This is a genomic window from Mycolicibacterium bacteremicum, from assembly GCF_002086115.1.
Lineage (GTDB): Bacteria > Actinomycetota > Actinomycetes > Mycobacteriales > Mycobacteriaceae > Mycobacterium > Mycobacterium bacteremicum.
Genome location: NZ_MVHJ01000002.1, coordinates 1 through 55139, shown reverse-complemented (window position 1 = coordinate 55139; position 55139 = coordinate 1). Strand labels below are relative to the sequence as shown.

At 68.4% G+C, this 55139-nt stretch carries 58 protein-coding genes (1 of these 58 running past the window's edge); 19 read left to right on the top strand and 39 right to left on the bottom strand.

The genetic code is table 11. The features are described 5' to 3' along the window. Both BST17_RS02595 and BST17_RS02590 read left to right on the top strand, forming a co-directional pair. Window positions 1–876 carry the 3' portion of a WXG100 family type VII secretion target gene (locus tag BST17_RS02595; RefSeq protein ID WP_133053500.1) on the top strand. Its footprint begins 192 nt before the window's first position, so only the last 876 of its 1068 coding nucleotides appear in the window; its start codon lies beyond the left edge, outside the window; its stop codon occupies window positions 874–876. Beyond that, the gene (locus BST17_RS02590; protein WP_133053499.1) at window positions 863–1693 is read left to right on the top strand and encodes a hypothetical protein; all 831 of its coding nucleotides are present in this window, start codon (window positions 863–865) and stop codon (window positions 1691–1693) included. Before BST17_RS02595 ends, BST17_RS02590 begins: the two co-directional genes overlap by 14 nt. A 139-nt stretch (window positions 1694–1832) precedes the next feature. Here BST17_RS02590 and BST17_RS02585 read toward each other — a convergent pair whose 3' ends face one another. From BST17_RS02585 to BST17_RS02565, 5 genes are read right to left on the bottom strand one after another with little or no spacing between them, the layout of a single operon-like run. Further along, the gene (locus tag BST17_RS02585; RefSeq protein WP_083055384.1) at window positions 1833–2672 is read right to left on the bottom strand and encodes a polysaccharide deacetylase family protein; all 840 of its coding nucleotides are present in this window, start codon (window positions 2670–2672) and stop codon (window positions 1833–1835) included. Continuing rightward, complete coding sequence (speB, locus tag BST17_RS02580; protein ID WP_083055383.1) at window positions 2665–3654, bottom strand: agmatinase; 990 nt, start codon at window positions 3652–3654, stop codon at window positions 2665–2667. The genes BST17_RS02585 and speB overlap by 8 nt, the downstream gene beginning before the upstream one ends. Beyond that, entirely contained in the window at window positions 3651–4400 is a 750-nt protein-coding gene (locus BST17_RS02575) for an SDR family NAD(P)-dependent oxidoreductase (RefSeq protein WP_083055382.1), read from the bottom strand. The genes speB and BST17_RS02575 overlap by 4 nt, the downstream gene beginning before the upstream one ends. After that, window positions 4397–5092 carry an SDR family NAD(P)-dependent oxidoreductase gene (locus BST17_RS02570; protein ID WP_083055381.1) on the bottom strand — a complete coding sequence of 232 codons (696 nt, stop codon included), beginning with the start codon at window positions 5090–5092 and terminating at the stop codon, window positions 4397–4399. The genes BST17_RS02575 and BST17_RS02570 overlap by 4 nt, the downstream gene beginning before the upstream one ends. Then, window positions 5089–6534: an APC family permease gene (locus BST17_RS02565; RefSeq protein ID WP_083055380.1), complete on the bottom strand. Its 1446-nt coding sequence runs from the start codon at window positions 6532–6534 to the stop codon at window positions 5089–5091. The genes BST17_RS02570 and BST17_RS02565 overlap by 4 nt, the downstream gene beginning before the upstream one ends. A gap of 142 nt (window positions 6535–6676) precedes the next feature. Between BST17_RS02565 and BST17_RS02560 the strand changes: the two genes are divergently transcribed. The 3 genes from BST17_RS02560 to BST17_RS02550 all read left to right on the top strand — a co-directional run bounded on the left by BST17_RS02560 (window position 6677) and on the right by BST17_RS02550 (window position 9127). Next, a complete protein-coding gene (locus BST17_RS02560) occupies window positions 6677–8056 on the top strand; it encodes a PucR family transcriptional regulator (protein WP_083055379.1) in 1380 nt (459 codons plus the stop codon). Between the two features lie 124 nt (window positions 8057–8180). Beyond that, a complete protein-coding gene (locus tag BST17_RS02555) occupies window positions 8181–8552 on the top strand; it encodes a VOC family protein (RefSeq protein ID WP_083055378.1) in 372 nt (123 codons plus the stop codon). Window positions 8553–8554: 2 nt separating this feature from the next. Next, window positions 8555–9127, top strand: a complete 573-nt coding sequence (locus BST17_RS02550) for a TetR/AcrR family transcriptional regulator (protein WP_083055377.1) — start codon at window positions 8555–8557, stop codon at window positions 9125–9127. A 68-nt stretch (window positions 9128–9195) separates the two neighbouring features. On the opposite strand, the gene BST17_RS02545 is transcribed toward BST17_RS02550, so the two are convergent. The 4 genes from BST17_RS02545 to BST17_RS02530 all read right to left on the bottom strand — a co-directional run bounded on the left by BST17_RS02545 (window position 9196) and on the right by BST17_RS02530 (window position 13387). Further along, the gene (locus BST17_RS02545; protein ID WP_083055376.1) at window positions 9196–9639 is read right to left on the bottom strand and encodes a DUF5078 domain-containing protein; all 444 of its coding nucleotides are present in this window, start codon (window positions 9637–9639) and stop codon (window positions 9196–9198) included. Between the two features lie 4 nt (window positions 9640–9643). Then, complete coding sequence (locus BST17_RS02540) at window positions 9644–9991, bottom strand: DUF732 domain-containing protein (protein ID WP_083055375.1); 348 nt, start codon at window positions 9989–9991, stop codon at window positions 9644–9646. Beyond that, complete coding sequence (locus tag BST17_RS02535; RefSeq protein ID WP_083055374.1) at window positions 9991–12897, bottom strand: MMPL/RND family transporter; 2907 nt, start codon at window positions 12895–12897, stop codon at window positions 9991–9993. Before BST17_RS02535 ends, BST17_RS02540 begins: the two co-directional genes overlap by 1 nt. Window positions 12898–12958: 61 nt before the next feature. Further along, window positions 12959–13387 carry an MmpS family transport accessory protein gene (locus BST17_RS02530; RefSeq protein ID WP_083055373.1) on the bottom strand — a complete coding sequence of 143 codons (429 nt, stop codon included), beginning with the start codon at window positions 13385–13387 and terminating at the stop codon, window positions 12959–12961. A gap of 178 nt (window positions 13388–13565) precedes the next feature. Between BST17_RS02530 and BST17_RS02525 the strand changes: the two genes are divergently transcribed. Next, window positions 13566–14222, top strand: coding sequence for a TetR/AcrR family transcriptional regulator (locus BST17_RS02525; RefSeq protein WP_083055372.1), 657 nt, complete (start codon window positions 13566–13568; stop codon window positions 14220–14222). On the opposite strand, the gene BST17_RS02520 is transcribed toward BST17_RS02525, so the two are convergent. Genes BST17_RS02520 through BST17_RS02510 form a run of 3 tightly spaced genes read right to left on the bottom strand, consistent with a single transcriptional unit; the run spans window position 14128 to window position 16004 of the window. Next, entirely contained in the window at window positions 14128–14439 is a 312-nt protein-coding gene (locus tag BST17_RS02520; protein WP_083055371.1) for a DUF3349 domain-containing protein, read from the bottom strand. The genes BST17_RS02525 and BST17_RS02520 overlap by 95 nt on opposite strands. 7 nt (window positions 14440–14446) lie before the next feature. Further along, window positions 14447–14722: a hypothetical protein gene (locus tag BST17_RS02515; protein ID WP_083055370.1), complete on the bottom strand. Its 276-nt coding sequence runs from the start codon at window positions 14720–14722 to the stop codon at window positions 14447–14449. Window positions 14723–14759: 37 nt separating this feature from the next. Next, complete coding sequence (locus tag BST17_RS02510) at window positions 14760–16004, bottom strand: inorganic phosphate transporter (protein ID WP_083055369.1); 1245 nt, start codon at window positions 16002–16004, stop codon at window positions 14760–14762. Between the two features lie 185 nt (window positions 16005–16189). Between BST17_RS02510 and BST17_RS02505 the strand changes: the two genes are divergently transcribed. From BST17_RS02505 to BST17_RS02495, 3 genes are read left to right on the top strand one after another with little or no spacing between them, the layout of a single operon-like run. Then, window positions 16190–16519: a DUF3349 domain-containing protein gene (locus tag BST17_RS02505; protein WP_083055368.1), complete on the top strand. Its 330-nt coding sequence runs from the start codon at window positions 16190–16192 to the stop codon at window positions 16517–16519. Beyond that, on the top strand, window positions 16507–17673 hold the full coding sequence (menE, locus tag BST17_RS02500; protein ID WP_083055367.1) for an o-succinylbenzoate--CoA ligase: 1167 nt from the start codon (window positions 16507–16509) through the stop codon (window positions 17671–17673). The genes BST17_RS02505 and menE overlap by 13 nt, the downstream gene beginning before the upstream one ends. Further along, window positions 17651–18277 (top strand): pyridoxamine 5'-phosphate oxidase family protein, encoded by a 627-nt coding sequence (locus BST17_RS02495; RefSeq protein WP_083055366.1) that lies wholly within the window; start codon window positions 17651–17653, stop codon window positions 18275–18277. Before menE ends, BST17_RS02495 begins: the two co-directional genes overlap by 23 nt. Here BST17_RS02495 and BST17_RS02490 read toward each other — a convergent pair. From BST17_RS02490 to BST17_RS02480, 3 genes are read right to left on the bottom strand one after another with little or no spacing between them, the layout of a single operon-like run. Further along, on the bottom strand, window positions 18271–19104 hold the full coding sequence (locus tag BST17_RS02490) for a GNAT family N-acetyltransferase (protein ID WP_234807506.1): 834 nt from the start codon (window positions 19102–19104) through the stop codon (window positions 18271–18273). The two genes, BST17_RS02495 and BST17_RS02490, sit on opposite strands and share 7 nt — an antisense overlap. Window positions 19105–19118: 14 nt before the next feature. Continuing rightward, the gene (locus BST17_RS02485; RefSeq protein ID WP_083055365.1) at window positions 19119–19442 is read right to left on the bottom strand and encodes a branched-chain amino acid transport AzlD family protein; all 324 of its coding nucleotides are present in this window, start codon (window positions 19440–19442) and stop codon (window positions 19119–19121) included. Further along, window positions 19435–20091, bottom strand: a complete 657-nt coding sequence (locus BST17_RS02480) for an AzlC family ABC transporter permease (protein WP_083055364.1) — start codon at window positions 20089–20091, stop codon at window positions 19435–19437. Before BST17_RS02480 ends, BST17_RS02485 begins: the two co-directional genes overlap by 8 nt. 44 nt (window positions 20092–20135) lie before the next feature. Between BST17_RS02480 and BST17_RS02475 the strand changes: the two genes are divergently transcribed. Next, window positions 20136–20777 (top strand): phosphate signaling complex PhoU family protein, encoded by a 642-nt coding sequence (locus BST17_RS02475; RefSeq protein ID WP_083055648.1) that lies wholly within the window; start codon window positions 20136–20138, stop codon window positions 20775–20777. A gap of 144 nt (window positions 20778–20921) precedes the next feature. After that, window positions 20922–21641 (top strand): cutinase family protein, encoded by a 720-nt coding sequence (locus BST17_RS02470; protein WP_083055363.1) that lies wholly within the window; start codon window positions 20922–20924, stop codon window positions 21639–21641. Here BST17_RS02470 and BST17_RS02465 read toward each other — a convergent pair. Both BST17_RS02465 and BST17_RS02460 read right to left on the bottom strand, forming a co-directional pair. Then, window positions 21565–22404 carry an adenylate/guanylate cyclase domain-containing protein gene (locus BST17_RS02465; RefSeq protein ID WP_083055362.1) on the bottom strand — a complete coding sequence of 280 codons (840 nt, stop codon included), beginning with the start codon at window positions 22402–22404 and terminating at the stop codon, window positions 21565–21567. The two genes, BST17_RS02470 and BST17_RS02465, sit on opposite strands and share 77 nt — an antisense overlap. Window positions 22405–22431: 27 nt before the next feature. Further along, entirely contained in the window at window positions 22432–23562 is a 1131-nt protein-coding gene (locus BST17_RS02460) for a nitronate monooxygenase (RefSeq protein ID WP_083055361.1), read from the bottom strand. 72 nt (window positions 23563–23634) lie between these two features. Here BST17_RS02460 and BST17_RS02455 point away from each other — a divergent pair, with 72 nt between their 5' ends. Next, a complete protein-coding gene (locus BST17_RS02455) occupies window positions 23635–24990 on the top strand; it encodes a hypothetical protein (protein ID WP_083055647.1) in 1356 nt (451 codons plus the stop codon). Here the strand turns inward: BST17_RS02455 and BST17_RS02450 are convergent. From BST17_RS02450 to BST17_RS02415, 8 genes are read right to left on the bottom strand one after another with little or no spacing between them, the layout of a single operon-like run. Beyond that, window positions 24916–25380, bottom strand: a complete 465-nt coding sequence (locus BST17_RS02450; RefSeq protein ID WP_083055360.1) for a hypothetical protein — start codon at window positions 25378–25380, stop codon at window positions 24916–24918. The two genes, BST17_RS02455 and BST17_RS02450, sit on opposite strands and share 75 nt — an antisense overlap. Then, complete coding sequence (locus tag BST17_RS02445) at window positions 25377–26465, bottom strand: molybdopterin-dependent oxidoreductase (protein WP_083055359.1); 1089 nt, start codon at window positions 26463–26465, stop codon at window positions 25377–25379. The genes BST17_RS02450 and BST17_RS02445 overlap by 4 nt, the downstream gene beginning before the upstream one ends. Beyond that, window positions 26465–27091 (bottom strand): class I SAM-dependent methyltransferase, encoded by a 627-nt coding sequence (locus BST17_RS02440; RefSeq protein WP_083055358.1) that lies wholly within the window; start codon window positions 27089–27091, stop codon window positions 26465–26467. The genes BST17_RS02445 and BST17_RS02440 overlap by 1 nt, the downstream gene beginning before the upstream one ends. A gap of 1 nt (window position 27092) precedes the next feature. Next, window positions 27093–27752, bottom strand: coding sequence for a TIGR04282 family arsenosugar biosynthesis glycosyltransferase (locus BST17_RS02435; RefSeq protein WP_083055357.1), 660 nt, complete (start codon window positions 27750–27752; stop codon window positions 27093–27095). Then, the gene (locus tag BST17_RS02430; protein ID WP_083055356.1) at window positions 27752–28414 is read right to left on the bottom strand and encodes a glycosyltransferase family 2 protein; all 663 of its coding nucleotides are present in this window, start codon (window positions 28412–28414) and stop codon (window positions 27752–27754) included. The genes BST17_RS02435 and BST17_RS02430 overlap by 1 nt, the downstream gene beginning before the upstream one ends. Window positions 28415–28454: 40 nt before the next feature. Beyond that, window positions 28455–29486 (bottom strand): NAD-dependent epimerase/dehydratase family protein, encoded by a 1032-nt coding sequence (locus BST17_RS02425; RefSeq protein ID WP_083055355.1) that lies wholly within the window; start codon window positions 29484–29486, stop codon window positions 28455–28457. Then, window positions 29483–30259 carry an S-methyl-5'-thioadenosine phosphorylase gene (locus BST17_RS02420; RefSeq protein WP_083055354.1) on the bottom strand — a complete coding sequence of 259 codons (777 nt, stop codon included), beginning with the start codon at window positions 30257–30259 and terminating at the stop codon, window positions 29483–29485. Before BST17_RS02420 ends, BST17_RS02425 begins: the two co-directional genes overlap by 4 nt. Beyond that, on the bottom strand, window positions 30256–30477 hold the full coding sequence (locus BST17_RS02415; protein ID WP_083055353.1) for a hypothetical protein: 222 nt from the start codon (window positions 30475–30477) through the stop codon (window positions 30256–30258). Before BST17_RS02415 ends, BST17_RS02420 begins: the two co-directional genes overlap by 4 nt. A gap of 80 nt (window positions 30478–30557) precedes the next feature. On the opposite strand from BST17_RS02415, the gene BST17_RS02410 reads away from it, so the two are divergent. Then, window positions 30558–31427, top strand: coding sequence for a 1,4-dihydroxy-2-naphthoate polyprenyltransferase (locus BST17_RS02410; protein WP_083055646.1), 870 nt, complete (start codon window positions 30558–30560; stop codon window positions 31425–31427). 60 nt (window positions 31428–31487) lie between these two features. On the opposite strand, the gene BST17_RS02405 is transcribed toward BST17_RS02410, so the two are convergent. After that, the gene (locus tag BST17_RS02405; RefSeq protein ID WP_083055645.1) at window positions 31488–32141 is read right to left on the bottom strand and encodes a DUF3159 domain-containing protein; all 654 of its coding nucleotides are present in this window, start codon (window positions 32139–32141) and stop codon (window positions 31488–31490) included. Between the two features lie 63 nt (window positions 32142–32204). Here BST17_RS02405 and BST17_RS02400 point away from each other — a divergent pair, with 63 nt between their 5' ends. Then, complete coding sequence (locus BST17_RS02400) at window positions 32205–32951, top strand: helix-turn-helix domain-containing protein (protein ID WP_083055352.1); 747 nt, start codon at window positions 32205–32207, stop codon at window positions 32949–32951. On the opposite strand, the gene BST17_RS02395 is transcribed toward BST17_RS02400, so the two are convergent. Next, window positions 32925–35153 carry a S9 family peptidase gene (locus BST17_RS02395; protein ID WP_083055644.1) on the bottom strand — a complete coding sequence of 743 codons (2229 nt, stop codon included), beginning with the start codon at window positions 35151–35153 and terminating at the stop codon, window positions 32925–32927. The two genes, BST17_RS02400 and BST17_RS02395, sit on opposite strands and share 27 nt — an antisense overlap. Window positions 35154–35212: 59 nt before the next feature. Then, a complete protein-coding gene (locus tag BST17_RS02390) occupies window positions 35213–35491 on the bottom strand; it encodes a DUF4229 domain-containing protein (RefSeq protein ID WP_207573562.1) in 279 nt (92 codons plus the stop codon). 77 nt (window positions 35492–35568) lie between these two features. Between BST17_RS02390 and BST17_RS29165 the strand changes: the two genes are divergently transcribed. Then, window positions 35569–35730, top strand: a complete 162-nt coding sequence (locus BST17_RS29165) for a hypothetical protein (RefSeq protein ID WP_165762196.1) — start codon at window positions 35569–35571, stop codon at window positions 35728–35730. Here the strand turns inward: BST17_RS29165 and BST17_RS02385 are convergent. The 7 genes from BST17_RS02385 to hemL are packed head-to-tail and all read right to left on the bottom strand — an operon-like array spanning window position 35727 to window position 42639. Continuing rightward, window positions 35727–36824 (bottom strand): MinD/ParA family ATP-binding protein, encoded by a 1098-nt coding sequence (locus tag BST17_RS02385; RefSeq protein WP_083055350.1) that lies wholly within the window; start codon window positions 36822–36824, stop codon window positions 35727–35729. The two genes, BST17_RS29165 and BST17_RS02385, sit on opposite strands and share 4 nt — an antisense overlap. A 5-nt stretch (window positions 36825–36829) precedes the next feature. Beyond that, window positions 36830–37798: a c-type cytochrome biogenesis protein CcsB gene (ccsB, locus tag BST17_RS02380; RefSeq protein ID WP_083055349.1), complete on the bottom strand. Its 969-nt coding sequence runs from the start codon at window positions 37796–37798 to the stop codon at window positions 36830–36832. 4 nt (window positions 37799–37802) lie between these two features. Beyond that, window positions 37803–39389, bottom strand: coding sequence for a cytochrome c biogenesis protein ResB (gene resB / locus BST17_RS02375; protein ID WP_083055348.1), 1587 nt, complete (start codon window positions 39387–39389; stop codon window positions 37803–37805). Further along, window positions 39386–40117 (bottom strand): cytochrome c biogenesis CcdA family protein, encoded by a 732-nt coding sequence (locus BST17_RS02370; protein WP_207573559.1) that lies wholly within the window; start codon window positions 40115–40117, stop codon window positions 39386–39388. Before BST17_RS02370 ends, resB begins: the two co-directional genes overlap by 4 nt. A gap of 7 nt (window positions 40118–40124) precedes the next feature. Beyond that, window positions 40125–40706, bottom strand: coding sequence for a TlpA disulfide reductase family protein (locus BST17_RS02365; RefSeq protein WP_407937724.1), 582 nt, complete (start codon window positions 40704–40706; stop codon window positions 40125–40127). Continuing rightward, window positions 40706–41293 carry a histidine phosphatase family protein gene (locus BST17_RS02360; RefSeq protein ID WP_083055643.1) on the bottom strand — a complete coding sequence of 196 codons (588 nt, stop codon included), beginning with the start codon at window positions 41291–41293 and terminating at the stop codon, window positions 40706–40708. Before BST17_RS02360 ends, BST17_RS02365 begins: the two co-directional genes overlap by 1 nt. Window positions 41294–41319: 26 nt before the next feature. Further along, on the bottom strand, window positions 41320–42639 hold the full coding sequence (gene hemL / locus BST17_RS02355) for a glutamate-1-semialdehyde 2,1-aminomutase (RefSeq protein ID WP_083055346.1): 1320 nt from the start codon (window positions 42637–42639) through the stop codon (window positions 41320–41322). A gap of 160 nt (window positions 42640–42799) precedes the next feature. On the opposite strand from hemL, the gene BST17_RS02350 reads away from it, so the two are divergent. From BST17_RS02350 to BST17_RS02340, 3 genes are read left to right on the top strand one after another with little or no spacing between them, the layout of a single operon-like run. Then, window positions 42800–43681 (top strand): class I SAM-dependent methyltransferase, encoded by an 882-nt coding sequence (locus tag BST17_RS02350; protein WP_083055345.1) that lies wholly within the window; start codon window positions 42800–42802, stop codon window positions 43679–43681. Next, complete coding sequence (locus BST17_RS02345) at window positions 43678–51117, top strand: hybrid non-ribosomal peptide synthetase/type I polyketide synthase (protein ID WP_083055344.1); 7440 nt, start codon at window positions 43678–43680, stop codon at window positions 51115–51117. The genes BST17_RS02350 and BST17_RS02345 overlap by 4 nt, the downstream gene beginning before the upstream one ends. A 9-nt stretch (window positions 51118–51126) precedes the next feature. Further along, window positions 51127–51510 (top strand): nitroreductase family deazaflavin-dependent oxidoreductase, encoded by a 384-nt coding sequence (locus BST17_RS02340; RefSeq protein WP_083055343.1) that lies wholly within the window; start codon window positions 51127–51129, stop codon window positions 51508–51510. Here the strand turns inward: BST17_RS02340 and BST17_RS02335 are convergent. Genes BST17_RS02335 through BST17_RS02320 form a run of 4 tightly spaced genes read right to left on the bottom strand, consistent with a single transcriptional unit; the run spans window position 51494 to window position 53719 of the window. Continuing rightward, window positions 51494–51934 (bottom strand): pyridoxamine 5'-phosphate oxidase family protein, encoded by a 441-nt coding sequence (locus tag BST17_RS02335; RefSeq protein WP_083055641.1) that lies wholly within the window; start codon window positions 51932–51934, stop codon window positions 51494–51496. The genes BST17_RS02340 and BST17_RS02335 overlap by 17 nt on opposite strands. A 45-nt stretch (window positions 51935–51979) precedes the next feature. Next, on the bottom strand, window positions 51980–52228 hold the full coding sequence (locus tag BST17_RS02330) for a hypothetical protein (RefSeq protein ID WP_083055342.1): 249 nt from the start codon (window positions 52226–52228) through the stop codon (window positions 51980–51982). 26 nt (window positions 52229–52254) lie between these two features. Next, a complete protein-coding gene (locus tag BST17_RS02325; RefSeq protein ID WP_083055341.1) occupies window positions 52255–52857 on the bottom strand; it encodes a TetR/AcrR family transcriptional regulator in 603 nt (200 codons plus the stop codon). Further along, window positions 52844–53719 (bottom strand): oxygenase MpaB family protein, encoded by an 876-nt coding sequence (locus tag BST17_RS02320; protein WP_083055340.1) that lies wholly within the window; start codon window positions 53717–53719, stop codon window positions 52844–52846. The genes BST17_RS02325 and BST17_RS02320 overlap by 14 nt, the downstream gene beginning before the upstream one ends. A gap of 226 nt (window positions 53720–53945) precedes the next feature. Between BST17_RS02320 and BST17_RS02315 the strand changes: the two genes are divergently transcribed. Further along, the coding region (locus tag BST17_RS02315) for a DUF222 domain-containing protein (RefSeq protein WP_083055339.1) at window positions 53946–55139 on the top strand (1194 nt) is incomplete at its 3' end.

Below are 55139 nucleotides of genomic sequence, written 5' to 3'. Positions count from 1 at the left end.
AAGGCCGAAGGTTTGGAAACAGCTATCCGCGACAGTGCCCAAGCGATCGACAACTTCGCGGGGGAACTTCAGCGCGCCCAATCTCAGATGCAATCGGTCAGAGACAACGCCGCCGGAGCCGGTTTAACCGTATCAGGATTCGTGATCCAGGACCCCACGACCGAGGAACAGATCACCGATTACATAACCGCACTGAACGCTGCAGATGCGGCCCGCGACATCGAGAAGCTTGCAGCCGATACGGTCAAGAACGTCTGGGCCGACATTTCCAACAAGTGGTTCTTCGTGGTGGGCGACCTGATCAACGGAGCCGCGGGCAGTCTGCTTGCGGCACACTCGTCGACATTGATGCGCCATTCACAATTCTTGGCGGACGAGTCCGCCAAGTTTCTCGACCTCGCGAAGTCTGCACCTCCCGGCACGCCAGCGGCGTCCGTCTATCGAGATTTCGATGCCTCGCGCGCTCTGGCCGGCAGCGCGGACGATGCGGCGAAAGCCGCAGCTGCGGCTGAGTCGCGGGCCGGGAGTCTAGGCCTAAAGCTGGGTGGAGCTCTTGCAGTGGGTGGCATCGTGTACGACATCACCCAAGGAAAGGATGTTGATCAAGCCATCGTTTCAGGCGGAGTCGGCTTCGGTGCGTCAGTCCTGGCGGGCGCCGCCATTGGTTCACTGATCCCCGTGCCGGTCGTAGGGACGGCCGTCGGCGCTGTGGGCGGTGCCGTAGTCGGGGTGTTCACCTCGGGAGCGGTTGATTCGCTCTACCAGAACGGCATTGGCAGCATCGGCGAAGCAATCAGTGATGGGGCGTCAGCGGTGGGAAACACCGGGCAGGCAATCGGTGGACTGGTAGAGGATGCTTGGGATGCGATTTTCTAGTCGACCTGAGCTACCCGACGAATGGGCCAGTCCACGTAGGCGCCGGCGCGACATCGCCGCGAATACCATCGTCATTGCGATCGCCGCCGTATCGATGGGCTTCGGCGTGCTGTCCGGCGCAGCCGGGAACTTGATGGCGCTGCGCTATAGCCTTCTTTTTGGCGTGGTGATGATTCTTGTCGTCGCGCTCGGGGCAACGATGCGTAAACAGAGCGTCGACCTGTCGAAGGCTATCCGTACAGTCGACGGCGTCCAGCCCGGTACCGAGATCCGTCATTCGGCGACCCAGTTCATCCTGCTAGTCGCTTTGATCAGTTGCAGCGCAGCACTTTTTGCTCTGGCAGCGGTGGAGACATCGGCTGGTAACGACGAAGCCGTCGTCTCGGCTCCTGCGCTACTGTTCGGAACGATCGGTCTAATACTCTTGTCCTTTCCCGTGATAGTCGGCCTCGGACGCGTCAGGCGCGGCGGGCTAGAGTTGAGCCAGCACGGTGTCGGCCAACGCGGTTGGAGCTTCGAATCCCGCCTGAGCTGGTCGGACGTAGCAGGAATGAAGCCGGCGTACAACGGCTACCCCATCATCTTGCTTATCGCGTACGAGAACGCCCATTGGGATCACCGCTACACCACTCGCATATGGAGGATCGATCGTTTACCTCCAGTTCCGATGATCGAGATCGACTGTCGCAAGTTCGATGTCGACCCTGCTGTTCTGCTCTCTTTCCTGGCCGCCTACGTCGACACACCAGAAAATCGAACCGAACTCGGAACCCCGGCGGCCCACTCGCGCGCACAGCTACCGGATCCCTACCGGTGATCACACGGTCTGCAGACCATGAGCTGGAACTGCTGTACCCGCGGGGGTAAAGGGGACACGAGCGTGCGTGAACTTCCCCGCGCGTGGGCGTGTCGGGGTGCAGACACGCACGCTCGCCGGGAACGGGACGGGCGGCCGGCTAGGGGCGGGTGATGGTGCGCGGGGTCAGTCGCAGTGTGCGCACGTGGGTGGCGATCTCACCCAGGCTGGTGGTCCAGACATCGGTGTGCTCGCGGACATAGCGCATCAGATCGCCGAGTTCGGCTGCGCGCGAGGCTCGTCCGCTCAGGAAGGGATGGTTGGTCAGCACCCAGCACGCTCCCGCGTCACGCAGCGCGTCGAACTCCAACTGCCACAGTTCGCGTGCCTTGCGCGGACTCTCGATTGTCCCGCTGTAGATGTCCGGCAGGTAGCAGTACTGCTCCCAGTCATCGAGTGCCCACTGGATCGGGATCTCGACCAGTGATCGCGACCCGACCGCCAGCTCGTAGGGATGGTCGGCATCCATCAACGACGAGTCGTACAGAAAGCCGCGGTCGGCGAGCAGTTCCGGTGTGCGCCAAGACAGATCCCACATCGGTGCGCGGTAGCCGGCCGGGGTGACCCCGGCGACCTCGGCCAGCGCCGCCAGCCCCCGGTCGATCGCCTCGATCTCCTCCTCGAGGGTCAGCGCGGTGGGCTGCTCGTGCAGATACCCGTGATGCGCGATCTCGTGCCCGGCCGCCACGATCGACCGCACCGCCTCGGGATAGCGGTGTGCGGTGTGCCCCGGCACGAAGAAGGTCGATCGGATCTGATGGCGGTCCAGCAGATCCAGGATGCGCGGGATGCCGACCAGCGGTCCGTAGGCCTGGTGGCTCATCACACTCATCCGGGCCGCAACCGCCTCGTCGCCCCAGAGCAATGCGGACTCGGCGTCCACATCGAAGGTGAACGCCGCGGCCGCCACTTTCCCTGCGGGCCATGTAAATTCAGACATGCTCGGCCATCAGCGTGATCAGCTCGTATCCGATGTTGGCCGCAGCCACCGCCGTGACATCGGCGCTGTCGTAGGCGGGCGCCACCTCGACGACGTCGGCGCCGACGATGTGCAGATCGCGCATGGCGCGCAGGATGGCCACCAGTTCCCGGCTGGTCATTCCACCGATCTCCGGGGTCCCGGTGCCCGGCGCGAAGGCCGGGTCCAGCACGTCGATATCGATCGAGACGTACACCGGATGTTCGCCGACCCGGTCGCGGATCCGCTCGATGACGCCGTCGACGCCGATGCGGTCGATATCGCGGCAGTGCACGATGGTGAATCCCAATGACTCGTCATCGAGCAGATCGGCTCTGTCGTAGAGCGATCCGCGGATACCGACGTGCGCCGAGCGATCCTTGACCAGCAGACCCTGCTCGGCGGCGCGGCGGAACGGGGTGCCGTGGGTGCAGGGCGCCCCGAAGTAGGTGTCCCAGGTGTCCAGGTGGGCGTCGAAATGCACCAGCGCCACCGGCCCGTGCACCCGGTTGACCGCCTGCAGCGCAGGCAAGGCGATGGTGTGGTCACCGCCGAAGGTGAGCACCCGCTGCTGCGGCGTGGTCAGCAGCGCGCCGATACCGTCGCGCACCTGACCGACGGCGGCCTCGATGTCGAACGGGTTGGCCGCGATATCCCCGGCGTCGACCACCTGCGCGCGGGCGAACGGGCTGACATCGAGCGCCGGGTGGTAGGGCTTGAGCAGTCGGGAGGCCTCCCGGATCGCGGCCGGCCCGAACCGGGCACCCGGGCGGTAGGTCACCCCGCTGTCGAACGGCACCCCGACCACGGCGATGTCATAGCGCGGCACCTCGTGGCGCTGCGGCAGCCGGGCGAAAGTCGCCAGCCCGGCATAGCGCGGCACCTCCTGCGCGTTGACCTGCCCGATGTTGCCCGATGCCGAGCGCACATAGCGCTGGTTGTCCACCTGCTCCCCTTCTGTCATGCCCTGCTCCTGGTCGATCCGCCGTTGCAGGAGATCACCTGGCCGACGATCGCAGCCACCTCGAAATCACTCAGAAGTTGCACCGCCGCGGCGATCTCGGCGGGCTCGCCGATGCGGCCCAGCGGAATTCCCGCCGCGTAGCGCGCATGCATGGCCGCCAGGTCGACCCCGGCGGCATCGGCGTCGACCTGCAACTGCGGGGTGTCGGTGACGCCCGGCGCGACCGCGTTGACGATGATGCCCTCCGGTGCCAACTCCCGACCCAGCCCCTTGACCAGAGCGATCAGCCCCGACTTGGCGGCCGCGTACGCGGTGGCCTCCGGCCAGCCGGTGACACCCCATTCGCTGGCGATCACCACGATTCGGCCTTCCTTGCGCCGGCGCATGTGCGGTAACACGGCCTGCACCAGGTGGTAGGTGCCACCGAGATTGGTGTCCACGACGCGCCACCAGTCCTGCTCGTCGTGCTCGAGCAGCGGGGCCATCGTCATGTAGGCGTGGTTGGCGACCAGCACGTCGAGGCGCCCGGTCCGCTCGGCCACCGCGTCGGCGATGCGGGCGCACTCCTGTGGGTCGGACACGTCACCCGGTACGGCGAATCCGCCGAGTTCGTCGGCCAGCGCGTCCAGGTCGGCACCGGCCCGAATATCGTTGACCGCGACCGTCATTCCCGCGGCTGCCAGCCGGCGTGCGTGCACGGCACCCATCCCCTGCGCCGCACCCGTGATCAGTGCGACCCTGCTCATATCACCGCTCCCGAGTTGACGTTGACGACATCGCCGACGCTGAAGGTGCCGTCGCAGACCAGGTACTCGATGCAGCGCGCCACCTCGGCCGGGGTCGCCAACCGACGCAACGGCAGGGTGTTCAGGTAATCGGCTGCCCGCCATGGCGAATCGGCGGCCAGCAGCGGGGTGTCGGTGGGCCCGGGCGCCACCGCGTTGACCCGCACACCGGACCCGGCCACCTCCGCGGCCAGGCTGCGCACCAGACCGATGATCGCCCCCTTGGCGGCGACGTAGTGACTCTCCTGGTCCCCGCCGCCGACGGCCAGTTCGCTGGCCACCGCCACCACCGCACCCGATCCGGCCGCCAGCATGTCGGGCAGACAGGCCCGCGTCGCGTTGAACAGCCCACCGAGGTGCACCCGCAGCATCCGCCGCCAGGACGCGGCGTCGATCTGGTCGACCAGGGCCATCTCGTAGTAGCCCGCCGATGTCACCAGCGCGGCGATCGGACCGAGCCGATCCCGGATCTCGGCGACCGCGGCGGTCACCGCGGCGTGATCGGAAACATCGACCGCCACAGCGAGATCCGCGTCGGCGTCAGCGCAGAGATCCAGTGCCCCGATACAGTATCCGCGCCGGCGCAGCGCGTCGGCGGCAGCGGCGCCGATACCGCTGGCGGCGCCGGTGACAACGGCTACCGGCTCAGTCACGGGTGTCCTGCGAGTTCGTCACGCGATTCAACTTCCTCGATCACCGAGGCCTCGACGATACGGGAGCGCACCGTGGCCAGGATCGCCGTGCCCAACACCAGCAGCACCGCTATACCGATCCACACCGACCAGTCCAGGTAGCGCTGCTCGAACACGACCCGCGGCCAGGCGATGTTGAGGAACTGCAACGCCGCCCACACCACGGCGACCGCCGCGACCGGCAGGGTGGCCCGGCCCAGGGAGAAGTTGGCCGGCGTCCAGGATCGGCGCAGCAGTACCACCAGGAATCCGATCAGCGGGAACAGGAAGGCCAGATAGAAGCCGCCCGCGGTGAAGTTGACCATCAGCGAATAGATGTCGCCGGCGACGATGCTCAGCCCGAACAGCGCGGCGCCGACCACCGTGGTCACTCCGATCGCCACCACCGGGATGCGGGCCGGGCCGCGCAGCTGGGACAGCACACCGGCCGCCGGCAGCGCGCCGTCGCGCGCATAGGCCCAGATGACCCGCGAGGCCGAGGTCTGCAACGCCAGGAAGCTGGCCAGGAACCCGATGACGAACATCACCTCGACCGGTCGCGCCACCCCGTGACCCAGTGCGGTGGTCAAGGTCTCGTACACCGGGTCGGCGACCGCCCCCTCGGCGACGGCATCCAGATCCGGGATGGCCAGGATGATGGCCAGGCTGGAGTAGCCGACGACCAGCGCGATGAAGGTCAGCGAGAACAACACCGCCTTGGGCAGATAGCGGCGCGGCTCGTGCACCTCCTCGGCGATCGATCCGGCGCTCTCGAAGCCGACGAACGACCAGCCGATGAAGGCCACCGCGAGCAGGAACGGGCCACTGAGCCAGGTCCAGAGATCCACCTCCGGGCCACCGCCGGAGAACAGCACCGACAACGAGTTCTGCCGGTGGAACAGCAACAGCCAGGTGCCCAACACCACCGAGCCGATCACCTCGGCGATGATGCTGCCGACCATGAAGATCTTCAACGCCTGCCGGCCGGCCAGGTTCACCGCGGTGCCGGCCAGCAGGATTCCCAACGCGATGAGTGCCAGCGTCGTCCCCGAGGGGTCCTCGACGCCGAAGATGTTGGCGGTGAAGCCGGCCGCCCCGAGCGCGACGGTGGCCATCGCGATCACCAGCGTCCACATGTAGGCCCAGCCGGCGAACCAGCCGTAGGTGGTGCCCAGCAGCCGTCGTGACCACTGGTAGATGGACCCCTCAAGCGGCCACCGCGACACCAGCATCGCGAACACCAGCGCGACCAGGAACTGGCCGCCGAACACCAGCGCGAAACCCCACCAGAAGCTGGGGCCGGCCGCCGACAGCGCGAGGCCGAAGATGCCGTACAGCGCGACGATCGGCGAGATGAATGCGAAGGCGAACGCGAACGCCGACCAGAGGGAGAACTCGCGGCGAAGAACCTGTGGCTCGGTCATGGACGAACTATCACGCGCCCGGGCGCACGACCGCCATCGTTACCGCCGAAGACGCTGCAAACCCACCGCCACCCCGGTCGGCCATTGGATGATCGCACAACGAGAACGGGTGTTCGCATGACGGTGACGTTACGATCGACCGATGACCGAGTCGGTCCCCGATCGGGAAGTGAGCGCCCCGACGTTCGCCGACCTGCTGGAACGCTCCGGTCTCGGGCTCGGGCACCTCGACACCGGCGTGGCCGGGTTACACCGGCAGATCACCTGGTCGCACACCACCGAACTGCGCGACCCGTCGCGGTACCTGCGTGGTGGTGAATTGGTCTGCACGGTCGGCATCAGCCTGCAGACCCCCGCCGACTGCGCTGCCTTCGTCATGGCGGTGCATGCGGCCGGGGTGGCCGGCATCTGCTTCGGGATCGGCGATGTGCACGACACCGCACCGCAGGCGCTGATCGACGCGTGCCGCGACCATGGTCTGCCACTGCTGATCGCGCCGCCGGCGGTGCCGTTCGCGACCGTCAGCCGCTATATCGCCGATTTCCAGTTCGGCGGTGCGGTCGCCACCGCGCGTGCCACCAATGCCCTTGTCCCCGAGTTGCTCTCCTCACAGCGGCGGCGTGAGTCGTCGCGGGCGTTGCTCGACCGGGCCGGGCAGGTGCTGGGCTGCTATTTCCTGCTGGAACCGCCCGGTCGCCCGGTCGAGGCAGGCGCGGTGTCGGCGACCGTCGACGGGATGGGGACGGTGGTGTGGGTCGGCCGCGGCGAACCGCCCGAACCGGCCGTGCTGGAGGTGATCGCCCGGTTTCTGGCCGCTTCTCAGGGCGAACGCGATATCGAGTCCGCGCTCGCCCGCGAACGGGTCGGCCAATTGCTGTCCCTGGTGGAGCGGCGGATGCTGCTTCCCGACGCCCTGAGCCAACTGCTGGACTGGCCGGGCCTGATGGGCGGGGACATCGACTGCTCGGCATGGCCGGCCGGCGCCGGGGCGCTGTTGTCGATGGCGTTCCCCGACGCCCTGGTCGCCGACGCCCCCGAGGTGTGTCTGGTGCTCAGCACCGGCGCCGACCGCCCGGCCGAGATGGCGGCCGACCTGTCGATGCCCTCCGGGCACGCCGCGTCGGCACCCCTGACCGAACTGGGCGCCAGCATCAGCCAGGCGCGCATCGCACTGGACCTGGCACGTCAGCGTGGTGGCAGCATCGGTCCGGACCAACTGAGCACCTTCGGCAGCCTGCTGGAGGGCTTGCCGCCGAGCCGGCTGGCACCGTTCAAGAAGCAGCTGATCGATCCGCTGGAGGCACTCGATCGCGACCGCGGAACCCAGCACATCCGTACCCTGCGGGTCTTCCTGGCCGCCAACGGCTCGCTGATCGACACCGCCCGTGAGCTGTTCCTGCACACCAACACCGTGCGGCACCGGCTGACCCGGATCACCCAGATCACCGGGCGCAACCCGCTGAACTTCGAGGATCAGGCGGCCTTCACCATCGGATTGCGGGCGGCCGACCGCGGAACCTGAGGCGGCCGTGGGCGGCCGTGGGCGGCCGTGCGGCGCGAGCGTGCGCAGACTTCGCCTTCGGCGCGGCGTGTCTACCAGCAGACACGCACTCTCGCCGGGATGCGGACGTGATAGACACGTCTGTATGGAGATCCTGGCCAGCCGGGTGCTGATACGGCCGGCCGACTACCCGCGGTCGGTGGAGTTCTACCGTGACCGCATCGGCCTGGCCATCGCCCGCGAATACGGTGGTGGCACCGTCTTTTACGCCGGTCAGTCGCTGATCGAACTCGCCGGGCACGGCGGTCCGTCGGCCGGCGGGAGTCTGTGGTTGCAGGTGCGCGACGTCTATGCGACCGAGACGGAACTGACCGGACGCGGGGTGACGATCGCCCGGACCGCCGCAGAGGAACCCTGGGGGCTGCACGAGATGCACGTCGCCGACCCCGACGGCGTGACGCTGATATTCGTGCAGGTCCCCGACGACCACCCGCTGCGCCGGGACACCCGGGGCTGACGATGGCCAAATCGGTGTTGGGACGGGGCACGGCGCGGGCCCGGGTGCTCGAAGCCGCGCTGACGCTGTTCGGTGAGCACGGCGTCAGCGGCACCACCCTGCAGATGATCGCCGACAGCATCGGCGTGGGTAAGGCCTCGGTGTACTACCAGTTCCACTCCAAGGACGAGATCGTCGCCGCCGCCGCGCAGCCGATGTTCGACGATATGGCGCGGGTGGTGACGATCGCCGAGGCCGTGCCCGATCCGCGTACCCGCCAGGAGATCTGCATCAGCGGGTTCATCGAGTTCAGCGTGCGCAACCGCAGGCTCGCGGCGGTGCTGGCGGGCGATCCGGTGCTGGAGAGCATGATCGAATCCCGCGAAGACCTCACCGATATCGTCGAGCGGTTCAAGAACCTGCTGCTGGGCGGTGGGCACGGCCCGGCGGGGCGGGTCATCATCTCGATGATCACCAACGGCGTGTACTCGGCGGTCACCGACAAGGAGCTCGAGGACGTCAGCGACGAGCAGTTGCACAAGACCCTGCTGGCGGCCGCCCAGCAATTGCTGCGCACACCCGCGTATTTCGAATAGTCGAGCGTGCACCCAGATCGCATTCGTCGCCGGGTTCCCGATCTGCGTGCACCGTCGATACGGCAGGGCTACCAGACCCACACGCCCGGGTCGGCCGGTGGATAGGACAAGCAGTCCTTGGTGCCGTGCGCGACCACGCCCTTGTTGTTGAAGAACAGTTTGGCCCAGTTCGGCCAGTTCCAGGCCAACTGCTCGTAGAAGGCGTTGGTGGCGGTGTCCTCGGAGTACTGCCTGCGCCCGGCGTAGTCCATCGAGAAGAACCAGGTGATCCGATCCCGTGCTGCCCGTTGCACTTCCGGGGACTTGTTGTTGTAGTCGATCATGTAGCGCTCGTAGTACACCGGATTGGTGTCGCGCACCGCGGCCATGTACTGGTCCACCGTGCAGGTGGTCTTGAGCATGTTGCTCGGGATCGGGTATTCGTCGGTGGCATCGGCGGCCGCGGCACCCGGCGTCAGTGTGACCACGGCCGCGGCGGCCAGCCCGGCCAGCGCAAACCTGTTACGGCTCATGGCGTTACTCCTTGTCATCGGCGGCCCGGGTCAGGACATGGGTGAGCTCCGGGCAGTAGGCCGGGATGGCGGCGCCGACGAACTGCCAGGCCTGCTCGGTGCTCGACCCGTTCTGGAGTTGGCTGTGCACGAACTTCGCCGAGGCGTACACGTCGGCGTCCACCCCGCGGTGCAGGCGTTTGCACATGATCTTGGCGATCCAGGCATTGAAATCCTTCTGCCCGTACACGCCGAAGGTGTGCAGTCGGTCGGCGAACGCCTCGTCACGGTCGGCCTGGGCGACCGGTGCGGCCGCGAGTGCCATCGCCACCGCACCGGCGGCCAGTGTTGCCGTGAACCGTTGTTTCCTCATCACACCAACGCATCCTGCGGTCGTCGCTGAATGGGCGGCCAGGGCTGCGGCTTGGGACGCTGACGCACGTGCTGCGGCCACCAGAACCACTTACCCATCAGCGCGGCGATCGAGGGCGTCATGAACGATCGGATCACCAGGGTGTCGAACAACAGACCCAGACCGATCGTCGTACCGACCTGGCCCATGATGGTCAGATCGCTGACGGCCATCACCATCATGGTGAACGCGAACACCATGCCGGCCGCGGTGACGGTCGAGCCGGAACCGCCCATGGCCCGGATCATCCCGGTGCTCAACCCGGCGTGGATCTCCTCCTTGAGCCTCGACACCACCAGCAGGTTGTAGTCCGCACCCACGGCCAGCAGGATGATCACCGCCATCGGCAACACCATCCAGTGCAACTCGATACCGAGCAGGTGCTGCCACAGCAGCACCGACACCCCGAAGGACGCGCCGAGGGAGAGCACCACCGTGCCCACGATGACCGCCGCGGCCACGATGGCCCGGGTGAGCAGCAGCATGATCAAAAAGATCAGGCAGATGGCCGCGATACCGGCGATCAGCAGGTCGTAGCGGGTGCCGTCGGCCATGTCCTTGAACGTGGACGCGGTACCGCCCAGATAGATCGTCGAGCCCTCCAGCGGGGTGCCCTTGATCGCATTCTTGGCCGCGGTCTTGATCGGCTCGATCTTCTCGATACCCTCGGCCGACATCGGATCGCCCTCGTGGTTGATCATGAACCGCACCGCGTGCCCGTCCGGGGACAGGAATTGCTCCAAACCCTTTGCGAAATCCGGGTTGTCGAACGCCTCGGCCGGCAGATAGAACGAGTCGTCGTTCATCGCATCGTTGAAGGCCTTGCCCATCTCGGTCGAGGTCTCGCTCATGATGCGCTGCTGCTCCTGCATACCCGCCTGGGTCTGCTGCATGGTCAGCATCATTTCCTTCATGTTGACCATGGTCTGTTTCATCTCCGGCATGATCGCGATCATCTGCGGCATCAGTTCGTTGAGCCGATGCATCTGCGGCATCATGTCGTTCATGTTGGTGGTCATCACGTCGATACCGTCGAGCACGTCGAAGACCGACCGGATGGACCAGCACATCGGGATGTTGAAACAGTGCGGTTCCCAGTAGAAGTAGTTGCGCATCGGCCGGAAGAAGTCGTCGAAATTGGCGATGCTGTCCCGCATGTCCTCGATGTCGCCGACCATGAGGTCCATCGAGGACACCATCTTGGACGTGGTGTCCGCCATCTCCTCGGTGATCGCCTGCATCTTGTCCATGCTCGCGATCGTGCGGTCCATGTCCGCAACCTGATTGGACATATCGGCGGTGCGGTCCTGGTTGTACTTCTCGTTCAACCGCTGCAGCGTGCTGTTCTGACTGATCATGTACGGGATCGAGGTGTTCTCGATCGGCGTGCCGTCGGGCCGGGTGATGGTCTGCACGCGGCCGATACCGTCGACCTGGAAGATGGCCTTCGCGATCTTCTCGATCACCAGGAAGTCGGCGGGATTGCGTAGATCCCGATCACTTTCGATCATCAGGATCTCCGGATTCAACCGCGCCGGCGAGAAGTGCCGTTCGGCGGCGGCATACCCCTCGTTGGAGCTGATGTCGTCCGGCAGATAGAGACGGTCGTTGTAACTGGTCTTATAGCCGGGCAGAGCCAGCAGACCGATCAATGAGACCGCGATGGTGGTGATCAGGATCGGTCCGGGCCAGCGGACCACCGCGGCACCGACCTTGCGCCAGCCACGAACGCGGGTGGCGCGCTTGGGATCCAGGAACCGTCCGCCGACGGTGATCATCGCGGGACCGAAGGTCATGGCCGTCACGATCAGCACCAGCATGCCCACGGCCAGCGGCACACCGAGGGTCTGGAAGTACGGCAGCCGGGTGAAGCTCAGGCAGAACGTGGCTCCGGCGATGGTCAACCCGGAGCCGACGATCACGTGGGCGGTGCCGCCGAACATCGTGTAGTACGCCTGCTCACGATCCTCACCGGCGCTTCTGGCCTCCTGATACCGGCCGATGAGGAAGATCGCGTAGTCGACGGAGATCGCGATGGCCAACGTGACCAGCAGGCCGGTGGCGAACGTCGAGAGCCCGATGATCTCGTAATACCCGAGTGCGGCGACGGCGCCTCGCACGGTCAGCAGGCTGACGGCCACCATCACGATCATCAGCACCATCGTCATGACGGAGCGGAAGATGATGAGCAGCATGACGATGATGACCAGGAAGGTCAGCCCCTCGATCAGCCGCATACTGCCGTGGCTGGCCTCGGTCTGCTCGGCCGTCATGGCCGCCGAGCCGGTCACATAGACGTCGACGCCGTCGGGCGCCGGTGTGCTCTCGACGATGTTCTTGACGGCCTCGATGGACTCCAGCGACAGCGCCTCGCCCTGGTTTCCGGCCAGGTTCGCCGACACGTAAACGGCCTTGCCATCACCGCTCTGCACACCGGTGGCGGTCAGCGGATCACTCCACAGATCCTGGACGTGCTCGACGTGCTTGGTGTCGGCCTCAAGCTTGGCGATCAGCTCGGAGTAGTAGCGCCGCGCGTCCGCGCCGAGCGGTTCGGCACCCTCCAGCACGATCATCACCGAGCTGTTGGATTCGTATTCGTCGAACACCTGACCGATGTGCTCGGTCGCGATGACCGCCGGCGCCTCCTTCGGGCTCATCGACACCGAGCGCATCTCGCCGACCGCTTCCAGCTGCGGCACAACGACATTCAGCACCACCGCGATGGCGATCCAGGCGAAGATGAAAGGCACCGCCAGCTTGCGGAACACCCGGGCGATGCGGCCGAAATGCGCCGTCTGGTGCGGGGGCGGGTAGGCGGTGGCGATGGGCCCGGTGGGCGCGTCCGCACCATGCCGGGGCGCGCTCATGCGATTCCCTCGCAAGCTCGGTTCTCGCATGTCACCTGTCGATTCGCTCCGCAAGCGCCGCTCATGCGGACTTCACGATGCAGAAGGTCTGGACATTGGTCCCGGACTGGGTCCGCTCATCCTTGAGCACCCCGTCGACGAGAACCCGGCAGCCCAGGAAGCTGGTCTTGCCCTGCGCCACCAGATTCGCCGCGGCCGACGGCTCGGTGGTCTGCAACGTGATGGACCACGGCAGGATCGCGCCGTCCACCCGCTGCGGCTCACCGGCGAGGTCCACGTAATTCACGTCCACCGCTGCCCCTTCCGGGCCGAAGACCTCGTAGGTCACCACTTTTGGGTCGAAGGGTTCGGGATCGTTGGCGAAGTTCACCGGCGTCACCAGCGGTGGATCCGAGGCGAAGACACCGCGTATCCGGTCCACCGCGAAGCCGCCGATACCGATGACCACAACGATGACCAGCGGTAACCAGACCCGCTTGAGCAGCTGCATTTTCCCGACGCCCTTCCGCAGTGCTGTTTCGACGAAACGGCCGATGACACCCCTTGGCCACCGGACGTGCTTAAGTTATACACTCGGACTACCTGAAACAAGCCGAGCGGCTAAGTGTGGCCCATCACATGTTTATACAGGAATGAGTCACACAGCACACCGGGAGAGGTTCGATCAGATGACTGCCGGACGGTGCGCCACCGGCGGGCGCCATGCGCGCACCGCACGCGAGCGCGTCATCGACGCCGCGGCCGACCTGTTCGCACAACACGGCGTGCGCGGCACCTCACTGCAGATGATCGCCGATCGGCTCGGCGTCGCCAAAGGTGCGGTGTACTACCAGTTCCGGTCCAAGGACGCCATCGTGCTGGCACTGTTGGAACCGCTGTTCGACGGGCTCGCCGGGGTCGTCGACGCCGCCGAGGCGCAGCCGGTACCCGCGCGTGCGCGCGACACCGCGATCCGCGGATTGGTCGACCTGGCCGTCGATCAGCGCCGCGCGACATGCCTGTTCCGGCGCGACCCGGCCGTCGAGGAACTCGTCATCCAGCACGGCGAATTGTGGGCGATCGGGAACCGCCTGCGCGCGCTGCTGTTGGGCTCGGCACCCACCGACAACGCGCGGGTGGCACTGTCGGTGGCGAGCACCGGGCTGTACTTCTGCACCACGGATCCGGCGTTGCGGGACATCCCCGAGCCGGACCTGCGCGCGATACTGCTGAACCGCTTCCGGTTGTGCGTCAGCGAGCCGGGGCCGACGCCAGCGGCCAGCCCACCGAGGCCAGCCGCGACGCGACCTGGTTCAGCTCTTCGGGATTCGGTTCCTTGTCGATGAGAACCTGAATGGCGCCGCTGATCTCGGCCTCGGTGACCGGGCTGACCCCGTCGCTGGAACGCAGCACCGATTTGGCGGCCGCGACCACCTCGTCCTCGGTGAGCGAGCGCTTCAGCAGGGCGAGCAGCGCAAAGTAGTCGGTCGGGGGCACGCCCTCCGGGTAGCCCTGGTGCAGCCAACCCAGCACGTTGTCCAGGACGCCTTTTCTCTCCGTCATCGCAGACTCACTTCTTGGGAAGGAACGGGAACAGGTCGACGCCGGTGTGGTGGATGATCGTCGCCCGGGTGATCCACAGGACGGCGGTCAGGATGACCCACCCGACGAACACGAACAGTCCGATGCCGAGGAACTTCAGCGCCGGATTGGGAGCGGTGGCCGTGTCGTCATCGCCGGCGCCGCGTGCGTAGGCCACCAGGCCGAGCGCGAAGACAGCGGGCAGACCGGCGCCGAGCAGGAGGCCGACACCGAGCACCTTGAGGATGCTCTCCAGATAAACCATGTGAATTCCTTTGATTCGGCGGCTGATCGATGCCGGGTCAGACCGAGGCCGTGGGCTTGACGACGGCCTCGTCGCGCAGGTCGGCCGGGATGACGGAGTTGGTCGAGTCGTCCCAGTCGGCGTTGACGTTGCTGTGGTCGACCTTCTGCTGCTGGGCGCGCCACCACATGTAGCCCGACAGTGCGACCAGGATCAGGAAGATCAGGCCGTCGCCGAGCAGTGCGGAGCCGGTCAGCGATTTCACCCCGTGGGACAACCAGTAGGACAGCGCGCCGACCAAGCCGGCGGCGGGCAGGGTGATCAACCAAGCCACCGCCATCCGGCCGGCGACCGCCCAGCGCACCTCGGCGCCCGGCTTGCCGACCCCGCTGCCCAGGATCGAACCGGTGGCCACGTGCGTGGTGGACAGCGCCATGCCCGCGGCGCTGGAGCTCAGAATGATTGCGGCCGAAGACGCTTCGGCCGCGAAGCCCTGCGGGGACTCGATCTCCACCAGGCCCTTGCCCAGGGTACGGATGACGCGCCAGCCACCGAGGTAGGTACCCAGACCGATGGCGACGGCACAGCTGAAGATGATCCAGAACGGCAGGCCCTGTTCCTTGACGTCGCCGGTCAGATGCCCGGTGGTGATGAGCGCCAGGGCGATGACGCCCATGGTCTTCTGCGCATCGTTGGTCCCGTGCGACAGCGCGACCAGAGAGGCCGTTGCGATCTGCCCCCACCGGAAGCCTTCGCGGCGCCGCTTCTCGGCGACGTTGCGGGTGAGCCGGTAGACCAGCCAGGTGCCGCAGCCGGCGACCAGGCAGGCGATGGCGGGTGCGGCGACGGCCGGGATCAGCACCTTCTGCGTGACGCCCGACCAGTTGACGCCGGCCAGGCCGAGCGCGGCGAGCCCGGCGCCGATCAGTCCGCCGAAGAGCGCGTGCGACGAACTGGACGGGATGCCGAACAGCCAGGTCAGCAGATTCCACAGGATGCCGCCGATGAGCCCGGCGAAGATGATGGTCAGTCCGGTGGATGCATCGATACCCGGAAGCAGCGCACCGGATTTCGAGTCCTGGACCTTGAGTACCGAGGTGGTGACGGTGACCGCGACCTCCACCGAGAGGAAGGCGCCGATCAGGTTGAGCACACCGGCGAGCAGCACCGCCGTCTTGGGCTTGAGCGCGCCGGTGGCGATCGAGGTGGCCATGGCATTACCGGTGTCGTGAAACCCGTTCGTGAAATCGAATGCCAGTGCCGTGACGATCAGCAGCACCAGGATGATCAGCTCTGCGCTCATGCCCCCAATCCTGAGACATCTCTCAGTGTTTCGGGTAATTACCGGAATCTTGCCCGCACGGGTTGACCTGCGCCTTCACCTGTTCGCGGGGCTTGTTCACCAAACGTTCATCTGTCCGCCGTGCCCCGTTTCAAGTGGTGGGCCACTGCAGCGCAACCGTGCGGTATCTGGCAGGCTTCTCATGCGTGAACGGTTTCCTGGCGCGCATCGCCGCCTGGCTGACCGCCGGCTACCCGGAGGGGGTGCCGGGGCCGGATCGGGTGCCGCTGCTGGCGTTGTTGACCCGGCGGCTGGCCGACGACGAGGTGGAGGCCGTCGCCCGGGATGTGCTGGACCGCGCCGAATTCGGGGGCGAGGTCGACCACGTCGACATCAAGGTGATGATCACCGGCATCACCGATGACCTGCCGCGCGCCGAGGACATCGAACGGGTGCGGCTGCGGCTGGCCCAGCAGGGCTGGCCGCTGGATGACCCGCGCGAACCCGAACCGGAGGATCCGGCATCACCGTCCTGACCCCGCTGCCCGTCGGCCCCGGTGCCGCGGCGACCGAGATCGTGGCCGATCTCGACGCCGCGCTGCGCGGCGCGACGGCACTGCTGCCCGTCCCCGCCGACGACGCCCGCCACCGCGACCTGTTGACCACGGCGCTGCGCGCGGGCCAGCCCATCGCCGACGATATCGCGGTGGTGGTGTCGACCTCGGGCACCACCGGGACACCGAAGGGCGCCCAACTCTCGGCGACCGCGCTGATCGCCGGGGCCACCGCCACCCACCGGCGTCTCGGCGGGTCCGGCAGCTGGTTGCTGGCGCTGCCGGCCCATCACGTGGCCGGCCTGCAGGTCGTGGTCCGCAGCATCGTCGCCGGCACCACCGTGGTCGCGCTGCCGGCCGGGTTCTCCCCTGCCGAGTTGCCCGCAGCGGTGGCCCGGATGGGCGCGGGCCGGCGCTACACCTCACTGGTGGCCAATCAGTTGGACAAGGCGCTGACCGACCCGGCGGCCGCCGCCGCGCTGGCCGAGCTCGACGCCGTGCTGATCGGCGGCGGTCCGATGCCCGCCGGCGTGCGACGGCGGGCCGCCGCCGCCGGGGTCCGGGTGGTGCGCACCTACGGGATGAGTGAGACCGCCGGCGGCTGCGTATACGACGGGGTGCCGCTGGAGGGTGTGCGGGTCCGGCTCGACGACGGCCGGGTCATCCTGGGCGGGCCGGTCGTCGCCTCGGGGTACCGAAATCCGGTCATACCCGATCCGTTCGCCGAGCCGGGGTGGTTCCGCACCGACGACATCGGCGAGCTCGACGACACCGGCACGCTGAGCATCCTGGGCCGGATCGACGACGCCGTCAGCACCGGCGGTCTGACGGTACTGCCGCAGTTGGTGGAGAACGCCTTGGCGACCCACCCGGCGATCGCCGAGTGCGCGGTCTTCGGGGTGCCCGATGCCCGGCTCGGTCAGCGGGTGGTCGCGGCGATCGTGCTGGCAGCCGGGCACCCGGCGCCGGACGTGGCGGCGCTGCGCGCGCACGTCGGTGCGACGCTGGCCGTCACCGCCGCACCCCGGCAACTGCACATCGTGGACACGCTGCCCCGACGCGGTATCGGCAAGCTCGATCGGCGCGCCCTGATCGAGCGGTTCGGCGGGCATGATGGATCGGGTGAGCGCAACTGAAGTGACCACCGTCGAGCAACTCCGCGAGATCGTCGGGCACCCACACCCGGCGGTGGCCAACAAGGTGGCCACCAAACTCGCCGATGCGCACCGCACCTGGCTGCAGAACTCACCGCTGTGTTTCGTGGCCACCACCGATGCCGACGGCCGCGTCGACGTCTCACCCAAGGGTGATCCGCCCGGGTTCGTGCACATCATCGACGACTCGACGATCGCCATCCCGGAGCGCCCGGGCAACAAGCGGGTCGACGGCTACCTCAACGTACTGGCCAACCCGCACGTCGGCACGCTGTTCGTGATCCCCGGTCGCGGCGACACCGTCCGGGTCAACGGGACGGCCCGGATCGTCTCGGACGCAGCCTATTTCGACGCGCTCGCGGTGCGGGGTAAACGACCGATCCTGGCTCTCGAAGTCGATGTCGAGGAGGTGTTCTTCCACTGTTCCAAGGCGTTCCTGCGGTCGGATGCCTGGAAACCCGACACCTGGACCCCTGAATCGGTGCCCAGCACCGCGCAGCTGGCCAAGTCCTTCAAGGCCGAGGAGACACTTGAGGAACTGGAGGCCTATTACAGCGAGGAGAATTACCGCAAGCAGCTCTACTGATCGGGCTCGCGCACCATGATGGCCCGGGTGTAGAGCAGGTGGAAACCACTGCGCTGCACGTTCTGCTGTGATTTCGACCCCGGCGAGGTCGTCACCACCGCGATATCGGCGCCGGCGGCCGCGGCGTCGCGCAGTCGCACCTGCAGCAGCGCGGTCTGCACGCCGCGGCGCCGGTGCGCCGGTGCCGTCGCCGCCCCGGCCAGCTGCGCCACCCGGTCGGTGATCCGCAGGCTCCCACCGCCGGCGATCTGATCGTCGCGCAACGCCAGGTAGGGCGCGACACCCGCGGCGGCGAAATCGCGTTCGGCGCGTTCGATCACGTCACGGGGAAACTCCTCCGGGCTGGGCACTCCCTCGGCATCGGGGTGGGCGAACCCCTCGACCACCACATCCACCCAGCCATCGATCTCGTCATCGCGCGCGAGCCGGACATCGATCCCGTCCGGGACCGGCTGCGCCACACCGTCGAGTGCGCGGCCCAGCACATCCTCGAAGGCCAGCACCCGATAGCCGCGGCCGGCGAGCAATTCCAGGATCTGCGGGTCGGCGAGAGAGCTCAGCTCGATCACCGTGGGCGCACCGCGGCCGGCATAGGCCTGCTCCACCCGGTCGAGATCGGCGGCGGCGGGCACACCGGCGAACCCCAGTCCGGCCACCTTGTTGAACGGCGCGCCGGGCTCGGCGTAGGCAGCGACCGCGCCGGCCAGGGGCAGCGCGAAGGCCTCCGCGCCGCGGCGCTCGGCGGCCCGCACCGCGGCGTCCATCAGCGCCGCCTCGGCATGTTCGATACGCCGGGCCAACTCGATTCCACAGAACAGCACGCTCACGGCGGGACACTCTGTCAGGACAGCGACATCAACGCCACATAAATAACGGTGCCCGCGAAGATGGACAGCAGCGCGTGCCGCCGCCACAGCTGCAGACCCACCGTCACCAACACCGCGATGCCCAACCAGAGCTGTTGTCGGCCAGTGGCTTCGGGCGCGTCACGGACGGTGTAGAGGGCCAGCATCACCATCACGCCGAGCGGCATGTGCAGGCTCAGGTACCGCACCACCGCGCTGTGCCGCATCGGGGCCAGCGCGGCGAACGGCAGCGCCCGCAGGGCCCAGGTGACCGCGGCCGCCACGCCGACCAGCAGCGCGATGTGTCCGGTGTCAGGCACGGCTGCACCTCATCCGCACCAGCAGCAGCACGGTGAACGCCGCGAACGCCCACAGCAACATCTGCTGCGGCGCCAGCAGCCAGGCGCCCACCGCGCAGGCGGCCGCGGCCGACGCGGTACGGCGGTCCGGATGCTGGCGATAGGCCTCGATGGCCAACACGATGAACAGCGCGGTCAGCGCGAATTCCAGGCCGGCGAGCTTCTCGATCGGCAGGGCCTCTCCCAGCAGGCCGCCCAGGCCCGCCGACGCCGTCCAGGCCAGGTGCAGACCGCCCTGCATGCCGAGGAGCTGCCGCGAAGTCCAGGTGGCGGCCTCCGGGCTGACCCCGACGGCGAACGCCTCGTCGGAGAGCACGTAGGTGCTATAGGCCTTGGCAACCGGTCCACGCACCCGGTGCAGCGGAAAGGACAAGGCGTAGAACACGTGTCGGGAGTTGACGATCAGCGTGGTCAGCGCGACCGCGGCCACCGGCGCTGCGGCGGCGGCCAGCCCCACCATCAGGAACTCCAGCGACCCGGCGTAGATGACGGCGGCGAACACCGGCGCCCACCACCACGCCAGGCCGGCGTGCACCACCAGAAAGCCCAGCGCCATGCCCAACGGCAGGAAGGCCAACCCGATCGGGGCGGTGGCACGTAAAACCGACATCAGGTCAGTTTGGCAGCATCGGTTTGTGGGTAGTGGGGCCGATCATGCGTACCGAGTTCTACGCCCAGATAGATCGGCTGACCGCCGAGCTCGGTGAGATGTGCGAACTCGCGGCCGACGCTGCCGACGACGCGACGGCCGCCGTGGTCGAATCCGACCCCGCAGCGGGTGCCCGCGTCCGGTCGACCCTGCGGCGGCTGGACGAACTCAACGACCGCGTCGACCGGCGCGCCTTCACATTACTGGCCCTGCACGCGCCCGTCGCGCATGACCTGCGGGTGATCATGTCGGCGTTCTCAATAGCTGCCAATGCCGACCGGATGGGCGCCCTGGCGGCCAATGTGGTCAAGATCGGTCCGGTGCCCCAGGAGGCCAGGGCCGTGTTCGCGAAGATGGGTCGGCTGGCGGTGGCGCTTGCCGAGCGCGCCCGACGGGCGGTGCTCGGGGATGACGCCGAGGAGGCCGAGCGCATCCGGCTCGACGATGCGGCGATGAATGATCTGCACCGCGAGCTGCTGACCCGGATCCTCACCGACAGCTGGCCGCACGGCGTGCAATCCGCGTCGGATGTCGCGCTGCTCGGCCGGTTCTACGAGCGGATCGCCGACAACGCCGTCGAGATCGGACGCCGGGTGATCTTCCAGGCCTCCGGCGAGGCCCCGCTGAACGACCCCTCCTTCAGCTGATTCGTTATCCGCCCGCCGCACAATCGTGTCCGGGCGCGTGTCGCTGCCCACAGAAAACTGTCACGGATGTTAATAGAGTGATTTTTGTGAATAATGGGTACTTATGAGGCGCCTGTAAAGGACAGGCGCCACCCGAGGAGAGAAATGGCCGCCCGACGCACGACCATGCTCTGCGCAGCGGGATTGGCGCTCACGCTGTTGAGCCCGGTCACCGCCCCTGTCGCTTCCGCCGCACCCGAATGCCCCGACGTGGAGGTCGTCTTCGCGCGCGGCACCGACGAACCCGCCGGGATCGGGAAGGTCGGCAAGGCCTTCGTCGACACCCTCAAACCGATGCTCGCCAAGGGCACCACCGTCAACGCATACGCCGTGAAGTACCCCGCCACCTGGGATTTCATGAAGGCGGCCGTCGGCGCCAACGATATGAGCAAGCGGGTGCAGACCATCGCCAGGCAGTGCCCGGACACCAAGATCGTGCTCGGCGGCTACTCACAGGGCGCCGCGGTGGTCGACGTCGTCGCGACCGCACCGATCGCCGGCCTCGGCTACACCGCACCACTGCCCGCGTCCGCGGTGCCGCACATCGCCTCGATCGTGGTGTTCGGCAACCCGTCGGCGCGCATCGGTAACCCACTGACCCGGATGAGCACGGTCTTCGGTTCGCGTACCGCCGACCTGTGCGCCCCGGCCGACCCCGTCTGCTCACTGGGCCGCAACTGGGACTCCCATGTCCGCTATCAGGAGTCGGGGTTGGTGAAGCTGGGTGCCGAGTGGGCCGCCAAGCTGATCAAGGCACCGAAGCCGGCAACGCCGGAGCAGGCCCGAGAACCGGATACAGCGAGTGCGTCCCGCGCAACCCCTTGAGCTCGACCTCGCGCGGTGAACCCAGCACAATGTCGTCGAGATCACCGACTGCGGCGGCCACCGGCGCACTGAGCAGGATTTCCCCGCCGTCGGCCTGACCCGCCACCCGCGCCGCCATCGCGACGTCCAGTCCGAACAGATCCTCGCCGCGCCGCACCGAGGTGCCCATGTGCACGCCGATGCGCACCCGGATGGCTTCCCAGCGCGCTGCGTCGGCCAATGCCGCCTGCACCTCGGCGCTGCACCGCACGGCGTTCTCCGGATCGGCGAAGGCGATCATGAAACCGTCACCCTGGTTCTTGACCACGTGCCCGCCGTGCTTGTCGACCCGCGACTGGACCAGCTTGTTGTGCTTGCCCAGCAGCCGCACCCAGGCCCGGTCCCCCATCGCCTCGTTGGCCTCCGTCGAGCCCTCGATATCGGAGAACACGATCACCACCCGGCCGTCGGCGGTCAACCGGGCCAGGTCCGGGCGCTCCACCTGCGCCCAGCCGGCCAGATCCTCGATCGAGTTGCGCACCGTGGCGCCCAACCCCTTGTTGATGATCATGTCGGCGGTCTGGAAGACCGTCTTGATCGCCATCGGCGCCACCCCGCGGCGGCGTCGCCGGCGCCGGTCCTCCTGCTCGGCCAGCAGCCCGGCGAGCTCGCGGCGCACCTTGCCGAGCTGGCGGCGGCTCACGATGAACAACACCAGGAAGGTGATCAGCGCCGCGGCGAGTAGACCGACGGCCGCGAGCAGGACGATCTCGGTGGTCGGCACGCCTTGATTATCGCCGCACCGGCGCCGTCAGTCCGGCAGGGAACTGCTGAGCCGTTCCGTGGCGGCCAGGTAGTCCTCGATGAACTCGAGCACGACATCACGGGCGGGCTTGACCTTGTTCATCAGTCCCACGCCCTGTCCGACGAAGTACGTCGACAACGCCCGCGCGCCCTCGTGCCCCTGATCGGCCAGCGCGTCGATGCGTCGGAGCACCGGCTCGGACAGCATGTTCTGCAGCGGCAGCGGAAGTGGCTGCTGCCCACCGGGATTGGGCGCCCACGCGTCGGTCCAGTCCGAACGCAGCTGGCGCGAGGGCTTGCCGGTGCGCCCGGCCGAGCGCACGGTGTCCCGCGAGCTCGCGGCCAGCATCTTGGTGACGGTGTGCGGTTCGGTCTCGGCTTCCTCGGTGGTCAGCCACACCGAACCGGTCCATGCACCCGCGGCGCCCAACGCGACGGCAGCGGCCATCTGCCGACCGGTGACGATGCCACCGGCGGCCAGCACGGGGACCGCATCCTCGATCGCGTCGATCACCTCCGGCACGACCACCAGCGTGCTCACCTCACCGCAGTGGCCGCCGGCCTCAGTACCCTGCGCCACGATCAGGTCGACCCCGGCGGCGACCTGCTTGACGGCGTGCTCCTTGGCGCCGACGAGCGCGGCGACCGGGATGCCCCGCTCGCGGCCGGCCTCGATCATGTAGTCCGGCGGCACACCGAGCGCATTGGCCATCATCTTGATGGGGTGGCTCATGGCCACCTCGAGCAGTTCCTTGCCGTTGCCACCGGAGAGCACGGGCTTTCCGGTGCGGACCTTGGCGTCGGGTTCGATGCCGTGGTCGGCCAGCAGCTTGTCCACGAATTCCCGATAGCTGTCCGGGATGCGGGCCGCCAGGTCGTCGCCCGACAGCGTCTCGCCCTTACCCTCGAACGTGGCGGGCACGATGATGTCGATGCCGTAGGGCCTGCCATTGACGTGCTGGTCGATCCAGGTGAGTTCCTGGTCGAGGCGCTCCGGCGAGTACGCCGCGCCGCCCAGCACGCCGAACCCGCCGGCATTGGTCACCGCGGCCACCACATCGCGACAGTGGCTGAAGGCGAACAGCGGGAAGTCGATGCCATAGCGTGCGCAGAAGTCCGACGCGGAAGTGGGAGCCATCCGCTCATTATCGACACCTGTCAAGTTTGTTCGGCACCGGGTCCCGGTTGCGCCACCCATAGTGTGGAGGGCATGCGCATCGGCCGACGGGAACTCGTGGCGCTGACGATCGGCGTGGTGTTGCTGGTCGCGGCGTTCGTGGTGCCCCACCTCGACCTCGGGATCGTCACCCCACTGATCAACAGCACACCGGAACGCATCCGGGATTTCGCCCAGACGGCGCCGTTGTTCGGTTGGTGGGACGCCCACGTCGGCTGGGGCACCATCGGGGCGCTGGCCATCGGCGCGGCGGCGGTGCTGTGGGGCCCGACATTGGCGGGCCGGCTGCGCTGGCCTGCCCTGCTGGCCGCGGCGTGGGCCACCTCGGCGCTGTGGGCGTTCTCGTTGGCCATGGTCGACGGCTGGGAGCGCGGCTTCGCGGGCCGGCTGACCGCCCGCCACGAGTATCTGCGCCAGGTGCCCGACATCACCGACATCCCCGAGGCATTGCGCACATTCTCGTCCAGAATCCTGGATTTCCAACCAGATTCATGGATCACCCACGTCTCGGGGCACCCGCCCGGCGCGCTGCTGACCTTCGTGTGGATGGACCGTATCGGGCTCGGTGGTGGCGCCTGGGCCGGGTTGCTGTGCCTGCTGGCCGGTTCCAGCGCGGCCGCCGCCATCCTGCTTGCCCTGCGTGCCGTGGCCGACGAGACGGTCGCGCGGCGGGCGGCCCCGTTCGTGGCCGTGGCGCCGACCGCCATCTGGATCGCGGTATCGGCCGACGGTTACTTCGCCGGCGTCGCGGCGTGGGGCATCGCCCTGCTGGCGTTGGCGGTACACGGCAGCGCACCTTGGCAACCGGCGGCCGGCGCCGCTGCGGGACTGCTGCTGGGCTGGGGCATCTTCCTCAACTACGGATTGGGACTGATGGCCGTGCCGGCAGTGGCGGTGCTGGTGACCGCGCCGAACTGGCGTGCCGCGCTGCGCACCCTGCTACCGGCCATCCTGGCCGCGCTGGCCGTCGTCGCGGTGTTCTACTCCGCCGGGTTCTGGTGGTTCGACGGGTACGTCCTGGTGCAGGAACGGTACTGGCAGGGCATCGCCAACGACCGGCCCTTCCAGTACTGGGGGTGGGCGAACTTCGCCTCGACGGTCTGCGCCATCGGACTGGGCAGCGTGGCCGGTCTCGGCCGGGTCCTCGACATCACGGCGTTGCGCGGCCGGTCGGGCGTGCACGTGTTGCTGACCGGGGCGCTGCTGTCGATCGTGCTGGCCGATCTGAGCATGCTCAGCAAGGCCGAGACCGAACGCATCTGGCTGCCGTTCACGGTCTGGTTGACCGCCGCCGCGGCGCTGCTGCCGGTGCGATCACACCGCTGGTGGCTGGCGCTCAACATCATCGGCGCGCTGGCCGTCAACCATCTGATCCTGACGAACTGGTAGCCGCCGCAACAGGTGGTAGACCGGCACGCTGAGCCAGACCACCGCCAGCGCGATCGCCAGCCCCAGCGGATAGTCGCGGTCCAGCACGCTCGGATTGTCCGGGCGCAGTCCCGGCCTGCCCAACACCGGGACCGCCAGCAGCAGGAGCACCACGCTGCACAGGGCGGCCACCGCAACCGGTGACCGCCATGAGACACCGAGCACCCGTGCACCGGCCCAGCCGGCTGCGGCGCACAGCGGCGCGAAGACGAGATCGTGCACCACCACCGCCACCACCGCCCAGATCAGGATGCGGGAGATGACCACGGGCGGATTGTCGGTCAGCAGCACGGCCCCGTATCCCGCCAGCACGACACCGAGCAACGCGAGCGCGACGCGGATGACCGTCATGGCAGTATCTCGATCCGTGACAGCCACTTCGTCTGCAGCACACCGGGTCTGCTGGGGGCGATCAACCGGCACGGATAGCCATGGTCGAGGTCCAGGGTCTGACCGTTGACCCGCAGGGCGATCAACGTCTTCCCGTCGCGGGCGTGCCGGGCCGGCAGCACGGTGCGCGAATACGGGCCTGGCGGCTCGAGTGAGATCATCCGCACATCGGAATCCGGTGCCGCACCGACCGTTGTCAGCAGCTCGGCCAGCACCACGCCGGTCCAGTCGGCGTCGGCACTCCAGCCCTCCACACACGCGATCGGCAGGCGGTGCGTCACCTGCGGCAAGGCCCGCAGCTCGTCGATGGTGAAGGACCGGGTCCGGGTGCCATCGCTGACGGTCAGCCGGTACTCCGGCGCGGTGGCCGCCGCGGTCACACCGGCGGCGACGGCCGAGCGGTTGACCGGAAGCCCTTGCGGCCCTTCGCCGGTACGCGGGGCGAGCACCGATACCCGGCGCAGCAGCGGCACCGACTGCCCGATGGTCACCACGGTCGCCGCGCCGACGGCCAGCCAGGTGGCGCGCAGTACGGTCCGTCGGGTCGGCCCGGGTGTGTCGCGCTCGTCGACGGTTTCGCCCAGCGCGCGGCGGATGACGGGCAGCTTCACCGCGATGTGCAGCAGCACCGCACCCACCGCGACGTAGGCCATGGCGTAATGGGCGGTGGGGAAGTAGAACCGGAAGGCATACCACTGCGCGATGTTCAGCAGTCCGGTGCTGAGCTCGAACAGGATCGCCGCGACCAGGACGAGGATCGATCCGCGTTCCAACAGCCGGACGGGCCCTCCCAGAATGGGCCGCTCGAACAGCTTGGGCCACACCGACCACAGCTTGACCACCACCAGCGGGATGGCTGCGATCCCGCTGGCGACGTGCAGTCCCTGGGTGAAGCGGTAAAGCCAGACCGGCCGGGTCGGCCAGATGAACCATGGCTGGGGATGCTGGATGAAGTGGCTGAGCAGGCCGGTGACAAAACACACCGCCACCGCCACCCCGAGAACAACGCCGACCCGCGCCGTGACGGCGGTGCCGCGCAACCTCATCACCGCACCAGGCTGACGACCACCCGGTCACCGATCGGGTGCACCGCCCGCAGCGTGAGTCCGACGTCGTCGGCGATGCGCGCCGCGCAGTCCAGTCCCACCGAAGCCCATTTGAACCACGGCCCGATCATGAGGGTGGATTCCAGGCGTACCCATTGCGATTTCACACCCGTTGTCGCCATGTCGAATTCGGCCAGACACTCCCCGCCGACGCACAGCAGTTCGCCCGCGCGCCGCAGTACCCGCCACGGGTCGCCGCCCAATCCCACGTTGCCGTCGGCCAGTAGTGCGGTCTGCCACCGTCCGGTCCCCGGCAGCGGCCCGAACAGGTCGCGGCACAGCGCGGGGACTCCGCTGCTGCGGGCCAATTCCACTGCCGTCGCTGACTTGTCGACTCCCAGGGCGGGCAGACCACGCTGCACCAACCCCACCAGCAACCGCCCCGGGCCGCAACCCAGATCGATGGTGGGACCCGAACACAGATCGACGATGGCGCGATCGAACGGCCGGTCGTCCTGTTCGCTCACCAGCCAGTCGTGCACCGGTAATCGGGTGATCTGCCCGTCCTCATGCCGGATCCAACATCGCTCGCCGTCGAGGGCCTGATCGTACAGTTGTCCGTGCATCTCAGACCCCGACCGCTCGGGTGGCCGCCGCGAATCTCGCCCCGGGCGGACAGCACCGCCGCACGGTGTCGATGTCCGCGACGGTGTCGACGTCTGCAAGCTCGGATACAAGTTCCACACTCAGTCCTGTGTGGCGCAAGGCGCCGAGCGTTACAGCGCCGGTGTCCGCCTGCGACATCGGCACGTCACGCAGACATCTGGCCCAGGCCGCCTCGCGCACGCCCAGCACCCACCAGCCACCGTCTGCGGCCAACCCCAGCACCGCGTCCGCTCTCGCCAACGCGTCCACACAATCGACGAGCAGCGGCGCGGTGACCTGCGGGGTGTCCATGCCGATCTGCACCACCGGTAGCCCGAACGCGGCGGCGTCCTCGTGTGCATGCACCAGCCGGTCGGCGAAATCGTCGCCCCGCTGGGCGATCACGGCAAAGTCAGCCAGTCGATCGACGATCTCGGCGGAACGGCAGGCGTGGCTGAGATCCCCGGTCATCGCGACCACGCGGTGTTGCACCGGTGCGGCCGCCACCGCGTCAAGAGTGTCCAACAGGGCCGCAGCGGCGATATCGGCGGCCGTCTCAGCACCCAGATCGGCGGCCAGCCGGGTCTTCGCCAGTCCGGGAATCGGCGCCTTGGCCACCACCAGAACGGTGGCCGGCAGCATCAGATCGCCCGCCAGAAGTCCAGTGCCGCAACGGCACTGCCCTTCACCGAGCCGCTGACCTTCGACTTGCCCCCGGTTCGTGGCCCATAGTCGACATCGCGCTCGACGACCCGCCAGTCGGCCTGCGCGGCGCGCACCAGCAACTCCAGCGGATAGCCGGAACGACGGTCGGTCACGCCGAGTCCGAGCAGGGCGTCGCGTCGCGCGACCCGCATCGGGGCGATGTCGTGCACCGGAAGCTTGTAGCGTTGGCGCAGCCGCCAGCACACCGCCGCCGTGCCCAGCCGTGCGTGCCACGGCCACTGCAGGCCGGGGGTGGGCCTGCGCCGCCCGATCGCCATGTCGGCGCCGCGGTCGAGTTCGGCCACCAGCTCCGGTAATTGGCCGGGATCCAGCGAACCGTCCCCGTCCAGAACGGCAACGATGGGCGTCTTCGCTGCCATAACACCTGCGTGAACCGCCGAGCCGTACCCCGGCCGGGACTCGCTCACCACCGTCGCGCCGTGCGCGCGAGCCACGCTCGCGGTGTCGTCCGTGCTGTTGTTGTCGACCACCAGCGCCGTATACCCACTCGGTGTGGCCCTCAACACTTCGGGCAGCGACTGCGCCTCGTTCAGACAGGGCAGCACCATCGTGACGAGCGTGGGGTCGATGTCGGGCATGTCACCGACGCTAGGCGGCTCTCGCGCCGCGCACCACCGGCTAATCCCGGAGCGGCGCGAAGGCGAACTCCCCGAGACCGTCGCGGGGATCCACCGCGGCCCGGAATCCCAGCAGCTCAGCGGCCCTGGCGGGATCGGCGACGATATGCCGGACATCACCGTTGCGGTACTGCCCGGTCACCACCGGCGGCGGCGCACCGCGCGCCTCGCTGAGCCGGGCGGCCACCTCCAGGATGGACACCGGTCGCCCCGAACTGACGTTGAAGGCCGCAAACCCGCCCAGGTCGGCCTCCACCGCGGCGACATTCGCCGCAGCGACATCGTCGACGTGCACGAAATCGCGCATCTGCCCGCCATCTTCGAACACCTTGGGCGCCCCGCCGGCCTCCAGCTGCGACCGGAAGATCGCGGCCACCCCGGAGTACGGGGTGTCGCGCGGCATGCCGGGCCCGTACACGTTGTGATAGCGCAGCGCCACCACCGATCCGCCGACGGAATCGTTGAACGCCAACGCGTAATGCTCCTGGGCGGTCTTGCTCGCCGCGTAGAGGCTGCGCGGTTTCAGCGGTGCGTCCTCGTCGACCAACCGCCACCGCAGCGGCTCCCCACCGATCGGGCAGCGGTGCTCGAACACGCCGTCGTCGAGGTCCGCCCGGGTGCGGGGCAGCGGCTCGACCTGGCCGTGTTCGGGGCAGTCGTAACCGCCCTGGCCGTAGACCACCATCGAGGAGGCCAGCACCAGCCGCGAGCACCCGGCGGCGAACATCTGCGCCAGCAGCACGGTGGTGCCGTAGTCGTTGTGGCTGCCGTAGGACGGGGCGTCGGCGGCGTTGACACCGGCGCCCACCACCGCGGCCTGATGGCACACCACGTCCACGCCGCTCAGCGCGCCCGCCACCGCGTCGGCGTCCCGGATGTCGAGTCGGCGGCAGTCCGCCGGCGGTTGGGCACCGTCGCGGTGGGCCGCGTCCAGCATCGCGTCGACGGCGACCACCTCGTGCCCGGCTGCCAGCAGCTGCGCCCAGATACGGCTGCCGATGAAACCGGCCGCGCCGGTCAGCAGCACCCTCACGGCAGTTCGAACGGCAAGGTCACGCCCTCATGCGCCAGGCAGTGCGTACAGGTGCGTTCGGCTGCCACACCGGCGATGGCCTCATGCACCAGTTGCTTGAACCCACCGATGTTGCGCTCGAACTCGGCGAACACGTCGACCGCGCGGACCCCGGCACCGGCCTCGACGCCGGCATCCAGGTCGGTCACCAATGCAATTGCGGCGTAACACATCTCGAGTTCCCGAGCGAGCACCGCCTCCGGATGGCCGGTCATGTTGATCAGGCTGAACCCCTGCCCGGCGTACCACTGGCTCTCCGCGCGGGTGGAGAACCGCGGTCCCTGCACCACCACCATGGTGCCGCCGTCGACCACGCCGGGTAGATCCGCGGCGGCGGCCCGCAGCGTCGGGCAGTACGGATCGGCGAAGCCGACATGGATGCCGCCGGAGTCGAAGAAGGTGTCGGGCCGGCCGCTGGTGCGGTCGACCAGCTGGTCGGGCACCACCATTGCCCCGGGGCCCAGCTCCGCGGTGAGGCTGCCCACCGCGCACGGGGCGAAGATGCGCCGCACGCCGAGCGCGCGCAGCGCCCACATGTTGGCCCGGTACGGCACGGTGTGCGGGGAGAACTCGTGAGAGAGTCCGTGCCGGGGCAGGAATGCGACCTCGTGACCGGCGACGGCACCGACCGTGATCGCCGCGCTGGGTTCGCCGTACGGGGTGTCCAGGTTGACGGCGCGGGCGTCGGCGCCGAAGAACGTGTAGAAACCGCTACCGCCGATGACGCCGATCACTCGTCGCGCTGACCGTCCAGTTCGGCGCGTTCGGCGGCCTGCCGGGCGGCATCACGGATCGCGAACGCGTCGGTGGCGAGCCCGCCGATGGCACCGGCGACGTCCTTGACGGCGGTCGTGATGATCGACGCGACCTCCCCCACCGTCGAGGCCACGGACTCCACGCCTTCCTGAAGCGCGTCCTTGGCGATTTCACTCTTGCTGAGTCGGTCAGTCATCTGATCAGTCTCATGCCGACTCCGCGATGTGACAAGGTGCGCCGCGTCACCGCTGTTCAGGACATGCAACGATGGCCCGCGTGGCTAGCTTCGCGCAGTGGGTGTCCGGCGCCCGCCCCCGCACCCTCCCCAACGCGATCGCACCGGTGATCGCCGGTACCGGCGCGGCCGCCTGGCTGGGCTCCGCGGTGTGGTGGAAGGCGCTGCTGGCGCTGGCAGTTTCGCTGGCGCTCATCATCGGGGTGAACTACGCCAACGACTACTCCGACGGCATCCGCGGTACCGACGACGTACGCAGCGGACCGATGCGCCTGGTCGGCTCCCGGGCGGCCTCACCGCGGGCAGTGCTCACGGCGGCGATCGTGAGCCTGGCCATCGGCGCATCGGCCGGCCTGGCGCTGGCCATCGTCAGCCAGCCGTGGCTGATCGCGGTCGGCGCCGTCTGCATCGCCGGGGCCTGGCTGTACACCGGGGGGTCGAAGCCGTACGGCTACCGCGGTCTCGGCGAGGTCGCGGTGTTCGTCTTCTTCGGACTGGTGGCCGTGCTGGGCACCCAGTACACCCAGGCGATGCGGGTCGACTGGGTGGGCCTGGCACTGGCCGTCGGCATCGGGTCGCTGTCCTCGGCGGTCCTGGTGGCCAACAACCTCCGAGACATCCCCACCGACACCGAGTCCGGGAAGATCACGCTGGCCGTGCGGCTCGGGGATGCCCGTACCCGGCTGTTGTTCCAAGCACTGGTCGCGGTGACCTTCGTGCTGACCCTGGTGCTGATGCTGGCCACCCCGTGGGCGGCCGCCGGATTCCTGGCGCTGCCGCTGGCCGTCCGCGCGGCGGCCCCGGTGCGTGGACGGCTCGGCGGCGCGGCGCTGATCCCGGTGCTGCAGTTCACCGGGCTGACGATGCTGGTGTGGTCGATGGCGGTCGCCGCGGCGCTCACGCTCGCGTAACGGAGGCGAATGAGACGTTTCTGCGCTCTCCCGAGGCCGCAGACCAAAAAAACGTCACTCTCACGCTCTCTCTGCGTCCGGGCGGCGCAAGGCGGTCAACCGGTTGGCCCGACGGACCGCCCAGAACACCACCAGTAGGGCCAGACCGAGCAGCGGGTAGCCCATCCCGATCCGCGCGACCGCCAGCCACCCGGTGTGACCGCCGTCGTAGAGCCATTGCTGGACAACAAATCTCGCGGCGAACAGCACCACGAAGGTCAGGGTGGCGACGTCGAAGGCCCGCAGCACCGCCTTGTCGGCGCGCCAGCTCGGGTCCGGCCCGCTGCTGCGCAACAGATTCCAGATCACCCCGACCACCGGGCGACGCATCAGCACCGACACGATGCACGCGGCCGCGCAGACCAGGCTGATCCAGATACCGGGCAGGAAGTAGTTCTCCGCCGAGCCGGTGAAGTATGCGATGCCGGCTGCGAGCGCGACACCGAGCAGTCCGGACACCGCAGGCTGGATCGGCTGGCCCCGCAGGCGGCGCACCACGATCAGCCCGACGCTGACCGCCAGGGCGCCGACGACGGCCGCGGTCAACCCCGCGATGGCATTGACGATGACGTAGGCGAAGGTCGGCACGCTGGCATAGACCAACCCCGAGATGCCGCCGACCCGCTCCAGGACGGTGGGTTCCCGCTCCTCGGTCGCGCATGCTTGTTCAGACATGAGCACATCGCACACTCGGACGTAGCGGCACAGTCAAGTCGGCGGCATGGGCATGATGGGTACGTGGCGTGGAGCACCCGGGAAATCGCCGACCTGGCCGGCACCAGCCTGCGGGCGGTGCGGCATTACCACCAGATCGGCCTGCTGGCCGAACCGGAACGACGGTCCAACGGCTACAAGCAGTACGGCGTCGCGCACCTGGTTCGCCTGGTTCGCATCAAGCGGCTGGTGGACCTGGGTTTCTCACTGCCTCAGATCGCGGCACTGGGCGACACCGACGAGCATCCCGAGCAGGCGTTGCGCGAGCTCGACGACGAGTTGGCGGCGACCATCGCGCGTCTGCAGCAGGTGCGCGACGAACTGGCCGAGATCCTGACCAACTCCGCGCCGACCGACCTGCCCGCCGAGTTCGCCGCGCCGACCGCGGCGGCCAAGATGACCGACGCGGACCGCAAGCTGGTGGTCGTGCTGAGTCGGGTGCTGGGCCCGCGCGGACGGCAGGCCTACGCCGACCTGATCGGCGACACCCGTGAGGATCCGGCCGCCACCGAGCTGGATGATCTGCCCGCCGACGCCGACGAGGCCACCCGCCGGGACCTCGCCGAGCGGCTGGCGCCCTACATCTGGCAGGTGCGGCAGGACCATCCCGCGCTCAGCGAGGCGCGCATCGACGCACCGCGCGGTGCCCGCTTCGCCGAGAAGGCCATCGGCGCCGCGATGGCTGATCTGTACAACCCCGCCCAGCTCGATGTGCTGCGTCGGGCCGGCGAGATCGTGGCGGCCCTACAGGCCGAGGGTGGGCAACGGTAACGGTGCGAGCCGGTAGGCCGGCGGTTCGCTGCCGTGCAGGTGCCGCACGAAGTAGTCCCAGGTGCGCCGCAGGAAATAGTGCTGGCGCCCGACCAGCGCGTGCTCGGCACCGGGAATGACGATCAGGTCGAAGTCCTTGTCCGCCTTGATCAAGGCGTCGGCCAGCCGCAGCGTCATGTAGGGGTGCGCGTTGTCGTCCAGTTCACCGTGGATGAGCAGCAGCTTGCCGCGCAGGTTCTCGGCCAGTGTCGCGTTCGAGATCGCCCGCCTGCCGTCGGCACTGACATCACCGTGGTAGTGCTCGGCCCACATCGCGAGATTCACACCGTTGTCGTGATTGCCGGAGGTCGCCACGGCCACGCTGTAGAAATCCGGGTACAGCAACACCGCGCGGGCGGCGGCGAACGCCCCTGCGGACTGACCGGTGATGCCGACGCGGGTGGTGTCCAGCCAGGGATACCGGTGCCCGAGTTGCCGGATGGCCGCCACATGGTCGTCGAGCGCCCCGGCATTGCCGAGGTCGCCGTAGGAGTGATCGTGAAAGGCCTTGCTGCGCCCCGCGGTCCCGCGCCCGTCGATCGCCACCACCGCGAACCCGAGCGCGGCGTAGGCCTCCGGTTCACCCTGGTGCATGGCGTCGAATGACGGTGCCGCCCGGTACACCTGCGGCCCCGGATAGCTGTGTTCGATGATCGGATAGCGGCGCTGCGGGTCGAAATCGTGTGGCCGCCAGAGCAGTCCGAAGATGGGAGTCGTCCCGTCGGCGGCCGTGGCGCGGAAGCGCTCCGGCGAACGCCAGCCCAGCTGCTCGAGGGCCTCGGTGCCCGGTGCCTCCAACTCGACGAGCACCGCGCCGTCCGGGCCGCGGACGACCGACCGGGTGGGCATGCGTACCGACGACGCCCGGTCCACGAAGTAACCCCCCTCCGGCGGGGCCACCGCGTCGTGATCGAGGGTGTCATCGGTCAACCGGGTGAAGCCGTTGCCGTCCAATCCGATTCGACAGACCTGCCGCAGATACGGGTCGTCGTCGACCAGCCCGTTCGCGACGAACCAGACCTGCCGGGCATCCTCGTCGACCCATAGCAGGCTGCGTACCAGCCACGGACCCTTCGTCACCTGGGTGACCTGGGCACCGTCGGCCGAGTAGAGGTACAGGTGGCCCCACCCGTCGCGTTGTGACCACCACAGCACCTCGCCGGTGCCCAGCACCCGCACCATGTGCGGATCACCCAGCAGCACCGTCGGGTCGACGCGGGTCCGGCCGACCTCGCTCACCAGCGTGGTCACCGCACCGGTCGCCGGGTCGAGGCGGCGCAGTTCCAAGGAGCGGGCATCGCGGGAGTGCTGCAGGAAATAGGCGTTCTGTCCTGACCACCAGGCATAGACCAGCGCCACGTTGTGCATGATCGGGGTGGGTTCGGTCTGCTGGCGTACCTGGGTCCGGTCGGCGATGTCGAGGACATTCCACGTCATCATCGCCACGGGCTCCTCGCCGGGCATGCTGTACCGGGTGCGGTGCTCCACCGGACGACCACCATCCGGCGGGCTGGATTCGATGAGCACCAGTTCGGGCACCTCGCGTTGATCGATGCGCTGCACCAGGATTCGGCTCGAATCCGGGGACCAGTGCAGGACCACCGGCGCGGGCAGGCCGAGCAACCGGAACAGTGAGCGCAGCCCGGTCGTCCCGGGCAGGCCGCCGTAGTCGAAGTGTGGTTCGGCGTCATCGGTGAGCGCGAACTCCTCGTCGCCGGCGCTCCGCCGGACCCAGATGTTGCCGTCGCGGCGGAACGCGACCCAGACGCCGTCCGGTGAGGGCACCTCTGCGGGCACCGGCGCCGGCGCGCCTGAGGGCCCCAGCGTCGCGCCGGCCCACTCCCAGCGCTCACCGAAGGCACCGAACACCACCGTGTCCGCATCGGTGATCTCCACCGCCGAGATCGGCAGATCGGCACCGGTGACCGCATGCCCCGATGCGACCGTCAGCGCCGCGGCCAGCGCGTCGTGGTCGAACGCGTCGCGCCGGCCCGCGCCGTGCGGGTCGACCGTGACGTAGCGGTTGCCCACCTGGTACCAGAAGCGTGCGCCGCCGCTGAGCCACTGCGGGTGCAGTGCGTTGCCGGGCACCTTGCGGGCCCGATACGGTGTGAGAAGTTGTTCGGCGCGGGCGTAGTCGGAGTCGGTCACGATCGTCGTCACGCCGACATGCAACACCCGGACGTAGCGGCATACTCAAGCCGCGACCGCCGCGGGCGGGTCTAGGGTTCCGGGTCCTCGCCGCGCAACCGGGCCTGCAGGCTCTGCTTGTCCTGGCGGCGACGCTCGTCGAACTCCGCGATGCTCAGGGTGGCGCGACGACGCAGCGGTGCGAACACCCAGATGCCGAGCGGCAGCGCCAACACGATGGCGAACAACACCGCGACCACGACCGGGAATTCGCGCAGCCCGACCAGATGTCCGGCACCGAGGATGACACCCGTCAGCACGGCCGCCAATGCCAGCCGTGCCAGCAGATAGGCTCCGACATCACGCAGCATCCGGGTACCCGGCCGAGATTCAGACACGGCCCGAGCCTACCGACGGGACGCGTATATTCGGAGTAAGGAGGTTTTCGTTGCAGTACTTACTCCTGGTCCTGTTGGTGGCCGGGCTCGCCTATCTGACATTCCGGATGCTGCGCGCATCGGCCAACCGTCCACGGCCCCGGGTGATCGGGCCCGATGACGATCCCGATTTCCTGCGGCGGCTACGCGACGGCGACAACCCGCGCTCCTAGGAGGCGGGAAATCCCGCGGCCACCACGGCCGCCAAGCGCAGCAGCGCATCCCGGGTGGCCGGCTTGAGCCGGTCCAGGCTGATCTCCGCGCCCTCCTCCAGATGCGGATCGAACGGCAACTGCAGCACCGCACGGCAGCGGCGCGCGAAGTGGTCGACGACCTTCTGCAGATCGACCTTGCCCGACCGGGGCCGTACCCCGTTCACCACCGCGACGGCGTTGCGGACCAGATCCTGATGACCGTGCGCGTCGAGCCAGTCCAGGGTTGCCGAGGCCGACCGCGCACCGTCGACCGACCCGGAACTGACCACGATCAAGGCGTCTGCCTTCGCCAGCACCGCGGCCATCGCCGAGTGCAGCATGCCTGTCCCGCAGTCGGTGAGCACCAGGCTGTAGTAGCGCTCCAACAGCTCGACGGTGCGGGCGTAGTCCTCGGAGCTGAACGCCTCGGAGACGGCCGGATCCGATTCCGACGCCAGCACTTCCAGCCGACTGGGCCCTTGCGAGGTGTAGCGCCGGACATCGCTGTAGCTGCTGATGCCCTCGGCGTCGCGCAGCAGATGGCGCACCGTCGCCGGGGTCTCCAGCGGGACCTTCTGACTGAGGGTGCCGCGGTCGGGGTTGGCGTCCACCGCGATGACGCGGTCACCCCGGGTGGAGGCGAAGGTGGCGCCCAGCGTCGCGGTCACGGTGGTCTTGCCGACGCCGCCTTTCAGTGACAGCACCGCGATCCGGTAGCAGCCGCGCAGGGGCCGGGAGGCCTGCTCCCGCAATGTCAGCTCGCTGGTGACCTTGGCGCCCTGGCCGAGGTTGATGAGCGTGAAGGACCCGAGGTAGAGCCAGCGCCGCCACCCACCGGCGGGCACCTGCTTGGGCTGGCCGAGCAACGCGACGGTGGACAGGTCCAGATACGGCGCGGGCAGCGGCACCGGACTGGTCTGCGGCGGCGCCGTCATGTCGTGCGCCGGCACCGGAGGCGCGACGGCGGGGAATCCGCGCGGAGGCGTCGGCGCGGTCCACTCCGGCGGCAGCTCCTGCGCCGGATCGACAAACCGTTGCTGATCTCTGAAGCTGAGCTCACCCCCGGACGTCATCGGTGTCAGCCCACTCCGGCGTACGAGTGCAGCCCGACGGTCACCAGGTTGATGAAGAACAGGTTGAAGACCATCGCGATGAAGCCGACGACGTTGATCCAGGCCGCCTTCTTGTCGCGCCACCCGGCGGTCGACCGGGCGTGGAGGTAGGCGGCGTAGACCACCCACGCGATGAACGACACGGTCTCCTTGGGGTCCCAGCCCCAGTACCGACCCCACGCCTCCTCGGCCCAGATGGCCCCGAAGATGACGCCGAACCCGAACACCGGGAACGCGAAGATGGTGGTGCGATAGGCGATCCGGTCGAGGACCTGCCCGTCGGGCAGCTTGCCGATGACCCGGCCCAGGCCGTTGTCCTTGTCGGCCAGCGGCGACATCTTGAGTAGGAACAGCAGGCTGGCGACGCCGGCGACCAGGAACACCCCGGAACCCAGACTCACCACCGAGACATGGATCGGCAGCCAGTAGGACTGCAGCGCGGGCATCACCGGGGCGGCGTGGGTGTAGAGCCACTTGCCCGACACCGTCAGCAGGATCAGCGTCGGCGCCAGCACGAACACCCACAGCACCCGGTACTGCGGTTTGCGCAGCACCACCGCGGCGGCGACCAGACCCGAGAAACAGGTCAGGTTGATGAACTCGTACATGTTGCCCCACGGCACCCGGGCCGTGGACAGCCCGCGCAGCACGATGCAGGCCGCGAGCAGGACGATGCCGGCATAGGACAGGGCCACTCCGGTGCGGCCGATGCGCTCGTCGACCGAGCGCGAACCGTCGTCGACGACAATGCCCGGGGTGTCGCTGGCCTGGCCCACACGGGCACCCACCAGCTCACGGGCCTCCACCTTGCGGCTACGGGCATAGGCGAGTTCGACGGCGAGCAGCAACAGCGCGAAGGTCAGCACCACCACCGACGAGGTGAACGCCCAGTCCGAATAGCGCGCCAGGTCGAGATCGATATCGGTGCTGTTCACGTGTTCATTCCTTTACTGCGAGCAGCCGGTCGGTCAGCTTCTCGAACTCGTCGCCCCATCCGGAGTTGTCGGTGCGGGCAAGTCCGCCCAGCTCGACGCTCACGGTACCCGCCGAGCCAGGGGTAATTCGAACCCAGACGCGCCGCCGGCGCACGATCAGCGACACCAGCAGGCCGCCCATCATGGTCAGCGCGAACACCAGCACCCACACCTGGGCCGGGTCGTGGGACACCTGGAGGTTGATGAACGGCACCGCACCGTCGAAGCGGACGGTGGTCCCGTCGTCCAGCCGGGTCTCCTGGCCGACCGTGAGGTTGACCCGGGCCTCCTTGTTCAGCCGGCCCTGCCCGATCAGCCGGGGATCCAGGTCGAAGATCGACTGCGGGCGCCCGGTGTCCAACCCGGCGTCGCCCCGGTAGATGTCGACGGCGACCGCGGGCTTGTTCATGGCCGGGAAGCTGGACGACAGCAGGGTGCCGTGCAGGAACTCGGTCGGCGCGAACAGACCCTGGATGGCGATCTGCTGCGTGCGGCGTTCGTCCGGGTCGGGGTAGGTACCGGCCGGCGGGTCGATGCGCACCACGCCCGAGGACAACAACGTCAGCGGGTCGTCGGGGCGGAACTGCACGGTGTTGGTGCGGGTCTGCCCGTCCGGGAAGGTGACGGTGAAGGTCGGTGCGTAACCGTGGCCCTGCAGGTAGATCCGGTCCCCGCCGATGCGCAGCGGATGGTTGACCTCCAGGCGGTAGTCGTTCCACACGTCGTTGGCCAGGTCCTCGCCGGCCTGGTACTCGATGTTGGCGGCGAAGCTGACGGCCTGCCCGCTCGGCAGGTAGTCGGCGTCGAAGTCGTTGACCTTCACACAGATCGGGTACAGCGAGGTGCCGTCGACGGTATTGCCCGCCCGGAACGAGTCGAACGCCGCCGGTGACGCCGAGCAGAATCCCGGCCCGCCGTTGGCGATCACGATGACATTGCCCTCGTAGCCGAACAGTTTGCCCGCCGCGATGGCGACCAACAGCCCCAGCAGGGAGAAGTGGAAGACGATGTTGCCGAACTCGCGCAGGTACCCCTTCTCCGCCGAGATCTCGATGCTGGATGTCGCCGCCGGAGCGGCTCCGGTGGCACCGTCCCCGGTCGTGCGGGTGGTGCGCCGCCAACCCTTCAGCCGCCGATCGACCTGCGACGCGAACTCGGCTGCGTCGGTGTCGATCTGGGCCTCGTGGTGTTTGGGCAGCCGGCCCAGGTTGCGTGGTGCGGCCACCGGGACGGCACGCAGGCTGCGCACGTGCTCGAGCATCCGCGGGGTCAGACAGCCCACCAGAGACACGAACAGCAGCACGTAGATCGAGGTGAACCAGAAGCTGGAGAAGACGTCGAAGGCCTGCACCCGGTCCAGCCACGGCCCCAGGGTGGGATGGTCGGCCAGATACTCGTCGACCTTGCCGGCATTGAGGCTGCGCTGCGGCAGCAATGCGCCCGGGATGGCGGCCAGCGCGAGCAGGAACAGCAGCACCAGCGCGGTGCCCATCGAGGTCAGCGTGCGCCAGGTATTGCGCAGCAGCGCCCAGACCGGCTGCAGAACTCTCATATCGGCAGCCTCACGTCACTGACAAAGGCATCGCGCACCCAGGCCACGAAGTCACCCCACAGTCCGGTCACCAGCGCGACGCCGACGCCGATCATCAGGACCCCGCCGAAGATCTGGATCCCGCGGGTGTGCTCGCGCAGCCAGCCCAGCCCCCGCACGGCGCGCGCGGACCCGAAGGCCAGCAGCACGAACGGCAACCCCAGCCCCAGGCAGTAGGCGATCACCAGGGCGATGCCGCGGGCCACCGCCGAACCCTCGGTGGCCGAGGACACCGCGATCACCGCGGTCAGCGTCGGGCCCAGGCACGGCGTCCAGCCCAGCGCGAACACCGCACCGAGCAGTGGGGCGCCGCCCAGGGTGGACAACTGGCGCGGCGCGAACCGGGTGTCCCGTTGCAGAGCAGGCACGAATCCGATGAACACCAACCCCATGGCGATGGTGATCACCCCGCCGATGCGTTGCAACAGTTCTTGATTGGTGATCAGCGCGGTCGTCATGCCGAGCACGGCGACACTGCCGAGCAGGAATACCACGGTGAATCCCGCGACGAACAGACCGGCCGCGCCGGCGACCCTCCACCGGCCGGGGCCACCGGAGATGGCAGCCAGATAGGACAGATAACCGGGCACCAGCGGCACCACGCACGGCGACGCGAAGGACACCAGCCCCGCCAACAGGGCCAGCCCGGCTGCGAGCAGCAGTGGGCCACCGGTGATCAGATCGCTCACTGTGCCATCACTTCTCGGAAGCCAACCGCTCGACGACGGGTTGCAGATCATCGGTCAACAGCTCGCGGAGGAACACCGCGGCCACCCGGTGCTGACGGTCCAGCACCAGGGTGGAGGGAATGACCGTGGTCGGGTACTTGCCACCGAAGGCGATCATGGTGCGCATCGAGGGGTCGTAGATCGACGGGAAGGTGATGTTGCGGTCGGTGATGAAATCGACTGCCGCCGTGCGGTTGTTGTCACGCACATCGATGCCCAGGAACTGCACGCCCTGCGCGCGGGTCGCGTCGTACACCTGCTGCAGGTGCGGCATCTCCGATCGGCACGGCCCACACCACTGGCCCCAGATGTTGATCACCACGACCTTGCCCGCGAAATCCGACAGGGCCAGCGTCCTCTCCGGGTCCATCAGATCGGGTCCGGCGAGTTTGCCGGGCGTACCCCGCGATTCGGGCGGATCGTAGAAGATGTCGGTCTTGCCGCCGGGGGCGACGAATTCGAAGGTGCCGCCCTGAGCGACGGCGTCGTCACCGGTCGAGCAACCGGTGAGCACCACCATCAGCGCCACCAGCGCGGCAAGCCACTTCACTAGATTCCCCAGGGCTCCGTGTATCCCCACCGGATCAGGCGGTCGTCGTCGAAGGTGAACGAGGTGATCGACGAGAGGTTGCACAGCCGGCTGTGCGGCAGCGGCAGGTGCGGCAGCGAACGGCCGGTCATCGCGCGGCGCAGCGTTTCCACCGGCAGCTGGTGGCTGACGCAGACGGCCTCGTGCCCTTGGGCTTTGACCCGCGCACGGTGCAGCGCGGCGGTCATCCGGGGGGCGATCTCGTCATAGGGCTCACCCCAGGACGGCTTGCGCGGGTTACGCAGGCGCGGCCAGTTACGCGGATCGCGCAGCGCGCCGTCGCCCGGTGCCACCCGCTTACCCTCGAAATCGTTCCACGACTCGATCAGATCGGCATCGGTGTCGATGTCCAGACCGTGCGCCGCGGCGATCGGCCCGGCGGTCTGCTGCGCGCGTTCCAACGGCGAGGCCACCACGTAGGTGATGTCGTGGGAGGCCAGCCAGTCCGCGGCGGCCTGAGCCTGCAGCCGGCCCCGTTCGGACAGGTTGTAGCCGGGCAGCCGACCGTAGAGCACCTTCTCGGGGTTGTGCACCTCGCCGTGCCGCATCACGTGCACGGTCGTCCGGACGGGTGTCACCGGGTGGGCCCGGAGGCTTGCGCCGCCGCGCGGGCGGCGTGCGGCAGCGCCTCGGCGATCTTGTCGAACGCGGTGTCGTCCAACGCGGTCGAGACGAACCAGGTCTCGAAGGCGCTGCACGGCGGGTAGATGCCGGCGTCCAGCAGGGCATGGAAGAAGGCCGGGTAACGCCAGGTCTCGGTGGCCTTGGCGGTGGCGAAGTTCGTCGGCTGTTGGTCGCCGAAGAACACCGTCAGGAAGTTGCCGGCCCGCGAGATGGTATGCGCGACGGAGGCGTGCGTGAGCGCATCGGTGAGCAGCGCTCCGAGCCGGTCGGCATGGGCGTCGAGCGTGCGGTAGACGGTGTCGTCGGCGGCGCGCAGCGTGGCCAGACCGGCGGCCATCGCCACCGGGTTCCCCGACAGCGTCCCGGCCTGGTACACCGGCCCGAGCGGGGCCAGCCGCTCCATCACCTCGGCCCGGCCGCCGAACGCCGCGGCGGGCAGTCCACCGCTCATGACCTTTCCGAAGGTGAAGATGTCCGCGTCCACCGGATCCAGGCCGTACCAGCCGGCGCGGCTGACCCGGAAGCCCGTCATCACCTCATCGGAGATCAGCAGCGCACCGTGCTCGGCGGTGATCCGGCGCAGGGCGGCGTTGTAACCGGGCAGCGGCGCGACGGTGCCCATGTTGCCGGGGCTGGCCTCGGTGATGACGCAGGCGATCTGCTCGCCGTGCACCGCGAACGTCTCCGCGACGGCGGCTTCGTCGTTGTAGGGCAGCACGATGGTGTCGGCCGCGGCGGCGCCGGTGACCCCGGGCGAGGACGGCAATCCCAGGGTGGCCACCCCGGACCCGGCGTCGGCCAGCAGCGCGTCGCTGTGCCCGTGGTAGCAACCCGAGAACTTGACGATCTTCGGCCGGCCGGTGAAGCCGCGGGCCAGGCGGATGGCGCTCATCGTGGCCTCGGTGCCGGAGTTGACGAAGCGGATCCGCTCGACCGGTTTCACCCGGTCGATGATCTCGCGGGCCAGTTCGGTCTCGGCGGGGGTCGGCGCACCGAAGGACAGCCCGTCGGCGGCGACCCGCTGTACCGCTTCGACGACCTCGGGGTGCGCGTGGCCGAGGATCATCGGCCCCCACGAGCACACCAGGTCGACATAGCGGTTGCCGTCGGCATCGGTCAGCCGGTAGCCACCGGCACTGGTGATGAAGCGGGGCGTGCCACCGACGGCGCTGAAGGCGCGCACCGGTGAGTTCACCCCACCGGGGATCACCGAGGACGCATCGGCGAACAACGCAGCCGACGCCGAAACGGACGACACGGTGCTGCTCATGGCATCCAGTGTTCCAGCCGGAGCAACTCCGTCAACTACAGGGTGTAGTGGGCCGAGCGTGGCAAATCCCACAGTCGACTTTCGCAAACTTCATTGTTAGGGCAAAGTATGTTTTTACGTGCAAAACGTTCCGTGCAGTGTAGTGATAGGAAATTCGGGGATGACAGATCAGCTATCGGCCAGCGAACCCGTCATCCGCTATCCCTTCGGGGTGCCCGCCGGCCGGTGGCGCCGAGCCGTCAAAGTCGGCGCCGGCCGGGCGTTGCTCACGCTGCGCCCGGGCCACGGCCGTCGGCTGCTCGAGCACGGCGACCCGCACACTTTCTCGCTGCTCGACCGGCTGATCCTGGCCGGCTGGACCGACCGGGCCGGCCCGGCGGACTGGGCGGCGCTCAGTGCGCTGCATGAGCGCTTCTGGGCGGGCCCCGGCGGTGCGAGGTTCAGCGAATCGGCCGAGATCGCGGGACGCTTCGAGCAGTGGTTCCTGCGCGAGCACGCCCGGCCCGTGGAATTCCTGCAGACCGAGCTAGCCGACCGGGCCTGCCCGGCGCTGTGCGAGATCGGCAGCGGTAACGGCCTGGCACTGGAGTACCTGAGCCGGCAGTTGCCCGATATCGGACGCTTCGTCGGTATCGACATCAACGAGCACGCCACCCGCGAGAACGCCCGGCGCTGGTGCGACGATGCCCGGCTCGGCTTCGTCAACGCCGACGCCGTGCGGTGGATCGAGGACCACGCCGGACGCGACTGGACCTACTTCTCCAACGCCGGCGTGCTCGAGTACTTCCCGGAGGACAAGGTCCGCCACCTCTACCGCATCACCGCCGAACGCGGTGGCTGGTGGCTGATCACCGAACCCGTGTACGCGGGCTACGACCTGGACACCGAGACGCGGTCACGCCCGCACGGCTCGGAGTTCAGCTTCTGCCACAACCATCCGCACCTGCTGCGCGAGACCGGCTGGGAGGTGGTCGACCAGTACCAGACCGAGGTGTCCGGCATGCGGTTCCTCACGGTGTCGGCCCGCAAGGTCGCCGGATGAACACGATTCAGGACCTGTTCGCCGCGCAGGCCGCCCGCACCCCGGGTGCGCCGGCGATCATGCACCGCGACGGCACCCTCAGCTACGCCGAGCTCAACGCCCTGGCCAACGCCCTGGCCCACCGACTGCTCGACGCGGGTCTGACCCCCAACACCGGCGTGGCCTTCCTGTGCGACCGCACCCCACTGCTACCGATCGCGTTGCTGGGCATCCTCAAGGCCCGCGGCTACTACATCCCGCTGGACCCGGTGTACCCGGCCGGCCGGATCAACGGCATCCTCGCCGACGCCGCCCCGTTCGCGCTCGTCACCGACCGTGACGATGACGCCCTGCGCGCCATGGGCGTCGAGGCGGGCACCCGGACCGTGCGGCTGACCGCCGAGGACACCGGGCAGACGATCGATCCGCCGGCCGGTAGCCCGGAGGATCTCGTGTACTCCATCTACACCTCTGGGTCGACCGGTAAACCCAAGGGCACGTTGAACTTCCAGCGCGGCGCGGTCAACGTCAACCGCTGGATGATCGACGGATTCGGAGTCGGGCCGGACACCCGTGCGCTGGTGGCCACCTCGATCGGCTTCGACATCACCAGTAAGGCCATCTGCTCGCCGCTGCTGACGGGCGGCACCGTCGTGCTCTACGACTCCCCCGTCTACGACCCGCCGCGCATCCGGGCCGCCATCGTCGACTTCGACGTCAACACCATCAACCACACCCCGACCGGGCTGCTCGGCCTGATCGAGGACGGCACGCGGGAGACCTACGCGCAGATGGCCGGTGTGCGACGGCTGCTGATCCTCGGTGAAGCCCTGCGGCTGGACCGTTTCCGGCCGTGGCTCACGCACGCGCGGCCCGCATTGTTCAACGGCTACGGCCCCACCGAGTGCGCCGACACCGTCGCCTTCCACGAGGTCACCGACGCCGACATCGCCGCCGGTGGGGACTGCCCGATCGGGACCGCGCTACCCAACGTCACCCTGACCGTCCGCGACCGCGATCTCAACCTGGCCGCCGCCGGGGACAAGGGTGAGCTGTGTGCGCAGGGTGTGTGCGTCGGCGGTGGCTATCGGAACCTGCCCGAGCAGACCGCGGCAGCCTTCGTCGCGGACCCGCTCGGCGGCGAAACGCTCTACCGCACCGGTGATCTGGTCAGCCGCCGGGCCGACGGCGCCCTGCTCTACCACGGCCGGATGGACCATCAGGTCAAGATCCGCGGTCACCGCGTGGAACTCGGTGAGATCGAACAGGCACTCAACCGCGTCCCCGGCGTGCTGGAGAGTGTGGTCACCGCGCCCGCGCGGCCCGACGGGGAACGATTCGTGGCGGCCTATCTGCGGACCTCCGCGGAACTGCTGCCCTCGGACATCAATGCCCTGCTGGCCGAGACGCTTCCGGACTTCATGGTGCCCGCCGCCTACACCTTCATGGACGCCTTCCCGGTCAACGCCAGCTTCAAGGTGGACCGCAAGGCACTGCCGGAACCGGTCCTCGGCCGGCCCGCACTGGGCACCGCCTACCGCGCGCCGGTCTCCGAACTGGAGAACAGCCTGGCCGCCATCTGGGCGGACTTGCTGGGCTTCCCGGGAGCCGGGGTGGATGACCCCTTCTTCGAACTCGGGGGCAACTCGCTGCTGGCCACCCGCCTGGTCACCCGCGTCAATGCCGTTCTGGACACCGAACTCTCCATCACCGACTTCTTCGAGGCACCCACCATCGCCGGGGTCGCCGGGCGGCTCTCGGCCCCCGAACCCGCCGTCGCGGTGGCTCCCGCCGCGCACCGCAGCGCACCCGCCTCGGGACATATCGCGATCGTCGGGATGGCCGCCCGGGTGCCGGGCGCGGCCGACGTGCGGGTGTTCTGGCGCAATCTGCTCGACGGGGTCGACTCGTTGGAACTGCTGGACACGGCGTCCGACGATCCCGACTTCGTGCCGGTCAGCGGCTGGGTCGCCGATTCGGAAGCCTTCGACCACAACTACTTCGGCTACACCCCGCACGAGGCCGAACGCATCGACCCACAGCAGCGGCTGCTGTTGGAAACCGCCGTCGCCGCATTCGAGGACGCCGGGATCGCCACCGCCACCACCACGCTGCGGGCCGGGATCTATGCCGGCGTGGCGGCCAACAGCTATCTGACCCGCAATGTGCTGCCCCATGACGGGACCGCCGACTACGGGCTGGGCTACGCGCTGGTCGGCAACGACAAGGACTATGCCGCGACCCGTATCGCCTACAAGCTGGGGCTGACCGGACCCGCGATGAGCGTGCAGACCGCGTGCTCGTCCAGCGGTGCCGCACTGCATCTGGCGTGCCAGGCGCTGCTGGCCGACGACTGCGATGTGGCACTGGCCGGCGGGGCGTCACTGCCCTGGCAGTACCGCAACGGGCATCAACATGTCCCCGGTGGGGCACTGTCCGCCGACGGGCGGGTCCGCGCGTTCGACGCCGCGGCCTCCGGGATGGTGCTCACCGGTGGCGGTGCAGCGCTGGTGTTGCGTCGGCTGGAGGACGCGGTCGCCGATGGGCACACCGTGCACGCGGTCATCCGGGCCACCGCGCTGAACAACGATGGCGCGCAACGGGCCAGCTTCACCGCGCCCAGCATCGCCGGGCAGCGCGCGGTGGTGCGGACCGCACTGGACCGCGCCGGCGTCAACGCCCGCAGCATCGGTGTGCTGGAGGCGCACGGCACCGGTACCCCGCTGGGTGATCCCATCGAGGTCGCCGCCATCACCCAGGCCTGGCGGGCCGATACCGCCGACACCGGGTTCTGCGCCATCGGCAGCGTGAAGACCAACATCGGGCACCTGGATGCGGCCGCGGCCACCGCCGGCGCCATCAAGCTGGCGCTGATGCTGCGCGAGGGTGAGCGTCCGGCCACGCTGAACTTCGAGCGCCCCAGCCCGGACTGCAAGTTCGAGACCTCGCCGTTCTTCGTCAACGACACCCGCACCGGCTGGGCGGGCGACGAACCCCGCCGCGGCGCGCTGTCCTCGTTCGGCTTCGGCGGCACCAACTTCCACGCCATCTTCGAACAGGGTCCGGCCGCCGTCTCGACCAGGGCCCGGCGCCAGTGGCAGGTGCTGCGCCTGTCCGCCCGCTCCGCCGAGTCGCTGCAGACCCAGATCACCGAACTCGCCGAGTTCCTGGGGTCCTCGTCGGCGCCGCTGGCCGATGTGGCCTACACCCTCGATGTCGGGCGCAACCGGCACCCGTATCGGGCCGCCGTCGTCGCCCGCAGCTGTGCCGAGGCGGCGACCCGGTTGTCGGCACCGGAAAGCATTGTCCGCGGCACGGATCCGGCGGCTCGACCACACCTGGTGTTCGCGTTCCCGGGACAGGGCGCGCAGCACCCCGGCATGGGCCGGCGACTCTATGAGACCGAGAGCGTCTTCCGCAGCGCGGTCAACCAGTGCGCCGACATCCTGCTGCCGGCACTGGACGTGGACCTTCGCGATCTGCTGTTCTCCGAGGAGGAGTCCGCCGCGCAGGCATTGCGCGACACCCAGCTGGCCCAGCCCGCCATCTTCACCATCAGCTACGCCACCGCGCGGTTGTGGATGAGTTGGGGGCTGTCCCCGCAGCACATGATCGGCCACAGCGTCGGCGAGTTCGTGGCCGCCACGCTGGCCGGGGTGTTCGAGCTCGAGCACGCGCTGTTGATCCTGGCCGAGCGCGCCCGGCTCATGCAGTCGATGCCCGCGGGCGGCATGCTGGCCGTCCGGTTGTCCGAGAACGAAGCCGCCCGCTACCTTTCCGGTGATGTCGCGATCGCCGGGGTCAACTCGGCGAAGGTGACGGTCCTGTCCGGTCCCCACCCCGAACTGGCCGAGATCCGGACGCGGCTGGAGTCCGACGGAGTGGCCAGCACGGTGCTGCACACCAGCCACGCCTTCCACTCCCCGATGATGGAACCCATCGTGGACCCGTTCACCCGGGTGGTGGCCCAATACCCGCGCAGCGCACCGATGCTGCCGTTCTACTCGAGCCTGACTGGGCTGCCCGTCACCGATCAGCAGGCCCAGGATCCGCACTACTGGGCGCTGCAGCTTCGCAACGCGGTGCGCTTCGCCCCGGCACTGCTGCATGCCGCGCAGACCCCGGGGACCGTAATGCTCGAATGTGGGCCGGGACAGAACCTGACGACCAGCGCGTTGCAGTCCGGGGTGACCGCGGTGGCATCGTTACCGCACGCACGCGCCACCGATGCCGATGATGCCGAGCACATTTCGACCGCGGTGGCCCGGCTGTTCCTGGCCGGTGTCGACCCCGACCCCCGTCGGGTGCACGCCGGCGAGACCCGTGTCCGGGTCGGCCTGCCCACGTATCCGTTCATCCGGACCCGGCACTGGTTGACCCCGACGGCGGCGCTGCCGGTCAGCGCCGATGCCGGCGTCGCACCGGCGGCGGTCATCCCGTCCGCGGCCGCGGACTCCGCCACCGACACGCTCACGACCGTGCGTGTGCTGTTCGCCGACGTCGCCGGGGTCGAGATCGGACCCGCCGACGATCATCGGTCGTTCCTGGAGATGGGTTTCGACTCGCTGCTGCTGACCCAGATCACCACGCAGCTGAACTCCCGGCTGGCGGTGTCCCTGCGGTTCCGTCAGTTGCTGGAGGAGTTCCCGACACCGGCCGCACTGGCCGGGCACCTTGACGAATTGGCCGGTGGCACCGCAGCCACTGCGAAGGTGTTCGGCGCCGGCGCCCGCATCAGCACCAACGCCGGTGAGGCGCTCACCCCCCGGCAACGCCACGCCCTCGACGAGTTCATCGCCCGCTACACCGCCCGCACCGCCCGCAGCCGCGCCTACGCCGACGAGCACCGTCCGCATCTGGCCGATCCGCGCGCGGTGTCGGGGTTCCGTCCGTTGTGGAAGGACCTGGTCTACCCGATCGTGTCGGACACCTCCAAGGGTCCGCGGTTCATCGACGCCGACGGGAACTCCTACGTCGACATCACCAACGGATTCGGTTCGGTGTTCTTCGGCCACCGGCCCGATTTCGTCGTCGAGGCCGTGCACCGGCAGATCGACCGCGACATCATCATCGGCCCGCAGAACCCCGTTGCCGGCGAGTGCGCCAAGCTGTTCGCCGAACTGACCGGGCATGAGCGGGTGGCGTTCTGCAACACCGGGTCCGAGGCGGTGCTCGCGGCGATCCGGCTGGCCCGCACGGTCACCGGACGCAATCTGATCATCCAGCACGAGGGTGACTACCACGGCATCACCGACGAGGTGCTGGTGCGCAGCACCCCGAGCGGCAAGACCGTACCCGCGGCGCCCGGCGTCCCACCGGAGAGTGTCGCCAACACCATCGTGCTGGAATACGGCAGCGCGGAATCGCTTGCCGTGATCCGGGAACGGGCCCACGAGTTGGCGGCCGTGGTCATCGAGCCGGTGCAGTCGCGCAAACCGGATCTGCAGCCCGCGGACTATGTGCGTGAGGTGCGCCGCATCTGTGACGAGAGCGGTACCGCACTGATCATGGACGAGGTGGTCTGCGGGTTCCGGGTACACCGGGCCGGCGCCCAGGGCGTCTGGGGCGTGAAGGCCGATATCGGCTGTTACGGCAAGGTGTTCGGAGCCGGTATGGCCGTCGGCGCGCTGGCCGGTGTGCCGCGGTTCATGGACGCCCTCGACGGTGGTGTCTGGCAGTTCGGTGACGACTCGATGCCGGAGGTGGGGGTCACCTACTTCGCGGGGACCTTCGTCCGGCATCCGCTGACCATGGCCGTGGTGCACGCCACGTTGCAGCACATGGTGGCCAATCCGGACCTGCAGGAGCGCGTCAACGCATGCGCAAAGACATTGGTGGACAGACTCAATGCGCTGTTCGCCGCCGAGGGTGTGCCCATGCACATGGGCAGGTTCGGCTCGTTGATGAAGCCGGAGTGGACCCAGGAGCTGGCCTTCGGTGAACTGTTCTACTACTTCCTGCGCGAAGCGGGCGTCAACGCCTGGGACGCCCGGCCCAACTACCTGACCACCGAACACGGCGATGCAGAGGTGGACCACATCGTCGACGGGTTCGCGTACGCGATCGCGCAGATGAAGCAGGGTGGATTCTTCGACGATGTGTCACCCACCGCCGAGCTGTACGGCGCGACCGTCGATGAGGACGGGGTGATCACGGTTCCCAGCACCGAATCCCAGCGCGAGGTGTGGCTGGCCGCACGGTTCGTCGGCAACAACAGCGTGGCCTACAACGAGGGACTGGACCTCAGTCTCGCCGGCCGGCTCGACACCGATGCGCTGACCCATGCCCTGCAGACCCTGCTCGATCGTCACGAGTCGCTGCGGGCGCGGTTCTCCCGCGACGGGCGCGCACTGCTGATCGACCCGGCGCTCGGTCTGGAACTGCCGGTACACGATCTGATGCACCTGGACCCGGATCAGCGCGCGGCCGCGCTGCAGGCATTGCGCGACGAGGAGATGTCGACGACGTTCAACCTGCGCACCGGCCCGTTGGTGCGGTTCCGGTTGGTGCGCGTCGGCGCCGAGCAGCATCACCTGCTGTTCGTCACCCATCACGCGATATGCGATGGCTGGTCGGGCGCTGTGGTGCTCGGTGAGCTTGCGGCGCTCTACTCCGGACACGTCGAGGGCCGCTCCGTCGAACTGCCCGCCGCGCCGCGCTATGCCGACTACAGCGCGGTCGAGCAGCACTTCCTGGGATCTCTGGAAGGCCAACTCCACCAGGACTATTGGCTCAAGCAACTGTCCGAGGTTCCGGCTCCCCCGCAGTTGCCGCCGGACCGATCCGGCGCCGACGACGATCTCACTGCGGCCCGGGTGGATCTTGCACTGGACAGTGAGTTGCTCGGCCGGTTGCGCACGATGGGCAGCACGCACGGTGCCAGCCTGGTGGCCACCATGCTGACCGGTTTCGCGGGCCTGCTGCACCAGCGGACCGGGCAGAGTGACCTCGTCATCGGCCTGGCCGCGGCCGGGCAGTCGTTCCACGATCAGGGCAAGCTGGTCGGGCACTGTGTGAATCTGCTGCCGCTGCGGTTGGAGGTCTCGGGCGCCGACGCCTTCACCGACGTTCTCACCCGCACCCGGGGCGCCCTGCTGGACGCCTACGACCATCAGGGGGTCAGCATCGGCACCGTGCAGGAGCAACTGCAGCTGACCCGCAGCGGGGGCCGCCCGCCGCTGGTGAGTGTGGTGTTCAACATCGACGTCCGCGATGACGACATCCGGCACACCGGGCTGACCGTCGGGTACGAGACGCTGGTGCGGCAGGCCGAGACGTTCGAACTCTTCATCAACGTGGTGGATTACGGCAGTTCGATGGTGTTGGAAGCCAGCTACCGAACGGCGCTGTACAGCGAGGAACGCATCCGGGATTTCCTCGGTGCCTTCGTGTCCGTGCTGGGCAATGCCTGCAGCAATCCTGCCGAGTCGGTGGGACAACTCGACGCCACGCCATAGGATCCGGTCATGTTGCTTGCGCGTCGGCGTGCTGAATTCAACCGCAGGTTCGTCAATCCCGTCGTCGAACCGCTGGCCGGGTATCTGCCGCTGTGGTCCGCGGTCGACCATGTGGGCCGGCGCTCCGGCAGGGAGTACCGCACGCCGGTGACCGCGTTCGCGACATCCGACGGGGTTGCGGTGTTGCTGCCCTACGGCACCGACACCGACTGGGTACGCAACCTGCGGGCCGCAGGATCGGGCAAGGTCGTCATCGACGGTCGCAGCCTACTGGTGGAGAATCCGCGGGTGGTGCCGGTGCGCGAAGCACTGGAGGTGATGCGCGGGCCGTGGAGGCACGTGCTGCGGGTGGCGCCGGTGGAGTCGGCGCTGCTGCTCACTCGCTCCAGCTGAGCACCGCGCCTTCGGCTTTCGTCATGATCGTGCCGGGCTGCACCCGGATGCGGTAGGGGGTCAGGCGCAGGACGGCGAACTGCGGCGAGGTCGGCGAATCCCAGCCGGGAATGATGGTGGGCTGGTAGCCCAGCGGCTCGGGCGCGGCGACGAATTTGTTCCACACCGCGGTGCGGGTCTCGTCATCGAGGTACCACTCGACCAGGCAGTCGGCGCTGCAGGTGTCGTGATTCGGCGCCCAGTAGTTGACCGAGACGTAGGGATGCGCCGCCAGGTGGCTCTTCTTGACCGGCGAGGGGACCGTGGCGACCCAACCGAGCAGATCCGTACCGTCCCACTCCCAGATCGGATGCAGGACCCGGCTGCGAGGTCTGCTGTCGGCGTCCACGGTGGCCACCGATGCCCACACGATGGAGTGGGCCATCTCGACGAAGGCGGGGGCGGTCTGCTGCAGGGTCACCCCGCCACTCTAGGTGTCCTTGTCCTGCCCGTAGATCGGATTTCCGTCGTCGTCGAGCCAGTCGTTGACGGCGGTTCCGGTGACGGTGCCGTCGCTGCCGGGTAGCACCGCGGTGGGACGCGGAGTGTCGTAGTCGCCGAAGATCTCGCTGTTCTCGCCGTCGGTGGTCCCGGCCTTCTCAGCAGTGGTCTCGGTGCCGGCGGTCTCTGTGTGGGTGGTCTCAGGATCCGTCTGCTCAGGACCCGATGCGTTCGTCATTACCCCCGGCTGCCCGAATATGTGACCTACGAAACACTGGAGGCCGACGTCGACCGCAACGCCGCCGGCAGACTGGGCAGGAAATGCCGCGTCGCGAAGGCACGGACCTCGTCGGCCGTCTGCAGCGGCTGCACGCTGGGTAACAGCAGCACCATCGCCGCATAGCGCAGGATGGTGTCGGCGAGATCGTTGACCGCGGGCGCGCCGATCCGCTCGGCGAACCCCTCGGGGAAAATCACCCGCAGGGCGGCCGCCATGCGCTCCACCGCCGCGCCATAGTGCCGGTGCAGCAGCTCCTGGGCGAGTGCCGGGTCATCGACGATCATCTGGTTCAGCACGCGGTGGCGACGGAACCGCATGATGGAGAGCGTGAAGGCCTCGACGTAGTAATTCGACTGCGGCTTGGCGCTTTTCAACTCACTGGCGATATCGGCGAACAACGCCACATTCTCGCGTTCGATGACCGCGCCGACGAGATCGTCCCGGTTGGCGAAGCGGCGGTAGATCGTGGTCCGGCTGACGCCGGCGCGGCGGGCGACGTCATCCAGGGCCACCTTGCGGAAGCCATGCCGCTCCAACTCGACGAGTGCCGCGTCGAGAATGACCTGCCCTGCGTCAGCCGCGGGCATAGCCGGCTTGGGCGAACTTGCTGTAGCGCACCGACATCGGCAGCCGATCCCAGATCCAGTTGACCGGCCGAGACCGCCAGAAGGCCGCGAACCGCTGGTAGTTGCGTTCCTGCCGCTCGCTCCACGGCAGCCCGAGCAGATCGCGGGCGCGCGGTGGGAGGCCGCCGGTGGTGAGGAACGCGGCCGTCGGATCGAAGACCTTCGCGACGAGCTTCCAAACCGTGGGGTTGACGGCCTTGGGGCAGGGGAAGCCCTTGGTGACGTAGCCGACGCCGTACCGTGCCGACTTGTGGGGCACCGCAACCTCGTTCATCATCCGGTCCCAGTACTCGACGAAGTCGGCGTAGGTGGCCGGCATCGGCCGATCGCTGACGCCGTAGCGGCGGTACCAGGTCTTGGACTCCAGCCAGATCTGCTCGCGCTCGGCGTCGGTCAGGCGCTTCACGAAGGTGTCGGCGAAGTAGTAGATCTGCTCGACGAAGGTGGCGTGCGCCCAGAAGTAGGTGTCCGGATCGAGGGCGTGGTAGCGGCCGACCGGTTGGCCGTCAGCCCCGGGCATGTCGCCCTTCACGTGATGATGGAAGTCGCGGACCTGGGTGCCCGCGTTGTTCTCCTCGGAGCCGTAGACGGTCTTGAAGATGGGCGGGATGGTGCGCTTGAGGCGCTCGGCGGTATCGGAGAAGAAGGTGGAGTGCTCGAGCACGCCCTGGCCGAGTTCGGCAAGCATGTTCTGCAGGACGGCCGGCCGCGGGCCGATGAGATACATCCGGTTGTCACCGAAGTACTTCCACACCAACGAGTCGGGTCCCAGCGGCAGCGCGTCGTCGAGAGCCTCGGGCGTATTTTCGGCCAGTTCGGTCATAGGAACAGTGTTACAGATTCTGACCTTTGTTCCAATGGGGTGTGGCGGGGGTCATAGGTCGACGGTGTTCACGTGCATTTTTGGTGAGGCAACGAATGGTTACCGCAGAGCCGAAATGGGCGCCGCACTCCGCCTCAGACCGCCATTAAACAGCTCTTTCCGGAGTTATCCACAGGCGTCTGAAATCTTTCGACCCGCGTCGGTGGCCGCCGGTAGAATCGCACACATGTTCGAACGATCGGAACTGTCGGAGATGAGCGATGACGCGCTCATCGACGCCGTCAGGGCCGAGACCCAGGCCGAAGCCGCCGCCGCGGCCCGCCGGCTGGCCGTCATCGCCGAAGTCACGTCGCGTTGGTGCGATGACGAGGACGACTTCTCTGCACTCAAGCTGATCGACGGCTGGGCCCAAGCCAAAGCCCAGATCAGCGCCGCCTGCAACCTGGGACCCCACGCCACCAACACCCAGATGCGCATCGCCGTGGCGCTACGCCAACGCCTCCCCCGCACCGCCGCCCTGTTCGCCACCGGAGCCATCACCGCCAAAATCGTCGCCGCCATCACCTGGCGCACCCACCTGGTCACCGACCCCGACGCCCTGGCCCGCATCGACACCGGCATCGCCGAGGACGCCACCGCCTACGGCACCCTGTCGGAGGCAGCCCTGCTCACCGCCATCGACCACTGGGTCCACCAACACGACCCGCTGGCCGTCATCCGATCCAAAAATGCGGCCAAAGATCGCTACCTAGAGTTCGGCGACAGCAGCGACCCCGACGGCGTCGTCTCCTTCTGGGGACGCATGCGCGCCACCGACGCCAAAATCACCGAGACCCGCGCCAACGAACTGGCCGACGGCGTCTGCGCCAACGACCCCCGCACCAAACGGGAACGCCGCGCCGACGCCGTCGCCGCCGTCATGGCCGGCGGGACCCGACTGACCTGCCTATGCGGGGACCCCAACTGCGACAGCTCCGGCAAAGACCCACGATCAGCCGCGGTCACCATCTACGTACTCACCGGACAACAACCCGACACCAGCCACGGCGCTCACCCCGCAACCGGACCAGAACCGACCGGGCCCACACCGCCTGCCCCGGATGACACATCGACCGCCCCCGAAGAGAACGACCAGCCCGCCGAAGGCGAGGAACACGGCGACCAGCCCGCAGCCGAGCCCGACACCGACACCCCATCACAACCGCCCGCCGCCAAAACACCGGCACCGGCGGCACGCAATGGTGTCGCGCACCCAAATCCGCCGACGTCACCCATCGCCGCGACGCTGGCGAAGAGCCCCGCGCCGGGCGCGTCAGACACACCCGGCGCCGAGGCCGGCATCACCCTGGACGGCGCCATCATCCCCGCCCACCTGCTCACCGAACTCATCACCACCGGCGCCACCATCCGACCCCTCAGC

What these genes read in the sequence shown, in the direction of transcription:
- BST17_RS02590 (WP_133053499.1), top strand. Translation starts at nt 863, where the DNA reads ATGCGATTTTCTAGTCGACCTGAGCTACCCGACGAATGGGCCAGTCCA.
- BST17_RS02585 (WP_083055384.1), bottom strand. Translation starts at nt 2,672, where the DNA reads ATGTCTGAATTTACATGGCCCGCAGGGAAAGTGGCGGCCGCGGCGTTC.
- speB (WP_083055383.1), bottom strand. Translation starts at nt 3,654, where the DNA reads ATGACAGAAGGGGAGCAGGTGGACAACCAGCGCTATGTGCGCTCGGCA.
- BST17_RS02575 (WP_083055382.1), bottom strand. Translation starts at nt 4,400, where the DNA reads ATGAGCAGGGTCGCACTGATCACGGGTGCGGCGCAGGGGATGGGTGCC.
- BST17_RS02565 (WP_083055380.1), bottom strand. Translation starts at nt 6,534, where the DNA reads ATGACCGAGCCACAGGTTCTTCGCCGCGAGTTCTCCCTCTGGTCGGCG.
- BST17_RS02560 (WP_083055379.1), top strand. Translation starts at nt 6,677, where the DNA reads ATGACCGAGTCGGTCCCCGATCGGGAAGTGAGCGCCCCGACGTTCGCC.
- BST17_RS02555 (WP_083055378.1), top strand. Translation starts at nt 8,181, where the DNA reads ATGGAGATCCTGGCCAGCCGGGTGCTGATACGGCCGGCCGACTACCCG.
- BST17_RS02550 (WP_083055377.1), top strand. Translation starts at nt 8,555, where the DNA reads ATGGCCAAATCGGTGTTGGGACGGGGCACGGCGCGGGCCCGGGTGCTC.
- BST17_RS02545 (WP_083055376.1), bottom strand. Translation starts at nt 9,639, where the DNA reads ATGAGCCGTAACAGGTTTGCGCTGGCCGGGCTGGCCGCCGCGGCCGTG.
- BST17_RS02540 (WP_083055375.1), bottom strand. Translation starts at nt 9,991, where the DNA reads ATGAGGAAACAACGGTTCACGGCAACACTGGCCGCCGGTGCGGTGGCG.
- BST17_RS02535 (WP_083055374.1), bottom strand. Translation starts at nt 12,897, where the DNA reads ATGAGCGCGCCCCGGCATGGTGCGGACGCGCCCACCGGGCCCATCGCC.
- BST17_RS02530 (WP_083055373.1), bottom strand. Translation starts at nt 13,387, where the DNA reads ATGCAGCTGCTCAAGCGGGTCTGGTTACCGCTGGTCATCGTTGTGGTC.
- BST17_RS02525 (WP_083055372.1), top strand. Translation starts at nt 13,566, where the DNA reads ATGACTGCCGGACGGTGCGCCACCGGCGGGCGCCATGCGCGCACCGCA.
- BST17_RS02520 (WP_083055371.1), bottom strand. Translation starts at nt 14,439, where the DNA reads ATGACGGAGAGAAAAGGCGTCCTGGACAACGTGCTGGGTTGGCTGCAC.
- BST17_RS02515 (WP_083055370.1), bottom strand. Translation starts at nt 14,722, where the DNA reads ATGGTTTATCTGGAGAGCATCCTCAAGGTGCTCGGTGTCGGCCTCCTG.
- BST17_RS02510 (WP_083055369.1), bottom strand. Translation starts at nt 16,004, where the DNA reads ATGAGCGCAGAGCTGATCATCCTGGTGCTGCTGATCGTCACGGCACTG.
- BST17_RS02495 (WP_083055366.1), top strand. Translation starts at nt 17,651, where the DNA reads ATGGATCGGGTGAGCGCAACTGAAGTGACCACCGTCGAGCAACTCCGC.
- BST17_RS02480 (WP_083055364.1), bottom strand. Translation starts at nt 20,091, where the DNA reads ATGTCGGTTTTACGTGCCACCGCCCCGATCGGGTTGGCCTTCCTGCCG.
- BST17_RS02475 (WP_083055648.1), top strand. Translation starts at nt 20,136, where the DNA reads ATGCGTACCGAGTTCTACGCCCAGATAGATCGGCTGACCGCCGAGCTC.
- BST17_RS02470 (WP_083055363.1), top strand. Translation starts at nt 20,922, where the DNA reads ATGGCCGCCCGACGCACGACCATGCTCTGCGCAGCGGGATTGGCGCTC.
- BST17_RS02460 (WP_083055361.1), bottom strand. Translation starts at nt 23,562, where the DNA reads ATGGCTCCCACTTCCGCGTCGGACTTCTGCGCACGCTATGGCATCGAC.
- BST17_RS02455 (WP_083055647.1), top strand. Translation starts at nt 23,635, where the DNA reads ATGCGCATCGGCCGACGGGAACTCGTGGCGCTGACGATCGGCGTGGTG.
- BST17_RS02450 (WP_083055360.1), bottom strand. Translation starts at nt 25,380, where the DNA reads ATGACGGTCATCCGCGTCGCGCTCGCGTTGCTCGGTGTCGTGCTGGCG.
- BST17_RS02445 (WP_083055359.1), bottom strand. Translation starts at nt 26,465, where the DNA reads ATGAGGTTGCGCGGCACCGCCGTCACGGCGCGGGTCGGCGTTGTTCTC.
- BST17_RS02440 (WP_083055358.1), bottom strand. Translation starts at nt 27,091, where the DNA reads ATGCACGGACAACTGTACGATCAGGCCCTCGACGGCGAGCGATGTTGG.
- BST17_RS02435 (WP_083055357.1), bottom strand. Translation starts at nt 27,752, where the DNA reads ATGCTGCCGGCCACCGTTCTGGTGGTGGCCAAGGCGCCGATTCCCGGA.
- BST17_RS02430 (WP_083055356.1), bottom strand. Translation starts at nt 28,414, where the DNA reads ATGCCCGACATCGACCCCACGCTCGTCACGATGGTGCTGCCCTGTCTG.
- BST17_RS02415 (WP_083055353.1), bottom strand. Translation starts at nt 30,477, where the DNA reads ATGACTGACCGACTCAGCAAGAGTGAAATCGCCAAGGACGCGCTTCAG.
- BST17_RS02405 (WP_083055645.1), bottom strand. Translation starts at nt 32,141, where the DNA reads ATGTCTGAACAAGCATGCGCGACCGAGGAGCGGGAACCCACCGTCCTG.
- BST17_RS02390 (WP_207573562.1), bottom strand. Translation starts at nt 35,491, where the DNA reads ATGCTGCGTGATGTCGGAGCCTATCTGCTGGCACGGCTGGCATTGGCG.
- BST17_RS02385 (WP_083055350.1), bottom strand. Translation starts at nt 36,824, where the DNA reads ATGACGTCCGGGGGTGAGCTCAGCTTCAGAGATCAGCAACGGTTTGTC.
- resB (WP_083055348.1), bottom strand. Translation starts at nt 39,389, where the DNA reads ATGAGAGTTCTGCAGCCGGTCTGGGCGCTGCTGCGCAATACCTGGCGC.
- BST17_RS02360 (WP_083055643.1), bottom strand. Translation starts at nt 41,293, where the DNA reads ATGCGGCACGGCGAGGTGCACAACCCCGAGAAGGTGCTCTACGGTCGG.
- hemL (WP_083055346.1), bottom strand. Translation starts at nt 42,639, where the DNA reads ATGAGCAGCACCGTGTCGTCCGTTTCGGCGTCGGCTGCGTTGTTCGCC.
- BST17_RS02350 (WP_083055345.1), top strand. Translation starts at nt 42,800, where the DNA reads ATGACAGATCAGCTATCGGCCAGCGAACCCGTCATCCGCTATCCCTTC.
- BST17_RS02345 (WP_083055344.1), top strand. Translation starts at nt 43,678, where the DNA reads ATGAACACGATTCAGGACCTGTTCGCCGCGCAGGCCGCCCGCACCCCG.
- BST17_RS02340 (WP_083055343.1), top strand. Translation starts at nt 51,127, where the DNA reads ATGTTGCTTGCGCGTCGGCGTGCTGAATTCAACCGCAGGTTCGTCAAT.
- BST17_RS02335 (WP_083055641.1), bottom strand. Translation starts at nt 51,934, where the DNA reads ATGGCCCACTCCATCGTGTGGGCATCGGTGGCCACCGTGGACGCCGAC.
- BST17_RS02330 (WP_083055342.1), bottom strand. Translation starts at nt 52,228, where the DNA reads ATGACGAACGCATCGGGTCCTGAGCAGACGGATCCTGAGACCACCCAC.
- BST17_RS02325 (WP_083055341.1), bottom strand. Translation starts at nt 52,857, where the DNA reads ATGCCCGCGGCTGACGCAGGGCAGGTCATTCTCGACGCGGCACTCGTC.
- BST17_RS02320 (WP_083055340.1), bottom strand. Translation starts at nt 53,719, where the DNA reads ATGACCGAACTGGCCGAAAATACGCCCGAGGCTCTCGACGACGCGCTG.